This is a genomic window from Roseovarius sp. 10 (genome assembly GCF_033100315.1).
Lineage (GTDB): Bacteria > Pseudomonadota > Alphaproteobacteria > Rhodobacterales > Rhodobacteraceae > M30B80.
On the sequence record NZ_JAWLVH010000002.1, the window covers coordinates 457460 to 515130 of the forward strand.

At 56.2% G+C, this 57671-nt stretch carries 52 protein-coding genes (2 of these 52 running past the window's edge); 20 read left to right on the forward strand and 32 right to left on the reverse strand.

All coding sequences use genetic code 11. The features are described 5' to 3' along the window. The 4 genes in view from sdhA to RYZ18_RS09480 are tightly spaced (at most 26 nt apart) and all read left to right on the forward strand, a layout consistent with a single transcriptional unit that may run on beyond the window. Nucleotides 1-1744, forward strand: the 3' portion of a protein-coding gene (gene sdhA, locus RYZ18_RS09465; protein ID WP_317656446.1) for a succinate dehydrogenase flavoprotein subunit. 65 nt of this gene lie to the left of the window's left edge; only the last 1744 of its 1809 coding nucleotides appear in the window; the start codon falls outside the window, past its left edge; the stop codon is at nucleotides 1742-1744. 26 nt (nucleotides 1745-1770) lie between these two features. Next, nucleotides 1771-2586 carry a sulfotransferase domain-containing protein gene (locus RYZ18_RS09470; RefSeq protein WP_317656447.1) on the forward strand — a complete coding sequence of 272 codons (816 nt, stop codon included), beginning with the start codon at nucleotides 1771-1773 and terminating at the stop codon, nucleotides 2584-2586. Continuing rightward, entirely contained in the window at nucleotides 2583-2882 is a 300-nt protein-coding gene (locus RYZ18_RS09475) for a hypothetical protein (protein ID WP_317656448.1), read from the forward strand. The genes RYZ18_RS09470 and RYZ18_RS09475 overlap by 4 nt, the downstream gene beginning before the upstream one ends. Before the next feature lie 13 nt (nucleotides 2883-2895). Beyond that, nucleotides 2896-3675, forward strand: a complete 780-nt coding sequence (locus tag RYZ18_RS09480; protein ID WP_317656450.1) for a succinate dehydrogenase iron-sulfur subunit — start codon at nucleotides 2896-2898, stop codon at nucleotides 3673-3675. 31 nt (nucleotides 3676-3706) lie between these two features. Here RYZ18_RS09480 and RYZ18_RS09485 read toward each other — a convergent pair whose 3' ends face one another. Beyond that, complete coding sequence (locus RYZ18_RS09485; RefSeq protein ID WP_317656451.1) at nucleotides 3707-4690, reverse strand: hypothetical protein; 984 nt, start codon at nucleotides 4688-4690, stop codon at nucleotides 3707-3709. Between the two features lie 141 nt (nucleotides 4691-4831). Between RYZ18_RS09485 and RYZ18_RS09490 the strand changes: the two genes are divergently transcribed. The 3 genes from RYZ18_RS09490 (at nucleotide 4832) to RYZ18_RS09500 (ending at nucleotide 7282) form a co-directional block, all read left to right on the forward strand. Continuing rightward, nucleotides 4832-4975 carry a hypothetical protein gene (locus RYZ18_RS09490; RefSeq protein ID WP_317656452.1) on the forward strand — a complete coding sequence of 48 codons (144 nt, stop codon included), beginning with the start codon at nucleotides 4832-4834 and terminating at the stop codon, nucleotides 4973-4975. Between the two features lie 95 nt (nucleotides 4976-5070). Next, nucleotides 5071-5919, forward strand: coding sequence for an urea carboxylase-associated family protein (locus RYZ18_RS09495; RefSeq protein WP_317656454.1), 849 nt, complete (start codon nucleotides 5071-5073; stop codon nucleotides 5917-5919). 178 nt (nucleotides 5920-6097) lie between these two features. After that, nucleotides 6098-7282 carry a type III PLP-dependent enzyme gene (locus RYZ18_RS09500; protein ID WP_317656456.1) on the forward strand — a complete coding sequence of 395 codons (1185 nt, stop codon included), beginning with the start codon at nucleotides 6098-6100 and terminating at the stop codon, nucleotides 7280-7282. 37 nt (nucleotides 7283-7319) lie between these two features. Here RYZ18_RS09500 and RYZ18_RS09505 read toward each other — a convergent pair whose 3' ends face one another. After that, complete coding sequence (locus RYZ18_RS09505; RefSeq protein WP_317656458.1) at nucleotides 7320-7628, reverse strand: H-NS histone family protein; 309 nt, start codon at nucleotides 7626-7628, stop codon at nucleotides 7320-7322. Between the two features lie 122 nt (nucleotides 7629-7750). Beyond that, nucleotides 7751-9718 (reverse strand): protein meaA, encoded by a 1968-nt coding sequence (locus RYZ18_RS09510; protein ID WP_317656460.1) that lies wholly within the window; start codon nucleotides 9716-9718, stop codon nucleotides 7751-7753. Nucleotides 9719-10066: 348 nt separating this feature from the next. Here RYZ18_RS09510 and ccrA point away from each other — a divergent pair, with 348 nt between their 5' ends. Next, nucleotides 10067-11362 carry a crotonyl-CoA carboxylase/reductase gene (gene ccrA, locus RYZ18_RS09515; protein WP_317656462.1) on the forward strand — a complete coding sequence of 432 codons (1296 nt, stop codon included), beginning with the start codon at nucleotides 10067-10069 and terminating at the stop codon, nucleotides 11360-11362. A 51-nt stretch (nucleotides 11363-11413) separates the two neighbouring features. On the opposite strand, the gene rpe is transcribed toward ccrA, so the two are convergent. Further along, nucleotides 11414-12100, reverse strand: coding sequence for a ribulose-phosphate 3-epimerase (gene rpe, locus RYZ18_RS09520; RefSeq protein WP_317656463.1), 687 nt, complete (start codon nucleotides 12098-12100; stop codon nucleotides 11414-11416). A gap of 133 nt (nucleotides 12101-12233) precedes the next feature. Between rpe and deoC the strand changes: the two genes are divergently transcribed. Genes deoC through RYZ18_RS09535 form a run of 3 tightly spaced genes read left to right on the forward strand, consistent with a single transcriptional unit; the run spans nucleotide 12234 to nucleotide 16738 of the window. Then, nucleotides 12234-13247, forward strand: coding sequence for a deoxyribose-phosphate aldolase (gene deoC, locus RYZ18_RS09525; protein ID WP_317656464.1), 1014 nt, complete (start codon nucleotides 12234-12236; stop codon nucleotides 13245-13247). Between the two features lie 8 nt (nucleotides 13248-13255). Next, nucleotides 13256-15619 carry an aldehyde dehydrogenase family protein gene (locus tag RYZ18_RS09530; RefSeq protein WP_317656465.1) on the forward strand — a complete coding sequence of 788 codons (2364 nt, stop codon included), beginning with the start codon at nucleotides 13256-13258 and terminating at the stop codon, nucleotides 15617-15619. Between the two features lie 15 nt (nucleotides 15620-15634). Next, nucleotides 15635-16738 (forward strand): pyridoxal phosphate-dependent aminotransferase, encoded by a 1104-nt coding sequence (locus RYZ18_RS09535; protein ID WP_317656467.1) that lies wholly within the window; start codon nucleotides 15635-15637, stop codon nucleotides 16736-16738. Nucleotide 16739: 1 nt separating this feature from the next. Here RYZ18_RS09535 and RYZ18_RS09540 read toward each other — a convergent pair whose 3' ends face one another. Beyond that, complete coding sequence (locus RYZ18_RS09540; protein WP_317656469.1) at nucleotides 16740-17945, reverse strand: pyridoxal-phosphate-dependent aminotransferase family protein; 1206 nt, start codon at nucleotides 17943-17945, stop codon at nucleotides 16740-16742. 137 nt (nucleotides 17946-18082) lie between these two features. Here RYZ18_RS09540 and RYZ18_RS09545 point away from each other — a divergent pair, with 137 nt between their 5' ends. Continuing rightward, a complete protein-coding gene (locus tag RYZ18_RS09545; protein WP_317656470.1) occupies nucleotides 18083-18844 on the forward strand; it encodes a YgfZ/GcvT domain-containing protein in 762 nt (253 codons plus the stop codon). Here RYZ18_RS09545 and yghU read toward each other — a convergent pair whose 3' ends face one another. The 7 genes from yghU to RYZ18_RS09580 all read right to left on the reverse strand — a co-directional run bounded on the left by yghU (nucleotide 18845) and on the right by RYZ18_RS09580 (nucleotide 29514). After that, complete coding sequence (gene yghU, locus RYZ18_RS09550) at nucleotides 18845-19708, reverse strand: glutathione-dependent disulfide-bond oxidoreductase (RefSeq protein ID WP_317656471.1); 864 nt, start codon at nucleotides 19706-19708, stop codon at nucleotides 18845-18847. A 78-nt stretch (nucleotides 19709-19786) separates the two neighbouring features. Further along, entirely contained in the window at nucleotides 19787-22765 is a 2979-nt protein-coding gene (gene ileS, locus RYZ18_RS09555; protein ID WP_317656472.1) for an isoleucine--tRNA ligase, read from the reverse strand. A gap of 212 nt (nucleotides 22766-22977) precedes the next feature. Continuing rightward, on the reverse strand, nucleotides 22978-23967 hold the full coding sequence (locus RYZ18_RS09560) for a YcjF family protein (RefSeq protein WP_317656474.1): 990 nt from the start codon (nucleotides 23965-23967) through the stop codon (nucleotides 22978-22980). A gap of 131 nt (nucleotides 23968-24098) precedes the next feature. Then, on the reverse strand, nucleotides 24099-24719 hold the full coding sequence (rpsD, locus tag RYZ18_RS09565; protein ID WP_317656476.1) for a 30S ribosomal protein S4: 621 nt from the start codon (nucleotides 24717-24719) through the stop codon (nucleotides 24099-24101). Between the two features lie 200 nt (nucleotides 24720-24919). After that, on the reverse strand, nucleotides 24920-26011 hold the full coding sequence (locus RYZ18_RS09570; RefSeq protein ID WP_317656477.1) for a Hint domain-containing protein: 1092 nt from the start codon (nucleotides 26009-26011) through the stop codon (nucleotides 24920-24922). Nucleotides 26012-26154: 143 nt separating this feature from the next. Beyond that, entirely contained in the window at nucleotides 26155-27081 is a 927-nt protein-coding gene (locus RYZ18_RS09575; protein WP_317656479.1) for a lipid A-modifier LpxR family protein, read from the reverse strand. 153 nt (nucleotides 27082-27234) lie between these two features. Beyond that, entirely contained in the window at nucleotides 27235-29514 is a 2280-nt protein-coding gene (locus RYZ18_RS09580) for an adenosylcobalamin-dependent ribonucleoside-diphosphate reductase (protein ID WP_317656481.1), read from the reverse strand. 117 nt (nucleotides 29515-29631) lie between these two features. Between RYZ18_RS09580 and RYZ18_RS09585 the strand changes: the two genes are divergently transcribed. Further along, nucleotides 29632-30063 carry a DUF1489 family protein gene (locus tag RYZ18_RS09585; RefSeq protein ID WP_317656483.1) on the forward strand — a complete coding sequence of 144 codons (432 nt, stop codon included), beginning with the start codon at nucleotides 29632-29634 and terminating at the stop codon, nucleotides 30061-30063. Here the strand turns inward: RYZ18_RS09585 and hisG are convergent. From hisG to hisS, 3 genes are read right to left on the reverse strand one after another with little or no spacing between them, the layout of a single operon-like run. After that, nucleotides 30060-30749 (reverse strand): ATP phosphoribosyltransferase, encoded by a 690-nt coding sequence (gene hisG, locus RYZ18_RS09590; protein ID WP_317656485.1) that lies wholly within the window; start codon nucleotides 30747-30749, stop codon nucleotides 30060-30062. The genes RYZ18_RS09585 and hisG overlap by 4 nt on opposite strands. Beyond that, nucleotides 30746-31858: an ATP phosphoribosyltransferase regulatory subunit gene (locus RYZ18_RS09595; protein ID WP_317656486.1), complete on the reverse strand. Its 1113-nt coding sequence runs from the start codon at nucleotides 31856-31858 to the stop codon at nucleotides 30746-30748. The genes hisG and RYZ18_RS09595 overlap by 4 nt, the downstream gene beginning before the upstream one ends. Then, a complete protein-coding gene (hisS, locus tag RYZ18_RS09600; RefSeq protein WP_317656488.1) occupies nucleotides 31855-33336 on the reverse strand; it encodes a histidine--tRNA ligase in 1482 nt (493 codons plus the stop codon). Before hisS ends, RYZ18_RS09595 begins: the two co-directional genes overlap by 4 nt. Before the next feature lie 137 nt (nucleotides 33337-33473). On the opposite strand from hisS, the gene RYZ18_RS09605 reads away from it, so the two are divergent. Beyond that, nucleotides 33474-33674: a SlyX family protein gene (locus RYZ18_RS09605; RefSeq protein ID WP_317656489.1), complete on the forward strand. Its 201-nt coding sequence runs from the start codon at nucleotides 33474-33476 to the stop codon at nucleotides 33672-33674. Nucleotides 33675-33677: 3 nt separating this feature from the next. Here RYZ18_RS09605 and dnaE read toward each other — a convergent pair whose 3' ends face one another. The 7 genes from dnaE to RYZ18_RS09640 all read right to left on the reverse strand — a co-directional run bounded on the left by dnaE (nucleotide 33678) and on the right by RYZ18_RS09640 (nucleotide 42695). Beyond that, nucleotides 33678-37172 carry a DNA polymerase III subunit alpha gene (gene dnaE / locus RYZ18_RS09610; protein WP_317656490.1) on the reverse strand — a complete coding sequence of 1165 codons (3495 nt, stop codon included), beginning with the start codon at nucleotides 37170-37172 and terminating at the stop codon, nucleotides 33678-33680. 110 nt (nucleotides 37173-37282) lie between these two features. After that, nucleotides 37283-39799, reverse strand: coding sequence for an FAD-dependent oxidoreductase (locus RYZ18_RS09615; protein WP_317656491.1), 2517 nt, complete (start codon nucleotides 39797-39799; stop codon nucleotides 37283-37285). Nucleotides 39800-39983: 184 nt separating this feature from the next. Beyond that, nucleotides 39984-40559: an ATP F0F1 synthase subunit B gene (locus tag RYZ18_RS09620; RefSeq protein WP_317656492.1), complete on the reverse strand. Its 576-nt coding sequence runs from the start codon at nucleotides 40557-40559 to the stop codon at nucleotides 39984-39986. 3 nt (nucleotides 40560-40562) lie between these two features. Then, on the reverse strand, nucleotides 40563-41111 hold the full coding sequence (locus RYZ18_RS09625; RefSeq protein ID WP_317656493.1) for a F0F1 ATP synthase subunit B': 549 nt from the start codon (nucleotides 41109-41111) through the stop codon (nucleotides 40563-40565). Nucleotides 41112-41200: 89 nt separating this feature from the next. Beyond that, nucleotides 41201-41437, reverse strand: a complete 237-nt coding sequence (locus RYZ18_RS09630) for a F0F1 ATP synthase subunit C (RefSeq protein ID WP_050928673.1) — start codon at nucleotides 41435-41437, stop codon at nucleotides 41201-41203. 56 nt (nucleotides 41438-41493) lie between these two features. Next, on the reverse strand, nucleotides 41494-42273 hold the full coding sequence (locus RYZ18_RS09635) for a F0F1 ATP synthase subunit A (RefSeq protein WP_411567109.1): 780 nt from the start codon (nucleotides 42271-42273) through the stop codon (nucleotides 41494-41496). An 83-nt stretch (nucleotides 42274-42356) separates the two neighbouring features. Then, nucleotides 42357-42695 (reverse strand): AtpZ/AtpI family protein, encoded by a 339-nt coding sequence (locus RYZ18_RS09640; protein WP_317656494.1) that lies wholly within the window; start codon nucleotides 42693-42695, stop codon nucleotides 42357-42359. 244 nt (nucleotides 42696-42939) lie between these two features. Here RYZ18_RS09640 and RYZ18_RS09645 point away from each other — a divergent pair, with 244 nt between their 5' ends. Further along, nucleotides 42940-43284 (forward strand): ArsR/SmtB family transcription factor, encoded by a 345-nt coding sequence (locus tag RYZ18_RS09645; RefSeq protein ID WP_317656496.1) that lies wholly within the window; start codon nucleotides 42940-42942, stop codon nucleotides 43282-43284. Here RYZ18_RS09645 and RYZ18_RS09650 read toward each other — a convergent pair. From RYZ18_RS09650 to RYZ18_RS09660, 3 genes are read right to left on the reverse strand one after another with little or no spacing between them, the layout of a single operon-like run. Beyond that, nucleotides 43281-44165 carry a LysR family transcriptional regulator gene (locus tag RYZ18_RS09650; protein WP_317656497.1) on the reverse strand — a complete coding sequence of 295 codons (885 nt, stop codon included), beginning with the start codon at nucleotides 44163-44165 and terminating at the stop codon, nucleotides 43281-43283. The genes RYZ18_RS09645 and RYZ18_RS09650 overlap by 4 nt on opposite strands. An 8-nt stretch (nucleotides 44166-44173) precedes the next feature. Further along, complete coding sequence (locus RYZ18_RS09655) at nucleotides 44174-44776, reverse strand: DUF1523 family protein (protein ID WP_317656499.1); 603 nt, start codon at nucleotides 44774-44776, stop codon at nucleotides 44174-44176. Nucleotides 44777-44818: 42 nt separating this feature from the next. Beyond that, complete coding sequence (locus RYZ18_RS09660; RefSeq protein ID WP_317656500.1) at nucleotides 44819-45097, reverse strand: hypothetical protein; 279 nt, start codon at nucleotides 45095-45097, stop codon at nucleotides 44819-44821. 118 nt (nucleotides 45098-45215) lie between these two features. On the opposite strand from RYZ18_RS09660, the gene RYZ18_RS09665 reads away from it, so the two are divergent. After that, nucleotides 45216-46499, forward strand: coding sequence for an acetylornithine deacetylase/succinyl-diaminopimelate desuccinylase family protein (locus RYZ18_RS09665; protein WP_317656501.1), 1284 nt, complete (start codon nucleotides 45216-45218; stop codon nucleotides 46497-46499). On the opposite strand, the gene RYZ18_RS09670 is transcribed toward RYZ18_RS09665, so the two are convergent. Beyond that, nucleotides 46496-46681, reverse strand: coding sequence for a hypothetical protein (locus RYZ18_RS09670; protein WP_317656503.1), 186 nt, complete (start codon nucleotides 46679-46681; stop codon nucleotides 46496-46498). The two genes, RYZ18_RS09665 and RYZ18_RS09670, sit on opposite strands and share 4 nt — an antisense overlap. A gap of 293 nt (nucleotides 46682-46974) precedes the next feature. Between RYZ18_RS09670 and RYZ18_RS09675 the strand changes: the two genes are divergently transcribed. Then, nucleotides 46975-48444, forward strand: coding sequence for an ABC transporter substrate-binding protein (locus RYZ18_RS09675; protein ID WP_317656505.1), 1470 nt, complete (start codon nucleotides 46975-46977; stop codon nucleotides 48442-48444). 78 nt (nucleotides 48445-48522) lie between these two features. On the opposite strand, the gene hemC is transcribed toward RYZ18_RS09675, so the two are convergent. Further along, a complete protein-coding gene (gene hemC / locus RYZ18_RS09680) occupies nucleotides 48523-49479 on the reverse strand; it encodes a hydroxymethylbilane synthase (RefSeq protein WP_317656506.1) in 957 nt (318 codons plus the stop codon). 118 nt (nucleotides 49480-49597) lie between these two features. On the opposite strand from hemC, the gene hemE reads away from it, so the two are divergent. Together hemE and RYZ18_RS09690 are read left to right on the forward strand one after the other, a co-directional pair. Beyond that, the gene (gene hemE, locus RYZ18_RS09685) at nucleotides 49598-50626 is read left to right on the forward strand and encodes a uroporphyrinogen decarboxylase (protein WP_317656507.1); all 1029 of its coding nucleotides are present in this window, start codon (nucleotides 49598-49600) and stop codon (nucleotides 50624-50626) included. Nucleotides 50627-50674: 48 nt separating this feature from the next. After that, complete coding sequence (locus tag RYZ18_RS09690; protein ID WP_317656509.1) at nucleotides 50675-51733, forward strand: glycosyltransferase family 4 protein; 1059 nt, start codon at nucleotides 50675-50677, stop codon at nucleotides 51731-51733. On the opposite strand, the gene hemF is transcribed toward RYZ18_RS09690, so the two are convergent. After that, nucleotides 51730-52611 (reverse strand): oxygen-dependent coproporphyrinogen oxidase, encoded by an 882-nt coding sequence (gene hemF, locus RYZ18_RS09695; RefSeq protein WP_317656511.1) that lies wholly within the window; start codon nucleotides 52609-52611, stop codon nucleotides 51730-51732. The genes RYZ18_RS09690 and hemF overlap by 4 nt on opposite strands. Nucleotides 52612-52873: 262 nt before the next feature. Here hemF and RYZ18_RS09700 point away from each other — a divergent pair, with 262 nt between their 5' ends. Further along, entirely contained in the window at nucleotides 52874-54370 is a 1497-nt protein-coding gene (locus RYZ18_RS09700; protein ID WP_317656513.1) for a D-alanyl-D-alanine carboxypeptidase family protein, read from the forward strand. A 3-nt stretch (nucleotides 54371-54373) separates the two neighbouring features. On the opposite strand, the gene ccoS is transcribed toward RYZ18_RS09700, so the two are convergent. The 4 genes in view from ccoS to ccoG are tightly spaced (at most 8 nt apart) and all read right to left on the reverse strand, a layout consistent with a single transcriptional unit that may run on beyond the window. Beyond that, entirely contained in the window at nucleotides 54374-54532 is a 159-nt protein-coding gene (gene ccoS, locus RYZ18_RS09705; protein ID WP_317656515.1) for a cbb3-type cytochrome oxidase assembly protein CcoS, read from the reverse strand. Between the two features lie 8 nt (nucleotides 54533-54540). After that, nucleotides 54541-56739, reverse strand: coding sequence for a heavy metal translocating P-type ATPase (locus RYZ18_RS09710; protein ID WP_317656516.1), 2199 nt, complete (start codon nucleotides 56737-56739; stop codon nucleotides 54541-54543). A 7-nt stretch (nucleotides 56740-56746) separates the two neighbouring features. Then, the gene (locus tag RYZ18_RS09715; RefSeq protein ID WP_317656518.1) at nucleotides 56747-57238 is read right to left on the reverse strand and encodes a FixH family protein; all 492 of its coding nucleotides are present in this window, start codon (nucleotides 57236-57238) and stop codon (nucleotides 56747-56749) included. Continuing rightward, nucleotides 57235-57671: the final stretch of a cytochrome c oxidase accessory protein CcoG gene (gene ccoG / locus RYZ18_RS09720; RefSeq protein WP_317656519.1), read on the reverse strand. Its footprint extends 994 nt past the window's final position; the window shows 437 of its 1431 coding nt (coding positions 995-1431); its start codon lies off the right edge, out of view; the stop codon is at nucleotides 57235-57237. The genes RYZ18_RS09715 and ccoG overlap by 4 nt, the downstream gene beginning before the upstream one ends.

The following is a 57671-nucleotide window of genomic DNA, read 5'->3' on the forward strand; positions in this document are numbered from 1 at the left end:
GGGCCTGCGTGCGACCTTAGGCATGGCAGAACAAGGTCTTAAGACCGCCTGTGTGACCAAGGTTTTCCCAACCCGTTCTCACACTGTTGCGGCACAAGGGGGCATCGCAGCCTCACTTGGCAATATGGGGCCTGATAGTTGGCAGTGGCATATGTATGACACAGTCAAAGGGTCGGACTGGCTTGGCGATACGGATGCGATGGAATACCTCGCCCGTGAAGCGCCCAAGGCGGTTTACGAGTTGGAACATTACGGCGTTCCATTCTCGCGCACCGAAGAAGGCAAGATTTATCAACGCCCCTTTGGCGGCCATACCACCGAATTCGGCGAAGGCCCGCCCGTGCAGCGCACCTGCGCCGCAGCAGACCGCACAGGTCACGCGATCTTGCACACGCTCTATGGCCAGTCGTTGAAGAATAACGCGAATTTCTACATCGAATATTTCGCGACTGATCTGATCATGTCAGAAGACGGCCAGTGCCAAGGCGTTCTGGCTTGGAAATTGGACGATGGCACGCTGCACGCGTTCAATGCCAAGATGGTCGTTCTGGCCACAGGTGGCTATGGCCGCGCCTATTTCAGCGCAACCTCAGCGCATACCTGCACAGGCGATGGCGGCGGCATGGTCGCGCGTCAGGGTCTGCCCCTACAGGATATGGAATTCGTGCAATTCCACCCCACAGGGATTTACGGCGCGGGCTGCCTGATCACGGAGGGCGCGCGCGGCGAAGGCGGCTATCTGACCAACTCCGAGGGTGAGCGTTTCATGGAGCGCTATGCCCCAACCTATAAGGATCTTGCGTCACGCGATGTGGTTTCACGCTGTATGACAATGGAAATCCGCGAAGGCCGTGGTGTTGGCAAAGAAAAGGATCATATCTTCCTGCACCTCAACCATCTGCCGCCTGAAACCCTGGCAGAGCGTCTGCCAGGTATCTCGGAAAGCGCACGGATTTTTGCTGGCGTGGACGTAACCCGCGAACCAATCCCTGTGCTGCCGACTGTGCATTACAATATGGGCGGCATCCCCACTAATTACTGGGGCGAGGTGCTTAACCCAACCAAGGACAATCCCGATGCGGTCGTGCCCGGCTTGATGGCCGTGGGTGAGGCAGGCTGCGCCTCGGTGCATGGGGCCAACCGCCTTGGGTCAAACTCGCTCATCGACCTTGTGGTCTTTGGCCGCGCTGCTGCAATCCGCGCGGGCAAGGTTGTCAATCCTGACACACCCAATCCCGCATTGAACCAAGCCAGCCTTGATGCAGCTTTGGCCCGCTTTGACGGGTTGCGCCATGCGAAGGGCACGGTCGCTACAGCCGAATTGCGCCTTGAGATGCAGAAAACCATGCAGGCCGATGCGGCCGTTTTCCGCACCGACAAGACCCTTGCGGAAGGGTGCGCGAAAATGGAGGCGGTTGCCGCCAAGATGGATGACCTATCAGTCACCGATCGCAGCCTCGTGTGGAACTCAGACCTGATGGAAACATTGGAACTGACCAACCTGATGCCAAACGCCTTGGCCACCATCGTCTCGGCCGAGGCGCGGAAAGAAAGCCGTGGCGCACATGCGCATGAGGATTATCCCGACCGCGATGACAAAACATGGCGCAAGCACAGCCTTGCGGTGGTTGAGGGTCAAAAAGTGGCTCTCGATTATCGCCCCGTTCATCTTGATCCGCTGACCACACATGAGGAAGGCGGAATTGACCTCAAGAAAATCGCGCCGAAAGCGCGGGTTTACTAAGGGAGAATGCGGTGGGACTGCAGGCCATGACCACCGATTTCCAGACGGGCGCAGACCATATGACTGCGCCCGCCGCCCCTGTGCGCCTGATTTGCATTGGCACCCACCACAAGACAGGCACGCTGTGGATGCGGTGGGTGTTTCGGGCGATGTGCTACAAGCTCGGCCTTCCTTTTGGTTTTGGAAAAACCGCCACGGCGGATGAGGGGCGTAATGTGATCGCGCATTGGTCCTCTGATTTCGCGCCCGAAACCCTGAGCCGCGGCGACATGCGGGGGCTGCACCTAATCCGCGACCCGCGCGATGTGCTGATCTCAGGCGCGCGCTATCACGCCCGCGTGCCCGATGCGCGCGAACCGCAATTGGCAAGCCCCGACCCTGCGCTTGGCGGGAAATCCTATCTCGCGCATATGCGCAGCTTGCCCGATCTGGCCGCACAATTGCGCTTTGAGATGGCAGGGCGGCACGCACGGACCATGGCGGAAATGACCGCATGGGATTACAACCGCGATACATTTGCCGAAATCCGATATGAGGATTTGATGGCAGATCAGGACGGCGCGCTTTTCGCGGATATTCTGCACTTCTTGGGTTTTGATGCGGAGGCCATTGACATTGGGCGCGCATGTTTTCTCGATCATTCCCTGTTCGGATCAATGACTCATCGTGACCGCATTGGCGAGACGTTGGATATCCATATCGACTCGGGCGCGCCCGCGCGGTGGCGCGATGAATTACCCCGCGCCATTGCCGAAGACTATGCCGAGACATTCGGCGCGGATTTGGTGGCGCTTGGCTATGAAACCCATCCCACCGATTGGGTGCAGGAGACACGACCATGATGCGCGCCCTGCCCCTTCTTGCGGCGGCGCTGATGGCCGCCTGCACGCCCCCCGCGCCGCCCACGATGGCGCAGGCCGAGGCGCAATGCCGCCAACGCGCAGACGCGGCAACACGACCCCAAACCCAAATCGCGGTTGGCGTTGGCACAGGCGGCACATCTGCGGGTGTGCAAATCGGCCTGTCCTCGGATTACCTCGCAGGGCGCGACCCAGAAGATGTCTATACGACCTGCGTAACCAGATTGACGGGCCAAGCGCCCGAAACACCCCTCTACCCCGAAACGGGCAGCCAGTGAGACGGAGACGACCATGGTAGAACTCGCACTTCCAAAGAATTCGCAGATCACAACGGGCAAAACTTGGCCCAAACCCGAGGGGGCCACGAACCTGCGCAAATTCCAGATTTACCGCTGGAACCCCGATGACGGGCAAAACCCCCGTGTCGACACCTATTGGGTGGATATGGACAGCTGCGGGCCGATGGTTTTGGACGCGCTAATCAAGATCAAAAACGAGATCGACCCGACACTTACCTTCCGCCGTTCCTGCCGCGAGGGGATTTGTGGGTCTTGCGCGATGAATATTGACGGGATCAACACATTGGCCTGCATCTATGGCATGGATGAGATCAAAGGCGATGTGAAAATCTATCCGCTGCCCCATATGCCCGTGGTCAAGGATTTGATCCCCGACCTGACCCATTTCTACGCGCAGCACGCCTCGATCATGCCATGGCTTGAGACGAAAACACAGCGCCCAGAAAAGGAATGGCGCCAATCCATCGAAGACCGCAAGAAATTGGACGGGCTTTATGAATGCGTGATGTGCGCCTCCTGCTCCACCTCCTGCCCCAGCTATTGGTGGAACGGCGACCGCTACCTTGGGCCAGCGGCGCTTCTGCACGCCTATCGGTGGATCATCGACAGCCGTGACGAGGCCACGGGCGAACGTCTGGACGAGTTGGAAGACCCGTTCAAACTTTATCGCTGCCACACGATCATGAACTGCACCAAAACCTGCCCCAAAGGCCTAAACCCCGCCAAGGCCATCGCCAATATCAAGAAGATGATGGTGGAACGGCAGTTGTGAGGGAAAGAGAAAGGGGGCCGAAAGGCCCCCGTTACCCATCCAACAGACGATAATAAATATGATTGCTTACCAAACCTAAGGCGATGTGAATTAGAAGGGAAATAAAAACTGTTATTGACTTTAAAATCAATTTTTTATTAGAAATATCTATTTTTTCTTCATATTTTGTGTCGCCACGTGTAATTGAGATAGTGTTTTTTTTCTTATAGCTATCAATATAGTACTCAAGCAAGCGCGCTAATTGTTTTGAAAACTCGTGAATTGTGTAGATAAACGCGGACGCGTAGAATAAAAGAAGTGCGATATTATAATTTTCAGGGCCTACACTTTTAATATAAATTATAGGCCCAATCAGCGCTGCAAGGGTAACAAGAAAAACAAAGATTGATCGAATCTTACCAGAGTTCCTTTGTAACCAATTTATTATTGGCCTCTCATCAGTCGAGAGGCTATCTGCCCATTGCTCAACAACTCCAATCAAATTTTTTCCCATCACGTAATCCGAATACTCAACGGAAGAATGGATGGGGACAGGGGGCAACCCTGCATCTTCGATACGGCTCAAAATCACAGGGCCAAGGAAGATACTATGTCTCATTTGCAAATTTTGAATTGCTACCTGCACTTTATAGATCTGTAGCTTGTTATCTGGGGTGCTAGCGCTCCTTGTGTAAGTAAATGAAATCGATTTTGTACGTTCGTTCTTTGAGGAGTCAAATTCCGCAAATTCTTTCCAGCTTGCAAAATCGAATCTTTGATTTGAGCTGAGGTGCAAACTCAATGTGAGGTTCTTAGTGATAAATGGATCGCCCCGAAACTCTTGCTCAATCTTTATCAAAAGTTGTTTAAGATTATCGATTTCAACGATATAATTTTTACGGAATACTTGCGTAGCCTTTTGAACTGGCTGCTGTAAATTTTTCACAATTGCTTCAAGGACACTCGGCGGTAGACTTGTCACATTTACAAGAGGTTCTGGATCTTCTCCATCAAAACGCTCAACAATCTCTGTCATTTGATCCCCCAATGACTTACAAACACGGCAGGTATAATCATAAATATATAATTTTTATTATAAAGTTGTATACATGTTTTTTGTAAATGCTATAACTACCCCATAGGGAGGATCACCTCAGCCTGATGAAAGGGCAAAAAGATGATCCATATGTTGCAGTTCCCCGTTTGGCCGATGCTCTGGCCGCTGATTTGGCCATTTGCTTGGGCCAAGCCGCATCAAAAGACACCACCCAGTCTGGATGACCCCGATCTTGAGGGGGTTTTTGGCTATTACACGCCTTAGGCACCGTCCCTTGCCAAAGGGGGATGTCATTCCCCCTTGGCCCCACGCCCGCCTTGCCGCTAAAACGGGTCAAACCCCATGCAGGAGGGCAGAGTATGACAGACCATATCAAGGCCCCACAGGATGCCGAGGCGCGCCGCGCGGTGGCGCCTGTGATCTGCTATCCCACCGATAGCCTGCCCGCGCCCGACCTTGCCCGTATGGCGCGCGCGCGCAAGCACTGGCGCAAAACCGCCGAGGTGCTGATCCCCCCACGCGAGGCGGCCTGTTTCGAGGTGAAGGCAGGGCAATCCTTCCGCATCTCCCTGCCGCAAGGGGCGCAGGTGGGGGATCTTAACCTATGGAATGCGCATGATCTGTCCGAGCGGTTCTTTTCGGGCAAAACCCGCGCCATCCATGGCAGCCATGTCAGCACAGGCCACACGCTTTATTCCAACCTGCCGCATCTGCGCGCCATGGCCCTAATCCTAGAGGACAGTTTGGCGTGGTATGGGCGCGATGATTTTGGCGGCGCGGTGCATGATGTGATTGGCACGCGCTGCGACCCCTATACGCATAACCTGCTGTCTGGCGGGCAGTATCATCACTGCTGTCATTCCAACCTGACCCGCGCGCTGGCCTCACATCGCGGCCTATCTTTGACCGAGGCCGAGATGGCGGTGCATGACGTGCTCAACGTGTTTATGTGCACAGGGTTCACCCGTGACACGGGCCAATATTTCATGAAGGCCACGCCCGCGCGGGCGGGGGATCATCTGGATTTCCTTGCCGAGATGGATCTTTTGGGTGCGCTCTCTGCCTGTCCTGGTGGGGATTGCGGGGCGGAACATTCCTCTGACAGCGCCACCTGCCACCCGATGTTGGTGGAGGTGTTTGACAGCGAGTTGACCGCTGATTTCACCCCCCGCCCCGCCAATGGTTACGACCGCAGCCATGGTTTGTGAGGCGGGCTGCAAAAAACTTCTTGCTATTTGATCGCAGGTGATGCAAACGCCCGCGCACAGACGCCAACGCACGCGCCTCTGGCGAGGTGGGCTAGCACCCACGCGGTTAATGTAGCGACGGTAACGTCTCCCTTGGAACGTCTGGTCGAGTTTCGGCCCATGTCTATTGGAGATGCCAATGAACGCTACATTTGCCGAGCCTTCGGTTTGCGAAGCTATTTCTCAACCCGTTGATCCCGATGCCCGTCTGTTGGGCTATATCCGCAGCACAAGCTTTGATCGCCCGACCCTTGTTCTGGATCTGGAGCGGATCGAAGCACAGTATCACGCACTCAAAGCGGGCTTGGGCCATGCGGATATTCATTACGCGGTCAAAGCCAACCCTGCGCCTGAAATCTTGGCCCGTCTTGTAGGTCTTGGCGCGCATTTTGATGCGGCCTCTCGCGCCGAGATAGAGGCCTGCTTGGCCCATGGCGCGCGGCCTGCGCATATCTCTTATGGCAACACGATTAAGCGCCCAGCCGATATTGCCTATGCCCATGCGCAAGGAATCACGCTCTTTGCCGCCGATGCGGTGGAAGAGTTGGACAAAATTGCGGCCCATGCCCCGAATGCCCAGGTCTATATCCGCGTGATTGTCGAAGCCTCGGGTGCCGATTGGCCGCTGACCCGCAAATTTGGCACAAGCCGCGAGATTGTATTGGGCCTGATCGAGCACGCCCACGCCGTTGGTTTGACCCCGCGCGGTCTGTCCTTCCATGTGGGCAGCCAGACCCGTGATCCGATGATGTGGGCTGATACGCTTGATCAAATCGCCGCCGTTTGGCACGCCGCGCAAGCCGCAGGACATGGTTTGGACTTGCTCAATATCGGGGGCGGTTTCCCCGCCTTTTACGGCGATGACATCCCACACCCCACCGCATATGCCCGCGCCGTTATGGATCAGGTTCACGCCCGCTTTGGGGATGTGGCGCAGATCATGGCCGAGCCTGGCCGCGGTCTAGTCGGTGAGGCGGGCATGATCGCCGCAGAGGTGCTGCTTGTCTCGCGCAAATCAAACGATGACCTATGCCGTTGGGTTTATCTTGATATTGGCAAATTCTCAGGCCTCGCCGAGACAATGGATGAGGCGATCCGCTATCAATTCATCACAGAGCGCGACCACGAAGTCACGGGCCCCTGCATTCTTGCAGGCCCATCTTGTGACAGCGCGGATGTTCTCTATGAAAAGCGGCCCGTGCAATTGCCGCTTGGGCTAAAGGGCGGAGATAAAATCATTATCCGCGCCTGCGGGGCCTATACATCAACCTATGCATCCGTAGGATTTAATGGCTTTCCACCTTTAGATGTGGTTGCCATTTAAAAGAAAAAGCCGCCCCTTTTGGGCGGCTTTATTCAATTTAGATCGCTAGATCATCCAAAGATTTTCCAGAATTCAACGCGTCCACAACCCAAAGGGGTTTGCGGCCACGGCCCGTCCATGTTTGGTCAGGATTGCTTGGGTTACGATAGCGTGGCGCAACTTTCGCACCCGCTTTACGACCGCCCAACACTTCTTCAAGGCTAAACCCAAATTCTTGCGCCGCTTTTTGGGCTGCAATCAGGGCTTCTTTCTTTTTCCGTTTATCAAAGTCTTTAATTGCCGCTGCGACATCTTTTTGAAGTGCGACAAGCTCATCTTTCGACATTTTTGAAAGATCAATAGACATAATGCCTCCAACCCTTTTGGAATTTCAAACTGGCAGAAGAATTAAGCCTGTTATTTTATATTGGCAACAAGAATATATTTAATGCGCGCGCTATAATTATTGAAAATATAGCGCTTTATTATTTACTCAGCCGCAACGGAACGGGGCTCAACCAAGGCAACGATATCAAACATAATGCGGTTTAATTCGAAATCCTTGGGTGTATAAACCCGCGCCACGCCCATGGATAAAAGGCGCTTTTCATCCGCCTCTGGGATAATGCCGCCGACAACCACAGGCAAATGCCCCAATCCTGCAGCCTCTAAGTGCCCCATCAATTGCTCGATCAGAGGCACATGGCTGCCTGATAGGATCGACAGCCCAATAACATGGGGTTCTTCCGCAAGGGCCGCTTGAACGATTTCCTCGGGCGTCAGGCGGATACCCTCATAGCTGATATCCATTCCACAATCGCGCGCGCGGAAGGCGATTTGTTCCGCCCCGTTGGAATGCCCGTCAAGTCCGGGCTTACCCACCATGAACTTAAGACGGCGGCCCAGTTTATCGCTGACTGCATCCACGGCAGCCCGGATATCCTCCAGACCTTCGGTTTTGTTCGACACAGATTTCGAAACACCCGTTGGGCCACGATATTGACCATGCACGGCGCGCATGACCTCGGCCCATTCGCCAGTCGTCACGCCCGCCTTTGCGGCGTCAATCGAGGCGGGCATGACATTGCGCCCTGCAGTTGCATCATCGCGCAATCGCGCCAAAGCTGCCTCGACAGCGGCGCTGTCACGCGCGGCGCGCCACGCAGTAAGGCGCCCGATTTGATCGGCCTCAACCGCAGGATCAACAACCATGATCCCGCCCTCTTCATCGACCAAAGGCGAAGGCTCTGATTGCGTAAAGCGGTTGACGCCGACAACAGTGGTCTCGCCCCGCTCAATCCCCCCCACACGGTCAGCATTCGCTTCGACCAAACGCGCTTTCATGTAATCAATAGCCATGATCGCGCCGCCCATCGAGTCGAGATTGGCCAATTCGGCCCGCGCACCTGATTTCAATTCCTCGACCTTGGCATCAACCACAGGGTTACCGTCAAAAAGGTCACCATATTCCAACAAATCGGTTTCATAGGCCATGATCTGCTGCATCCGCATCGACCATTGCTGATCCCAAGGGCGCGGCAGGCCCAAGGCCTCGTTCCATGCGGGCAATTGCACCGCCCGCGCGCGGGCGCGTTTCGACAGTGTCACGGCGAGCATCTCAATCAGGATGCGATAGACATTATTTTCAGGCTGCTGCTCTGTCAGGCCGAGAGAGTTCACCTGAACCCCATATCGGAAACGGCGGAACTTAGGGTCTTCCACCCCGTAGCGCTGTTCCAAAATTTCATCCCAGAGATCAACAAAAGCGCGCATTTTGCACATCTCGGTCACAAAACGGATGCCCGCATTCACAAAAAAGGAGATGCGACCGCAAAGTGCTGGGAAATCTTCTGCTGCAACGCGGGGCTTTAGCGCATCAAGAACCGCAATCCCTGTCGCTAGGGCGAATGCCAGTTCTTGCTCGGGTGTCGCACCCGCCTCTTGCAGGTGATACGAGCAGACATTCATCGGATTCCATTTTGGCACATGCGTATAACAATACTCAGCCACATCTGCGATCATCCGCAGAGACGGCGCAGGGGGGCAAATATATGTCCCGCGCGACAGGTATTCTTTGATGAGATCGTTTTGCACTGTGCCTTGTAGGGCCGCCACCTCGGCGCCCTGCTCCTCAGCCACCGCGATATAGAGCGCCAAAAGCCACGGCGCAGTCGCGTTAATGGTCATTGAGGTGTTCATCTGCTCCAGCGGGATATTCTCAAACAGGGTGCGCATATCGCCCAAGTGGCTGACAGGCACGCCGACCTTACCCACCTCACCGCGCGCAAGCGCATGGTCGCTGTCATATCCCGTTTGGGTCGGCAAATCGAAGGCAACGGATAGGCCCGTTTGGCCTTTGGCCAGATTGCTCCGATACAGCGCGTTCGAAGCTTTGGCTGTAGAATGACCCGCATAGGTGCGGATCAACCAAGGCTTATCTTTCTGCATCTCGGCCATCAGCGCCCTCCAGATTCGTCTTTAGCAATATCCTTACTCAAATAGAGGTATATGGAAAACTTTATGTCTCTGTCAATTCGCTGCAATGCAGAATGAAGGCGCGCCCTCATCAGCCCATAATAATTTACAATAAAATCAATATATTGAAGAATATCCACCTATGATCTCGCAAAGCTGATGCAACTAAAAAGGCGATACGCCACGTCCCGTGAGACATTTTATTTCTCAAAATTTGTATTTTTATTTGAATTGTTGCGCAGCCCTTGCTATTCAATGCTGCAATAGCACATCAGCGATTCCGCATCGCAGCACCACACGCCCCTTGGGGCGCAATTTACGGAGGCCCCAATGGCTTTGGACAGCAATCAGACGCCCCTCTACTACGAGGCGCCCGAGAAAGACCTCTATGATATGGGCGAGATGCCTCCGATGGGATATGTGCCGCCAAAAATGCACGCATGGGCCATCCGGAAAGAGCGCCACGGCACGCCCGACAAAGCGTTTCAGCTTGAAGTCGTAGAAACACCCAGCATCGACAGCCAAGAAGTATTGGTTTTGGTGATGGCTGCGGGTGTAAACTATAACGGCGTTTGGGCGGGCTTGGGTCAACCGATTAGCCCCTTCGATGGACATGGCGCCCCCTATCACATCGCAGGCTCTGATGCCGCAGGCATTGTCTGGGCCGTTGGCGACAAAGTGAAATCTTGGAAAGTTGGGGACGAGGTCGTGATCCACTGCAACCAAGATGACGGGGATGACGAAGAATGTAATGGCGGTGATCCAATGTTCTCGCCGACACAGCGCATTTGGGGCTATGAAACCCCCGACGGGTCTTTTGCCCAATTTACCCGCGTGCAGGCTCAGCAATTAATGCCACGCCCTAAGCACCTGACTTGGGAAGAATCCGCGTGCTACACCCTGACCCTTGCCACAGCCTATCGTATGCTGTTTGGCCATCACCCGCATGAGTTAAAACCTGGCCAGAATGTTCTGGTCTGGGGGGCATCAGGTGGGCTTGGTGTCTATGCCATTCAGTTGATCAACACCGCAGGCGCGAATGCAATTGGCGTCATCTCAGATGAAAGTAAGCGCGACTACGTCCTCAGCCTTGGCGCAAAAGGTGTGATCAATCGCAAGGAATTTGACTGCTGGGGTCAAATGCCCAAGGTGAACACCCCAGAATATAACGCGTGGCTGAAAGAGGCCCGCCGCTTTGGCAAAGCAATTTGGGACATCACTGGCAAAGGCGTGAATGTCGATATGGTGTTTGAGCACCCAGGTGAATCGACCTTCGCCGTCTCAACTCTCGTGTGTAAAAAGGGCGGCATGGTTGTTATCTGTGCAGGCACAACAGGGTTCAACTGCACCTTTGATGTGCGCTATATGTGGATGCATCAAAAGCGCCTGCAAGGCAGCCACTTTGCCCATCTCAAGCAAGCCGCAGCCGCCAATCGCTTAATGTGCGAGCGCCGTCTTGATCCGTGTATGTCCGAGGTCATGCCATGGGCCGAGTTGCCCGATGCGCATAACAAAATGCTCAACAACCAACACAAGCCAGGCAATATGTCGGTGTTGGTTCAAGCGCCCCGCACAGGCCTGCGCACCTTAGAAGATGTGCTTGAGGCGGGCCCCAATAAAGCATAGCCCCACTTTCAGACAAACTAATCCAAAGGCGCGCAGTTTTGCGCGCCTTTTTTATTGCGCCGATACGGCCGCTTTTCGGATAGACGCGATATTGTCGCCGTAAACCTCAGGGCGATCAACCGAGCCGCCCTTGAAAACGGCTGAGCCTGCGACCAACACATCCGCGCCCGCGGCAGCCACCAATGGTGCAGTTACAGGATCAACACCCCCATCGATCTCAATATGGATCGGACGATCCCCTATCATCGCGCGCAGACGCGAGATTTTGTCCGTCAGATCAATAAATTTCTGCCCGCCAAAGCCTGGGTTGACCGTCATAACGCAAACCAAATCGCACAAATCCAAAAGATGCGCGACACTGTCGGCGGGTGTTCCAGGGTTCAACGCCACCCCAGCTTTCATGCCTGCACCACGAATGGCCTGCAGCGTGCGGTGAATATGCGGGCCCGCCTCAATATGCGCGGTCAAAATATCTGCCCCTGCATCCGCATAGGCATCAATATAGGGGTCAACAGGCGCGATCATCAAATGCACATCCATGACCGTTTTCACATGAGGCCGAAAGGCCTTCACCGCAGGCGGGCCAAAGGTGAGGTTCGGCACGAAATGCCCATCCATGACATCGATATGCACCCAATCCGCCCCTTGCGCCTCAATGGCGCGGATCTCTGCACCAAAATTGGCAAAATCCGCAGAGAGAATAGACGGGGCGATTTTTATCGAGCGATCAAAGGACATCGGGCAGGGCTTTCAAAAGTTTGGGCTAAAGCGTTGTCTCTCCCTTAACGCTCAATTCTACCCCTGTCACCACCTTGCCAAGCATCGCCGCGCGTGTAAGCGTAACAGCTGACTGTATGAGTGACGCCAAAACATGACCCAAACCACCAAAACTTTTGCCGCAACGGGCCACCAGACGGGCCATGCGCAGCTGCCGCAATTGCACCTCCCCCGCAACGAGGGAATGGCGCTCGACCTTGATTGGGTTGCGCGTGCTACAGCAAATCGATCTGCAATTGAACGGCGCGCAGCCACAATTGGCACAAGGCGCAGCGTGAAAAAGGCATATCAAACAGCATGGCTTGCCCGCGCCGTAACGATGATCGACCTGACCACATTGTCAGGCGATGACACCAAAGCGCGGGTGGCGCGGCTTTGTGAAAAGGCCAAGCAGCCCGTGCGCGCAGATATTCTAGAGCGTCTGGGACTGCCACAGATCACAGTGGGGGCGGTCTGCGTCTATCACGACATGGTCGAGCCTGCGCTTAAGGCGCTGGAGGGCAGCGGCATCCCTGTGGCAGCGGTATCCACAGGTTTTCCTGCGGGGTTGTCGCCCTTTCATCTGCGCGTGGCAGAGATCAAGGAAAGCGTTGCCGCGGGCGCGCAAGAAATCGATATTGTGATTTCGCGCCGCCATGTCCTCGAGGGGAATTGGCAGGCTCTATATGACGAGATGCGAGAGTTTCGCACGGCTTGCGGCGCGGCCCATGTCAAAGCGATCTTGGCCACAGGCGAACTTGGAACACTGCGCAATGTTGCGCGCGCAAGCCTCGTTTGCATGATGGCGGGCGCAGATTTCATCAAGACCTCAACCGGTAAGGAAGCGGTCAATGCCACCCTACCCGTCAGCCTAACCATGATCCGCGCAATCCGCGCTTATGAGGCGCGCACAGGGTTTAAGGTCGGCTACAAACCCGCAGGTGGCATTTCCAAAGCGAAGGACGCGCTGACCTATCTGGCGCTGATGAAAGAAGAATTGGGACAAGCTTGGATGTCCGCGCAGCTTTTCCGCTTTGGCGCGTCCTCTCTTCTTGGCGATATTGAACGCCAACTCGAACACCAAGCCACGGGTGCTTATTCCGCCCGTTACAATCACCCGATGGCCTGAGGCAGATCATGAATATCACCGAAATTTTCGAAACCATGGACTATGGCACCGCGCCCGAAGCCGATACTGAGGCGCGCGCATGGATTGCGGGGCATCATGGCCAGTTTGGACATTTCATCAATGGCAGCTTCACTAAGGGCCAAGATCATTTCGAAACCCGCAACCCTGCCCGTGGCGAGGTTCTATCGCATGTCGCGCAAGCAACTGAAACCGAGATAGACACGGCCATTAGCGCGGCGCGAAAGGCCTTCGGGCCATGGTCACGGCTCAGCGATCATGCGCGCGCGCGCTACCTTTATGCTTTGGCGCGGGCTTTGCAAAAACACAGTCGCCTCTTTGCAGTTCTCGAAACTCTCGACAATGGCAAGCCAATCCGCGAGGCACGCGATGTCGACATTCCGCTTGCTCAGCGGCATTTCTACTATCATGCAGGCCTCGCCCAATTGCGCGGAACTGTGGCCGAAGACCATCAACCGCTTGGTGTTTGTGGGCAAATCATTCCTTGGAACTTTCCGCTGTTGATGCTCGCTTGGAAAATTGCCCCTGCCTTGGCCGCGGGCAATACGGTTGTGTTGAAGCCTGCCGAGTTCACCCCGTTGACCGCCCTTCTATTCGCAGAAATCTGTCAGGAGGTTGGCCTGCCCAAGGGTGTTGTGAACATCATAACAGGGGATGGCGCAGCGGGTGCCTATTTGGCTGCGCATGCAGGCATCGACAAATTGGCCTTCACAGGCTCAACCGAAGTTGGGCGCAAAATTTATCAAGCCCGCGCAGGATCAGGCACGAAACTCAGCCTCGAATTGGGTGGCAAATCGCCCTTCATCATCTTTGATGATGCCGATCTCGACAGCGCTGTTGAGGGCTTGGTTGATGCGATTTGGTTCAATCAAGGGCAGGTCTGTTGCGCGGGGTCACGCCTGTTGGTGCAGGACAGCGTGGCCGATGAGGTCTATGCCAAAATTCGCGCGCGGATGGCAAAACTGCGCGTGGGTGATCCGCTGGATAAATCCATCGACATCGGCGCGATGGTCGATGACAGCCAAGCCGCCCGCGTGCGCGACATGGTGGCGGATGTTGATGCATTCAGCCCTGAATGTGTCTTGCCTGAGACAGGCTGCTTTTTGCCGCCCATGCTGATCACCGATCTTGGCACCGCCCACCCCCTGATGCAGGAAGAAATTTTTGGCCCCGTTCTTGTGGCCGCGCGGTTTCGTACCCCTGAGGAGGCTGTGAGCCTTGCCAATAACACGCGTTACGGCCTTGCCGCGTCAATCTGGAGCGAGAATATCAGCCTTGCGCTTGATATTGCCCCGAAACTGGCAGCGGGTGTTGTCTGGGTCAATGGCACCAATATGTTTGACGCTGCCGCGCCCTTTGGCGGGGTGCGTCAATCAGGGGTTGGTCGTGAAGGTGGGGTTGAGGGGCTGCGCGCCTATATGAAGGCACCGCTGCCCCTGACCAAAATTGAAAAACCAGTGCGCCACCCCGCCCCTGCAACGCCCAAGCAGGCCAATACACCCGCGATAGACCGCACCGCCAAACTTTACATTGGCGGCAAACAAGTGCGCCCTGATGGCGGCCATGTCATTCCAATTTGGTCAAAATCGGGCGACATGCTTGGCCAATTGGGCCGCGGCAACCGCAAGGATATTCGCAACGCCGTTGAGGCTGCGGAAGCTGCGTCAGGATGGGGCACGATGCCGGCCCATAGTCGCGCGCAAATCCTGTATTACCTCGCCGAGAATTTGGCGGCGCGCGGACAGGAATTTGCGGAACGTCTCTGTGATCTCACAGGACAATCCAAAGCCACCGCCAAAGCGGAGGTTGAAACAAGCCTAAGCCGCCTGTTCAGCTATGCCGCATGGGCCGACAAATTCGCAGGCGAAGCGCGGGCCGTGCCCTTGCGCGGCCTAGCGATGGCGCTACGCGAGGCGGTCGGGGTGATTGGCATCATAGCCCCGCAAAACGCCCCGCTCTTGGGCGCAATTTCGCTTCTTGCGCCTGCGGTCGCGATGGGGAACCGCGTGGTTCTCCTGCCCAGTTTGGAAGGTGGTCTTGCGATGACCGATTTCTATCAAGTGCTCGACACATCCGATGTGCCCGCAGGCGTGATCAATATTGTGACGGGCGACCCATCCGAGATGGCCACAGATTTAGCAGCGCATATGGCCGTTGATGCAATCTGGAATTTCAATGCAAATATAGAGGCGCATCTCGTTGACACGAAGGCCTCTCTCAACCTCAAGCGCAGTTGGGGTCTGTCAGGCTTTAAGGGCAAAAGCCCCGATTGGCGCAATCCCGCTTGTGAGGGCGTGGTATTTTTGGAAGAAGCAACTGAAGTCAAAACCGTTTGGGTTCCATACGGGGCCTGAGGATCAAGCCATTTCATGACCAGCCCACGCTACACCAAGCTTATTGATAGCCTGCCCGCAAAAGTCCCGTTTGTCGGCCCCGAGGCGCAAGAACGCGCGCAGGGCTTTGACTTTGTCGCAAGGCTTGGCGCCAATGAAAGTGTCTTTGGCCCCTCACCCAAGGCGATCGCCGCAATGCAGGCCGCAGCGCGCGATGTGTGGATGTATGGCGATCCTGAACTCCATAATTTGCGTCATGCCCTTGCTGCCCACCATAGGGTCGCGCCTGAAAACATCGTGGTTGGCGAAGGGATAGACGGCTTACTTGGATATTTGGTGCGGCTGTTGGTGGCTGAGGGCGATGCTGTCGTTACCTCGCTTGGGGCTTACCCCACTTTTCTTTACCATGTCGCGGGGTTCGGTGGGCAGGTTACAGCTGTGCCCTACAAAGACGATCACGAAGACCCTGAAGCACTGCTTGCGGCGGCGCGGGCGACCGGCGCAAAGCTGCTTTATCTTGCAAATCCCGACAATCCTATGGGCACATGGCACAAGGCCGAGACAATCGAATGGCTTATCGCCGCGCTGCCCCCTGAGACGGTGCTGATCTTGGACGAGGCTTATGCCGATACCGCGCCGCAAGAGGCCATTCCTGCGATGGATGTTAGCCATCCCCGCGTGATCCGAATGCGCACCTTCTCCAAAGCCTATGGTCTTGCGGGGCTTCGCGTGGGTTATGCCATCGGCCATCACGAGCTGATCCGTGCCTTTGACAAAATCCGCAACCATTTTGGGATGGGGCGTATCGCACAAGCCGGCGCTTTGGCGGCCCTGAAGGATCAAGATTACCTCAACCAAACCGTTCAGAAAATCAGCCAAGCTCGCGCCGAGATTGCCCGTATCGTGCAAGAGAATGGTTTAACGCCGCTGCCTTCGGCCACGAATTTCGTGGCGGTGGATTGCGGGCGCGATGGTGCCTATGCAGCGGCGCTTCTCAACGAGTTGACCAAGCGCGGCGTATTTCTCCGCATGCCCGCGATTGCCCCGCTCAATCGCACAATCCGCGTCTCATGCGGGGATGCCGCGATGTTGGCACATCTTGAGGCAGAATTGCCAAAAGCGCTTGCCACCCTCGGCTAGATCAGCCTGCTTCGCCAATGACCTCAATCGCGGCCTCTAACCCAGTTGGGTCATGTGGGATCTGCATCGCCTTCATACCTGCTTGCAAACTGCCCAACAGACCTAAAACCATATGCGCATTCACATGCCCCATATGGCCGATACGGAAAAAATCAACTGCGCGCGCAGGGTCGGGACGCAACCCCTGCAACGGGATGCCCAGTGTCACGCCCACCGTGGCCGTCATCCAATCGCGCATCTTCGCGCCATTCCCCGTGCCCATATCCACGGTGGTCACAGCATGCGAGCGTTTCGCAGGATCCGTAATATTGGCCGCGACAGGGCCATTCGCGCCCCAACGCTCCAACGCCGCCCATACGGCACGGGCCAAAGTAGCATGGCGCGCCCAAACGGCCTCCAACCCTTCTTCATGCAAGATCATGTCCAAAGCCACACGCAACCCATAAAGGTGATGGGTCGGCGCAGTGCCGTTGAAATATTTGTAAAATTCGGTCGGATTCACACGGGGCCGCCAATCCCAATAGGGCGTCACACAATTGGCCCGTCCCCGCGCTTGATCCGCTTTTTCCGAGAAATAAACAAACCCAATCCCGGGCGGGGTCATCAAACCCTTTTGGCTGCCTGTGACCATCACATCCACGCCCCATGCGTCAAATTCAAACGCATCACAGGCGAGACAGGCGATGTTGTCAGAGAATAACAGCGCGGGGTGCCCCGCTGCATCCAAGGTCTGCCGCAGGGCCAAAATATCATTGCGCACACTGCTAGAGGTATCCACCTGCACCGCGAGAACGGCCTTGATCTCATGAGCCTTATCTGCCGCCAAGACCTCAGCCACACGGGTCATGTCGATATCGGATTGAGGGCCAAAATCAATGATCTCGCAGTCAATACCCAGACCCGCCGCAAACTCGCCCCATCCAAGGCAGAAGCGCCCCGTGCCAAGCACCAAAATCTTGTCGCCCCGCGACAGCGTGTTGCACAGCGCCGCCTCCCAGACACCATGACCATTGGCAATATAAATCGCCACATTCGCCTTTTGCGCACGACCAACCGCCTTGAGATCAGGGATCAGCCCATGCACCATTTCGACCAACTCGCCCGTGTAAATATTCGGCGCGGGACGATGCATGGCCTGCAACACGCGATCAGGCATGACCGAAGGGCCAGGAATGGCAAGATAGTGACGACCGTTGGCAAGGCTCATGGAAGTGTCCCTTTGTTGAAATCGGCAAAAAGCAAGGCACAGGCTTTTGCGTCTTGGTGCAATTTCAATTACTCTGACGGCCTTGGCAAGAGCGCAAGAATGATTAGCTCTCTGGTCAAGACAAGGGAAACAGCGCCATGACTAAAGAGCAGCCACAAAATCGTAAAATCATTGAGGTATCAGGGTCTGACCGCGAGAAATTCTTGCAAGGTTTGACCACCAATGCCCTCCCTGAAGATGCCGAAGGGCTGCGCTACAGCGCGATCCTGAGCCCGCAAGGTAAGTATCTGGCTGATTTTTTCATGCTGACTCGCGGCGATCGCGTTTTGCTTGATGTGGACGGTGATTTGGCTGCACCGCTGATGCAGCGCTTGTCGATGTATAAGCTGCGCGCAGATGTGGCACTGACCCTCTCGGATATGACAGTGGCCGTGGGGCATGGCACCCTGCCACAAGGGGCATATGCTGATCCGCGTGACCCTGCCCTTGGGTGGCGCGCCTATGGCCAGTCGGGCTTGCCCAACTTATGGGATGCGGCAGGATGGAAAACCACGCGCATTGCCCATTTGATCCCCGAGCATGGGCGCGAACTGATCCCCAATGACAGCTATATCCTAGAACTTGGATTTGAGCGGCTAAATGGTGTGGATTTCAAAAAAGGGTGCTATGTCGGCCAAGAGGTGACAGCGCGGATGAAACACAAGACAGAACTGCGCAAAGGGCTGGCGCGGGTCACGGTCAGCGGCACAGCTGTGGAAGGCGACCTCATCACCGCAAACGGCCGCGAGGTCGGGCAGCTTCATAGCATTTCTGGGGATCAAGCACTGGCGTATTTACGTTTTGACCGCGCCCAAGCTGTTATGCAGGCGGGCGCAGCCGAGGTGCATTTCGCCGAGTAATCACCCGCCGATTTTATCCTGCGTGCGGTTCAGGAAATCATCGGCAGAATGACGCTCGTGCAATTGCCCTTCAAGCGGGCCATAGGTGCGGTTGACCATCGCACCGCGCTGCACAGCAGGGCGGGCATAGAACCGCTCGGCCCAAGCGACCACATTTTTATAGTCATGCACGGAGAGAAACTCGCCCGCGTCATAGGCCTCACCGCGCACAAGGCGGCCATACCATGGGGCAATGGCAATATCGGCAATGGTTATCTCATTCCCCACCATCCAATCGCGCCCTGCAAGATGACGATCAAGCACATCCAATTGGCGCTTCACCTCCATCGCGAAACGATTGATCGGGTATTCTTGCGCAAATGGGGCATAGGCATAGAAATGCCCAAAACCGCCGCCCAAATAGGGCGCGCTTCCCATTTGCCACATAAGCCACGACAAGAGTTCTGGCCGATCCTCTGGGCGGCCCAAAAAGGCGCCAAATTTTTCGGCCAAATGCATCAAAATTGCGCCCGATTCAAAAACGCGCACAGGGGTTTGGCCAGAATAATCCATCAGCGCGGGAATTTTCGAATTTGGGTTCACATCGGTAAAGCCAGACCCGAATTGATCGCCATCCCCGATACGGATCAGCCACGCGTCATACTCCGCCGCATGACCCGCGGCGAGCAGCTCCTCGAACATGACGGTGACCTTCACCCCATTCGGTGTAGCCAATGAATAAAGCTGAAACGGATGATCGCCCCGTGGCAAATCCTTGTCATGGGTAGGCCCTGCAATCGGGCGGTTCAGACCCGCCCATTTGCCGCCATTCTCCTTGTCCCAAACCCAAACCTTTGGCGGGGTATATGGCGCATTTTCCGACATGATCCGTCCCTCATTTCTTGAACATAAAAAGGATCCTAACCCTTTCGGGTCAGGTTCCAAGTCACGAGATTGCGATTTTCAGGTCAACGCGCTGTCGCAGCGCCCGCAAACATGGGCATGGCTGTGGCTGCCCACATCAGGCAGAATTTTCCAACAGCGCGCACATTTTTCGCCATCCGCTTTGGCAAAGACCACACCAACCCCCTCAATTTCAGGCAAGGTGAAGGCATCCGCGGGCATCGCCTCATCGCTCAGCGTCACTGCAGAAGTGATGACCAAATCCTCGAACTGCACAGATTGCAGCGCTGCGCGCATTGCGGCATCTGCCACGTAGATCACAGGCGCGGCTTCTAGGGAGGCCCCAATCACCTTGTCACGGCGCTGCACCTCAAGCGCGGCTGTCACCACGCGGCGCGCACGGCGGATCATCGCCCATTTCGCGGCCAAGTCTGCATCATGCCACGCCGCAGGGGTGTCGGGGAAATCCACCAGATGCACTGAGGCCTCAGGGTCTTTGTTCCGCTCAAGCCAGACCTCCTCCATGGTGAAGGTCAAAATCGGCGCAAGCCAAGTGGTCAGGCGTTGGAATAGGTGATCCAAAACTGTGCGCGCCGCACGGCGTTGCGCAGTATCACCATCACAATAAAGCGCGTCTTTGCGGATATCGAAGTAAAAGGCCGACAAATCAGTGGTCGCAAAATTGAACAGCGCTTGGAACACGCCTTGGAAATCATATTTCGCATAGCCTTCGCGCACGATCCGATCCAACTCTGACAAACGATGCAGGATGAACCGCTCCAACTCGGGCATATCGGCGGCTTCTGTGCGGTCGGCTTCCGTTAAATCACCCAAGGACCCAAGCATAAACCGCATCGTGTTGCGCAAACGGCGATAGCTGTCGGCCACGTTCTTCAAGATCTCAGGCCCGATGCGCAAATCCGCCGTGTAATCGGATTGCGCCACCCAAAGCCGCAGGATATCGGCGCCATATTGGTCAATCACCGCCTGCGGCGCGACCGTATTGCCCAAGGATTTGGACATTTTCATGCCCTTCTCATCCAGCGTGAAGCCATGGGTCAGAACACCGCGATAGGGCGCGCGACCGATTGTGCCGCAAGCCTGCAACATCGAGGAATGGAACCACCCGCGATGCTGGTCTGTGCCTTCAAGATAGAGATCGGCAATCCCATCCTCTGAGCCATCCTCGCGATCCCGCAAGACAAAGGCATGGGTCGAGCCAGAGTCAAACCAAACATCCAAGATATCAAAGACCTGCTCATAGGCATCTGGGTCATATTCATTGCCCAAGAAGCGGGCTTTGGCCCCCTCCTTATACCATGCATCTGCGCCCTCAGCCTCAAAGGCCTCAAGGATGCGGGCATTCACCGCGTCATCGCGCAGCAAGAAATCGGGGTCACTTGGCTGTGCATCTTTTTTGACAAAGCAGCTGAGCGGCACACCCCATGCACGTTGCCGCGACAAAACCCAGTCAGGGCGGGCTTCAATCATCGAATGCAGACGATTGCGCCCAGTTTGCGGTGTCCATGTCACCAATTCATCAATCGAGCGCAGCGCGCGTTCGCGGATGGTCTTGCCATAGGTGTCATCCCCGCCAATCTCGCGATCAATGGCTGCAAACCATTGCGGGCGGTTCAGGCGGATCACAGGCGCTTTTGAACGCCAGCTATGCGCGTCCGAGATGGTGATGCGGCGGCGGGCCAGCAGGCCGCCAACCTCAACCAGCTTGTCGATCACGGCCTTATTGGCCTTACCCGCCTTGCCGTTTTCTTCGATGACGCGAAGCCCTGCAAAGAAGGGCAGATCAGCGCGGAAACTGCTGTCATCCAGAATATTATAGGTCATCTCAAGCCCATGCTTGAGGCCGATTTGATAGTCATCATCCCCGTGACTTGGCGCGGTATGCACGAAACCCGTGCCCGCATCATCGGTGACATGGTCGCCTGCAAAAAGTTTGACCTCAAAATCCCATTCGCCATTCGCGCCCTCAGCCCCATGCAGCGGGTGATGGGTGACAAGCGTGGCCAATTCATCGGCGTTGACATCGCGCAGGCGCGTGTAGTGGCCCGCCTCAAGACGCATCGCGCCAAGCGCATCCTCGGCCAGTTTATCAGCTACAAGATAGCGATCACCAACCTTGGCCCAACATTCGTCAGGGGTCGCGGTGACCTCATAGAGCCCATAGGAAATCGAAGGGCCAAAACAAATCGCGCGGTTTTGCGGAATCGTCCAAGGGGTGGTTGTCCAGATCACGACAAACAAGTTGTCGCGCTCGTCTATAGTCTCAGCGCCAGTTGGAATAGGTGGTTCTGTAGATGGAGCTGCCCCAGTTGAAAGGATACCTCGTGCAACACGGAACGGCACCCAAATCGCATCGGTCTGGCGGTCATGATATTCGACTTCCGCCTCAGCCAATGCGGTCTTTTCAACGGGCGACCACATCACGGGCTTCGAGCCTTGGTAAAGCGCGCCGTTCATCAGGAATTTCATAAACTCGCCCGCGATCACCGCCTCGGCGTGGAAATCCATGGTGAGGTATGGCTTGTCCCAATTCCCTGTTACGCCAAGGCGCTTGAACTCCTCGCGCTGCACATCAATCCACCCTTCGGCAAAGCGGCGGCATTCCTGACGAAAATCGACAACGTCAATTTTATCCTTATCTTGGCCTTTGGCGCGATAGGCCTCCTCAATCTTCCATTCGATGGGCAGGCCGTGACAATCCCAACCAGGAATGTAGCGCGCCTCATGGCCCATCATCTGCTGGCTGCGCACAACCATATCCTTCAGCACTTTGTTCAGTGCGTGACCGATATGCAGATTACCATTGGCATAGGGGGGGCCATCATGCAGCACGAATGGTGGGCGTGGCGCGCCCGCCTTAGCCGCCTCTGCCGCCTTGTCGCGCAGGCGTTGATAAACGCCAATTTTCTCCCAACGGGCCAGCCAATCAGGCTCGCGCTGTGGCAGGCCTGCGCGCATCGGGAAATCAGTTTGGGGAAGGTTCAACGTGTCTTTATAGTCGGGAAGATCGGCACACATGGGAAGGACGTCCTATTGGCTGAAACGGGTCATGGCAGGCCATGACCAATGAGCGGGGAAAGAGCGGCGCGATAGCTCAACACCTTAGTCCCGGCGGCCCTGCTGATCAGAGCGCCGGGCAGATAATTCGTAGGGAAATCTGCGTGTTCATCCGTCTCATGCTTAGCCCTATATCGCTGCTGGCGCGCGGGGTAAAGCCGCGCTTTGCGCGATCAGCCCTTTGATCCCGTGAAAAGCCCAGAAAATGCCTCGGATAAAACACTGCGCAAAGCAGGACGGGGTAAGGCGTGAAAGGGCAAAGGTCGGCAAAGCTGCATCGCAATTACCCCAAGCCGCGCGGTCATCGCCCCATTTAAGACGCCTTCACCAAAGCGGCGCGATAATTTCCCTGCCAATGACCCGCCCAAAGTAGAACTGAGCAAATCATCCCCAAGGGCAATGGCCCCTGTCGCCACAAGTTGCGCAATCACAGACCGCGCCAAGCGCATGGCGCCAAACGTGCCCGCGCGCCCACCATAAATCTCGGCCACACGGCGGATCATCCGCAGATTGATCCAAAAGCTGATGACCATATCAAGCGACCCCATCGGAACGAGGGCCGTGACACTGGCGACACGGCGGGTGGCTTGGGCCACCTCAGCACGGGCCTGTGCATCTAGCCCTTCCAAAAACGCTGTCTCAATCACGCCCATTCGCAAATCTGCATCAAGCACATCCTCGACACTCTGCAAACGGTGGTCTGCTGCGCCCTGCACGGCCATGCGATCGCGATAAAGCGCGCGCAGTTTGGGGATCAAAGCGGAAAGCTGTGCAAGGTTTTGGGCGGTCAAGGCCGATTGGGCCTCAGCCTGCAAAGCCGTCATGCGCGACAGCCGCGCATAGGCCCGCCATTCGCTGATCGCAAAGACGATTACAGCCACGAAAAACAGGCCCACACTCACAAGGGCCACCTGCCCCCAGATTGTGCCGCGCGCCATCATATCAAGAACAAAACCCCAAACAGCGTTGATCAAAAGCGCACTGGCAAGGCCGCCCGCCGACCAGAGCAAAAACCGCGATGCACCTGACATCTTTTGGGGCGCGGGCCGTTCATCGGGCGCGGCGGATGGCGCGTCAAAAATCGCAGGCGCGTCCACGGGGGACGCGTCACCAACGCCCGCCGTTTCCTCATCCAAGATGATTGGGTTTTTCCGCGTGGCCATACGCCCCCCCTCCTCACTTCGCCGTCACCCGCAAGGGCGAGCATAAGCAAAGAACCCTGCAGAGGAACAGTCACAAAAAAGCGCGCCACAGGGGGCGCGCTTTTGATCTTCTGAACTTGTGGCGGCGAAGATTAGTTCTTCGCGTAGAATTCAACCACGAGGTTTGGTTCCATCACGACAGGGTATGGCACATCGCCCAAACTAGGGGTGCGCACGAAAGTCGCGGTCATTTTGGAATGGTCGGCCTCGACATAGTCAGGCACATCACGCTCTGCCAATTGCACAGCTTCCAGAACTGTTGCCAATTGCTTGGATTTCTGACGCACCTCAACAACATCACCCTCCTTCACGCGGTAGGATGGGATATTGACGCGCTTGCCGTTCACCAAAACATGGCCGTGGTTTACGAATTGGCGGGCCGCAAAAACGGTTGGCACGAATTTCGCGCGGTAAACAACGGCGTCCAAGCGGCGCTCCAACAGGCCGATAAGGTTTTCACCTGTATCACCTTTTACGCGCTCTGCTTCTGCATAGATGCGGCGGAATTGCTTTTCGGTCAAATCGCCGTAATAGCCCTTCAGCTTCTGCTTGGCGCGCAACTGCGTGCCGAAGTCAGACAGTTTCGCCTTGCGGCGCTGACCATGCTGGCCTGGGCCATATTCGCGGCGGTTTACTGGGGATTTGGGGCGACCCCAAATGTTTTCGCCCATGCGGCGGTCGATTTTATACTTGGCAGACGTGCGTTTGGTCACGGCTGATCTCCTTCGTTAGAACGCCCCAGATCGGGGCTATGAAGGGCGTTGTCCTTTGCCGCTGCTTTCGCTTTGGCCGACAGGCGTTCCCTTGCGGGGGCCACCAACACCAATGAAAAGAAGCACCGCAAACGGTGCCTCAGTGACGCGGGGGCTATAGGGGATTCCTCGCGCTGTCAAGCGCATGGGGGAAATCAAGCCTAGCTTAAGCCGTAAATCCCACGCGATGGCCCAAGATGGGCGGATAAAATCGCGGCTTCAGCCGCACCCAACATCCGCCGCACAGCAGGGCCAAACAGATCGGGATGGCCTGCAAGATCAGGATGACGTTCATAAAGGTCATCAAGGCAGGCGGCCGCATCGGCATCCATCTCGTCCTCGGGCAGTGCTGCATAAGCAGGGTGGAAACTGTCCACCGCGACACTGTTTGCAATCACGACCTGATGCCCCTCAAGCATAACGTGGAAATATGTGACAGAGGCCGCGCGGTGATCCACCCGTGCGCCCAAATCGCCTACCAAATCCTGTGCGCGCATCATGACCTCATCTTCGCCCCAAAGCGCCCGTGCCTCGGGCGATTTAATCAATACGCGATGATCAGGGGACACCAAGAGATCGGGTTCAGGTTTGCCTTTCCCAAAAAGACCCTGCGGCAATCGAATTGGGCGAAGATGCGGCATGGCAAAAAGCTGCGCGCCTGACAGGCTGCGCTGTCCCACCCAGAGGACTTCTTTCAAACCATTGTCGCGGGTGACAAGATAATCCCCTGCCCGCACATCCTCGACCGCAATTTCCCCTTTCAGTGCGGCCAATCGCGTGCCTTTGACAAAGCAAACAACAGGGCCTTGGCGGCGAAAGCGGGCGGAAAACCCGCCCCCCAAAGAGATGATTGTCAAATGTTGGCGCGCGGGTGGCATGCCATCGGGAAAGAGCAATACCGTTTCGCGGCTATCCTCAAGGGTCAAGGGAACGGCACTAAAAAACCGCACGCCATCGGACAGCACCATCGCATCACGATACAGGGGATCGTCAAGGTCGCTCGACAAGTGAGGCAGGGGCGCGGGTCTTTGCATGAACTTATGCACGACCCGCGCCGCTTTGGCACGAAGTTGGAGAAGATCACGGCTGGATGTCAGAACAAGGGCGGCGTCTTTGCCTTCAAGCGGGAAGGCACGACCGTGCCAGCTCCAACTCATCCCTTCAGCCAGATCTTTCTTATTATAGTCCGAGTCTCCCTCGATCCGCGTCTGCGCCCAAGAAATGATGAACGCACCGCGCAACCCCATGCTCATGCGATGCCTGCCTTACTTGCCTCAATGCGTGCCGTTTATGTTTCGGCTTGGGCGGCAAGCTAGCATGGGTGATTCGTTCTGTGAATCCCCTTTGACGCGTCTTGGCGAATTTTCGCACATAGACCTATGTTCAAGGAGGGGGGTTAGAAATTCCATCCAAGGCTGACCGACCCAACAACCTGCCCCGTAGTTTGGCCGGCAAATTCGGGCGAGAGATAGGTCACCCCATAAAAGGCCGTGTAGCCGTTTTGGCCATAATGCACACCCCCGCGTAGGCGGTGACGCTCATCTTGTGCATCAGCACCATGGCCCGCGGGTAAGTATTCAGAGGCATCGACATAGGCCCAATCCGCACCCAAGACCAAAGATAGCCCATTGTCCTCCTCAGAGGCTATACCACTAAACCGCTGACCCGTGATTGGATCTCGTAGGCGCAACCCGTTTTGCCCCCATTGACCCAATGTCAGGTCAAACCCAAAACGGGCCAAATCCTCTGCCCCGTAGGTCAGACCAAGGAACGGGCGCAGAAAGACCCCTTCGGAGATCGCATATTCATTATTCGCCTCAAAACTAAGATCCAATAGGGTCTTGTTTTGCAATTCACGATTGCCGGCATTCACAACGGGTTGGCTTAACGCCTCATGCAAATCGCGCTGCAACTCGCGAATGCCTGTCTGTGGGCCAACCCCCAAAATATCCGCGCCCATCGCAATATCGGCACCGCGCCAATTGAAATGGCTATGCACCCCAAAGGCCAACACGCCCGTATAGAGGCGATCATTCAGCGCAGGGGTCGTGACATTGGCAGGAGCAATCGCCTCGCCGCGCAGGCGGAATTCGATGACATCGAGCGGGCGTGAGGTCAAATCACCCTGCCATTCCGATCCGTAAAGCACGCTGATGGAATAGGAGCCTGTGCGCCACCGATCTTCGCCATCCCCAATGACATCATTGTTCAGCAACCGCCCATTGCCGAGATAGGTAAATCCCGCGTCTTCAGCGGCCACAGGCAAAGCGCCCCCCGCAATGATCAACAGCCCAAGCAGGATGCCTTTGGAACCAAATCGCATTATTAAATATCCTTGCAAACGTCACTCTGGCCAAAGGCGAGCGCATAATAAACCTGACAGGGCCAGATTACGGCCAGCCGCGTTCACAAGGCAATTAATAATAAAATTGTGTCTAAAATTTGTTTATGACTGTGCTGTGTTATCCACAGGGACTTAGCCGCATTTTGAATAGCCGCAATCGGTGCAAGTCATGCACCCCTCGCTCATCCGCATCGCAGAAGACCCACAGGAATTACACTCTGCCGCCCCTGTGCGGCCTGCGCCCAAATCATAGACCTCGGCGGTGGGATCGGTTTTCAACCCCATCCCCTCGCCCGAAATAAACCCGATTGAGATCAGATGCCGTTCGATAACACCGCCAATCGCCGCTAAGATCGAGGGCACATATTTACCCCCAATCCATGCCCCCCCGCGCGGATCAAACACGGCTTTGAGTTCTTCTACCACGAAACTCACATCACCGCCGCGGCGGAAGACAGCCGACATCATCCGCGTCAACGCCACTGTCCACGCGTAATGTTCCATATTCTTGGAATTGATAAACACCTCAAACGGCCTACGATGACCGCTGAGCACGACATCATTGATCGTGATATAAATCGCGTGCGGGCTATCGGGCCATTTCAGTTTATAGGTATTGCCCTCTAGGGTCTGCGGCCGCTCTAGCGGCTCGGAGATATAAACCACTTCGCCCGTAGAGGCCTCGCGCGCGGTGGCGCCATCTGGCTTTGCTTCTGCCTCAGAAACACTCAGGACACTGCCCGTCACATCATTGGGGCGATAAGTGGTGCACCCCTTACAGCCCGTTTCATAAGCCTGCAGATAGACATCTTTGAAGGCCTCAAAGCTGATATCTTGCGGCACGTTGATGGTTTTCGAGATGGAACTATCCACCCATTTCTGCGCGGCCGCCTGCATGCGCACATGATCAGCAGGGGCAAGGGTTTGCGCATTTACAAAAAACGCAGGCAATTCTGCATCACCCTGTTTTTCGCGCCAAAGTTTTACCGCGTAATCGGTCACCTCCTCCTCGCTGCGCGACCCATCCCGCTGCAACACTTTGCGCGTGTAGCTATAGGCAAAAACGGGCTCAATCCCAGAGGAGACATTTCCCGCATAAAGGCTGATGGTGCCTGTGGGCGCAATCGAGGTCAAAAGCGCGTTTCGGATGCCATCTTTGGCAATCGCCTCGCGCAAATCTTGATCCATCTGCGCCATATTCCCGGACGCCAAGAACGCCTCGGCGTCAAATAAGGGGAATGCACCTTTTTCCCGCGCCAATTCAACCGAAGCCCAATAGGCCGCATGGGCAATTTCCTTCATCCAAATCTCGGATTGCGCCACTGCGTCATCGGCGCCATAGCGCAGGCCAAGCATCAAAAGGGCATCGGCCAAACCCGTCACACCCAAACCAATGCGCCGCTTTGCTTGGGCCTCGCGCGCCTGTGCCTCGAGGGGAAAACGACTGGCATCCACCACGTTATCCATCATCCGCACAGCGACCCGCACCAAATCCTTCAGCGCCTCAAGATCAAGGGCCGCATCCGCCTCAAACGGCGCGCGCACAAGCCGCGCAAGGTTAACAGAACCAAGCAAACACGCCCCATAGGGCGGCAAAGGTTGTTCGCCGCACGGATTGGTTGCCGCAATGGTTTCGCAATAGGCCAGATTATTGGATTGGTTGATGCGATCGATAAAAATCACACCTGGCTCAGCGTAATCATAGGTCGATTGCATAATCTGGTTCCACAGGTCGCGCGCCTGCACCGTGCGGTAAACCTTGTTGTCAAACACCAATTCCCAAGGCCCGTCCGCTTTGACCGCCTCCATAAAGGCATCGGTGACGAGAACAGAGACATTGAACATCCGCAGCCGCGCCGCATCAGATTTGGCGGTGATAAAATCTTCGATGTCTGGGTGGTCGCAGCGCATCGTTGCCATCATCGCGCCGCGGCGCGAGCCAGCCGACATAATCGTGCGGCACATGGAATCCCAAACATCCATAAAACTCAGCGGGCCAGAGGCATCCGCGGCCACGCCCTTAACATCCGCGCCTTTGGGTCGGATGGTCGAGAAATCGTAGCCGATCCCGCCCCCCTGCTGCATCGTCAAAGCCGCCTCTTTGAGCATATCAAAAATGCCGCTCATGCTGTCGGGGATTGTGCCCATGACAAAGCAATTGAAAAGCGTGACACTGCGCCCCGTTCCCGCACCCGCCGTGATGCGACCTGCCGGTAGATATTTGAAATCCTCAAGGGCTTCGTAGAATTTTTCTTCCCAATAGGCGGGATCTTTCTCCACCGAGGCCAAAGCCCGCGCGATCCGCCGCCAAGTGTCCTCGACAGTGCGGTCAATGGGTGTGCCATCCGCCTCTTTAAGGCGATATTTCATATCCCAAATTTGTTCAGCAATCGGGGCGGCAAAACGAGACATAGCGCAGACTTTCACGATCAGATGGGGAAACACAAACTAGGGGCCTTGGCGCAAGCGGTCAACTTGAACCTTGTGAAAAATAGCATACCATATCTTGAGGGACTTTGGGGAAGAGATATGAGCAGCACCATAAATCTGGTCAAATTATGTGTCGGCGCCGAAGAGGTGCAGGATCTTTTGAACTGGCAAAAGAACCCGCGCGCCTTGGGGCCATCGGGCCTGCCGCGCCATGTGACACGGATGTGGCCCAAGCGTGAGGCAGAAATTCTTGCAGGCGGATCGCTTTATTGGGTGTTCAAAGGATTGATCCTGTGCCGCCAAAAAATCTTGGCCCTCGAGGAGGTTGATCGCGGCGATGGGATCAGGCGCTGCGGCATCGTTTTGGAACAGGACGTCACCCGCGTGACACCCACGCCCAAACGCCCGTTTCAAGGGTGGCGCTACCTCAAACCCGAAGACAGCCCCCGAGATTTAAACGCCAATCGCGCAGAAGAAGAAACTTTGCCGCGTGAATTGCAAACTGCTTTGGCTGAAATCGGCGTTCTTTAGATCGAAAGCTTGGTTTTCAGCCCATCAAGGGCGGCTCGGGCCCCATCTGTCCAATCTGCGCCGCGCGCCCGAAACAGCATCGCTTGGCTGCGCAAGATCATCCCATCCGACAGGATTTTCAGGTTATTGGCCCGCAAGGTTTCCCCTGTTGAGGTGATATCAGCGATCAATTCCGCCGTGCCATGCGCCACGGTGCCCTCGGTCGCGCCTTGGCTGTCGACCAATTGATAATCGGCAACACCTGCAGCGCGCAGATAGTCCCGCACAAGACGATGGTATTTCGTGGCGATCCGCAAACGCATCCCATGGGCCTCGCGGAAATCTGCGGCAACAGCGTCCAGATCATCCACGCAATCCACATCAATCCAACATTGCGGCACGGCCAAAACCAAATCCGCAAAGCCAAATCCAAGCTCGGCCAATTCTTCGACCGACTGATCCCATGCGGGGATCTTCTCACGCACAAGATCGGTGCCTGTCACGCCCAAATGAATGCGGCCCGCCGCCATTTCGCGCGGAATTTCTCCCGCAGACAGCAACATCAACTGCATATCCGCCCCCGAAACTTCGGCAGCATAATCGCGCTCTGAGCCTGCGCGGCGCATCTCAACCCCGCGCGCTGCAAACCAATCAAAGGTCTTTTCCATCAATCGCCCCTTAGACGGCACCGCAATACGCAACGTCATATGCCACCCTCCTGACACGAGAGGCCATGCAGCAATTCAGGACGGATCACCCCGCCCACGGCAGCAATCTCACGACCATTGCCCAAGATTTTGGTCAGCGCATCATAGCGTCCACCTGTGGCAACGGGGGGCATATGCGGGTCAGTTTCGTTGAAAAAGCCGAACACAAACCCATCATAATATTCCATATTCGTCCGCCCATAGGAGGCCTCGAACCATAGGTCATCTACGGCGACACCTGCGGCGGACATCGCCTCAATACGGCGCACCAAGCCTGAAATGGCGCTATCGATCTGCGGTAAATCCACAGCCAAATCCCGCAATTGTGCGACTGCGTTTGGTAGGGTTTCGCGCAAGGACAAAACCCGCTCCAAGGCTTCGGCCTGCGCCGCCGAAATACTGGGCGCATCATCATCCTCGGCCAAAGCGCGCATACGGCGCAAGACATCAGCGGGGCTGCGTAGACCACTCCAATTTTCAGTGGCGTCAATCATGGCTTCAGGCCCTAAATCCGACATCTGGGCAATCAATGCTGCACGGGTCGCAGGGGCATCGCTGCGGCCTGAAAAACGATCCAGCAAGCGCCGAAAACGGCGCGGACGCCACACATGACGCCGCAAGGCGCGTTTGCGCCGCTCGGTTGTATCAAGGGCAGATATCGCGGCCAAAACGACGCCAATATCGCCAGTGACGGCACGCAGGCCATATGGGGCAAGCAATGAGGTAAAAAGGGCAAAGACTTCGGCATCTGCGCGCGCAGGGTCATCACGATCAAACAGCTCATATCCCACTTGCAGATATTCGCTCGCGCGGGCGGGACTGGCCTCCTGCTTGCGGAAAACCTCGCCCATGTAGCTGTAGCGCGCAGGCTCCGCCCCGTCCGACATATGGCGCTGCACCACGGGCACGGTGAAATCGGGCCGCAGCATCATTTCGCCGCGATTGGGGTCATGCGTGACATAAGCCCGCGCGCGGATATCTTCGCCATAGAGATCAAGCAGCGTATCAGCAGGCAGCAAATGATCGGCCTCAAAAGCCACGGCGCCCGCGGCTTGAAATGCTGCAAAGAACCGCTCCGCCTCCGAACGAATGGCCGCTTTTTGGCTCATCCCTGACGCTCCAATATAGCGCGAATTTCGGCGACCAGATCACCGCGCGCCACTTCGCGCTGTGCAGGTTGCGCCTTCCATTCCTCAAGGCTTGCATTGGCTGCAATCTTGGCCCCTAAGATCAAATCCTTGATCTGAACCACGCCGCGCGCGGCCTCGTCCGAACCTTGGATGACCGCAACAGGGCTTTCGCGTTTATCTGCATATTTCAACTGATTTCCGAAATTCTTAGGGTTGCCCAAGTAAACCTCGGCGCGGATGCCCGCATTGCGCAACTCAGTCGCCATGGCTTGATAATCCGCCATGCGGTCGCGATCCATGACCGTCACCACGACAGGCCCCTGCATCGCGCCGCTGATCCGCCCTTTGGCGCGCAATGCGGCCAAGAGGCGATCAACCCCGATGGACACACCCGTTGCAGGCACATCTTGGCCTGTGAAGCGTTTGACCAAATCGTCATAACGTCCGCCGCCTGCAACAGACCCAAATTGACGCGGGCGGCCTTTGTCATCCAGAATCTCAAAGGTCAGCTCCGCCTCGAACACGGGGCCCGTATAATAGCCAAGGCCACGCACCACCGAAGGATCAATCACGATCCGGTCGGGGCCATAGCCTTGCGCGTCAAGCAGCGTGGCAATGGTTTCAAGTTCGGCCACCCCAGCCTCACCAATCGCAGATGTGCCAATCAGCTTGCGCAGCATCACCAAAGTCTCGGCATTGCTGTCTGCGCGCGCCAACAGGAATGCCACGATCTGATCGGCCGCTGCCGCATCAAGACCCACGCCATCGATATAAGCCCCAGACTCATCCAAACGGCCCTTGGTCAGCAATTGGATCACGCCTTCGCGGCCCACTTTGTCGAATTTATCAATCGTGCGCAGCACAGCTTGGCGGGTAGCTTCATCCTCGGAGGACAATCCAATGGTCGCCAGAACCCCATCCAACACCTTACGGTTGTTCACCCGCACCACATAATCGCCGCGCGGAATACCCACAGCCTCAAGCGTGTCTGACAGCATCGCGCAAATCTCGGCATCTGCGGCAACGCTGGCCGCGCCGACCGTATCGGCATCGCATTGGTAGAATTGGCGGAAGCGCCCCGGCCCTGGCTTCTCATTGCGCCAAACGGGGCCAAAGGTGTAGCGGCGATAGGGGCTTGGCAAATCATTGCGATATTGCGCCGCTACGCGGGCCAAGGGGGCGGTCATGTCATAGCGCAGCGCGACCCAACCGCCGTCTTCCTCCTCCTGCCAAGCAAAAACGCCCTCATTGGGGCGATCCGTGTCAGGCAGGAATTTCCCCAAGGCCTCCACGGTTTCCACGGCGGATGTCTCAAGCGGGTCGAAGCCATAGCGCTGATAGGTTTCGGCAATTTTGGCAAGCATCTCTTGCCGCTCCAACACCTCCGCGCCGAAGTAATCGCGAAATCCACGCGGCGTCTCTGCTTTAGGGCGGGGCTGTTTTTTCTCTTTTGCCATAACCATATCCTCGATCTCGCGCGTGGTGTAGCGCCCTCGCGTCAAAGGGGCAAGAGAGGGGTGGTCATGGGGCCCCTGCAAAGGTTAGTTTGCATCCGAACGCAACGACACAATCCCAGACAAGGATCATAGGCCCCATGAGCGCCTCTCGCGATGATTTGGAGATGCATTTGGCCCATCTCACCCGCACAGTCGATGACCTCTCAGAGGTGGTCGCACGCCAAGATCGGGAAATCACCCGTCTCACTGCCCGTGTTGAGATGCTGATGCAGCGTGAGGCAGATCGTGAAGCCGCAGGCGATATGCCCGCCGCCAATCAAAAACCGCCCCATTGGTGAGGGTTAGACCTCTTCCACCGCGATGACACCGCCCAAAGATTTCAGCGCCCCTTTTATGGCGGGATTGACGGGGTAATCCTCGCCCAAGAGGACTTCGACCTCACCCGGAAGATCGGCGGCTGTCAGGCATAATTGAATTGGGCCTGTCACCCGCGATGCATTAGTCTTTTTGGCCTCGCCCAACACATTGGCCAATTGCGGCAAAGCGGCCGCGTCCTCGACAAACACCCTCAAGCCTGTAGCCCCACCTTGTGCGGCAACCGCATCAATGGGCTGTACCGCGCGAGCAAGGAGTTTTAATTGCTCCGCTTCATAGGTGGCCTCAACGGTCAACACCACATTCTGGCCCGCCTCTAACAAATGCCGAGCAGACTCGAGCAGGTCAGAGAACACTGTTACTTCGTAAAGTCCCGTTGGATCGGAAAGACCCACAAAGGCAAAACGGGTGCCGCGCTGGCTTTTGCGCTCTTGCTTGACCGCAACCGCCCCTGCCAATTTGGTGACAAAAGCCCCCCCTTGCACCCGCGCCTCAACCTCACGCAGCGACAAACAGCCTGAGCGTTTCAAGCTTGGCATATATTCATCCAAAGGATGGCCAGAAAGATAGAAACCAACCGCCTGATGCTCTCGGGAAAGCCGTTCATTCGGCAACCAATCTGGCGGATTAGACAGGCGTGGCTCAGGCAAATCATCGCCCCCTTCCCCGAATAGGGAGGTCTGGTTTGACGATTTTTGATCATGAATTGCAGCAGAAAAGGCGACCAGCGCATCCAAACTGTCAAACACGCGGCGGCGGTTCGCATCCAGCTCGTCAAAGGCGCCTGCGCGCGCCAACATCTCAAGCGGCCGCTTGCCCACCCGTTTCAAATCAACCCGCCGAGCGAAATCAAAGAGCGATGCAAAGGGCTGATCTCCGCGCCCTTCAACGATCAGGCGCATTGCATCGACACCGACATTTTTCAAGCCACCCAAGCCATAGACCACGCGCCCATCAGACACGGAGAACGTAGCAAGCGAGCGATTAACACAAGGCGGCACGATCTCTATGCCAAGGCGACCCACCTCTTGGCTGTAAATAGACAGCTTATCCGTCAGATGGATATCGCAATTCATCACCGCAGCCATGAATTCGACAGGATGGTTCGCCTTAAGCCAAGCGGTTTGATAACTGACAACCGCGTAAGCGGCCGCGTGGGATTTGTTGAAGCCGTAATTGGCGAATTTTTCTAGAAGGTCGAACACTTCTTCGGCCTTGGCCTTGTCGACCCCATTTGCCTTTGCCCCTTCCACGAATTTGGGGCGTTCGGCATCCATGGCCTCTTTGATCTTCTTCCCCATGGCGCGGCGCAGCAAATCCGCACCGCCTAGGCTATAGCCTGCCATGACCTGCGCAATTTGCATCACCTGTTCTTGATATACGATGATGCCTTGCGTCTCTTCGAGGATGTGATCAATCAACGGATGGATCGAGGCACGCTCTTTGATCCCGTTCTTCACCTCGCAATAGGTTGGGATATTCTCCATCGGTCCCGGGCGATAGAGCGCCACAAGGGCCACGATATCCTCAATGCAGGTGGGGCGCATACGCCTTAGGGCATCCATCATGCCCGAGCTTTCCACCTGAAACACCGCAACAGTCTTGGCCGAAGCATAGAGCGCATAGGTCGCTTCATCGTCTAACGGGATCGCGTTGATCTGGTTTTCTGCCCCCTCAGGCGGTTGATAGAGCGCGTGGCCATCTGGTGCGACATGCAAATCGCGGCCCGATGAATGGATCAAATCAATGGCATTTTGCACCACAGTCAGGGTTTTCAGGCCGAGAAAATCAAATTTCACCAAGCCCGCAGGTTCTACCCATTTCATATTAAACTGGGTTGCAGGCATGTCCGAGCGCGGGTCTTGGTAAAGTGGCACCAACTCGTCCAAAGGGCGGTCACCGATCACAACGCCCGCGGCGTGGGTTGAGGCATTGCGCAAAAGCCCCTCGACCTGTTGACCATAATCCAAAAGCCGCGCGACCACTTCTTCGGCCTGCGCTTCTTCGCGCAGGCGCGGTTCATCGGCCAAGGCTTTTTCGATGCTCACGGGTTTGACCCCCTCAACAGGGATCATTTTTGACAGGCGATCCACCTGGCCATAGGGCATTTGCAAAACCCGCCCGATATCGCGCACGGCCGCCTTGGATAACAGCGCACCAAAGGTGATGATCTGCCCCACGCGGTCGCGACCATATTTTTCCTGCACATATTGGATCACCTCCTCGCGGCGATCCATGCAGAAGTCGATATCGAAATCGGGCATTGAGACGCGTTCAGGATTGAGGAAGCGCTCAAACAGCAAGCTATAACGCAGAGGATCAAGGTCGGTAATCGTCAAGGCATAGGCCACAAGGCTGCCTGCACCCGACCCGCGCCCAGGCCCGACTGGGATGTCATGCTCCTTGGCCCATTTGATGAAATCGGCCACGATCAAGAAATAGCCCGGAAAGCCCATCCCCTCGATGATGTCCAATTCGAAATCGAGGCGCTTTTGATAGTCCTCAACTGATGCCGCATGCGGGATCACCGCAAGGCGCGCTTGCAGACCTTCATTGGCCTGACGGCGCAGTTCTTCAACCTCGTTCTCGGCAAAGCGCGGCAAGATCGGGTCGTGGGTGCGCGCGCGGTAGGCGCAGCGTTGTGCAATCTCGACCGTGTTTTCAATCGCCTCGGGCAGATCAGCGAAGAGTGTCACCATCTCTTCGGGGGTTTTGAAATAATGCTGAGATGTCAGGATACGGCGTGGTTCTTGTTGATCGACATAGGCCCCTTGCGCGATGCAAATCAACGCGTCATGCGCCTCATACATTTTTGGTTTGGGGAAATAGACGTCATTGGTCGCCACAAGGGGCAGGCCCATCTTATAAGCCATATCAATCAAATGCGGCTCACTCAGCGCCTCTGCCTCGGGCAGACCCTGATCTATGGGATGACGCTGTAATTCAACATAAAGCCTATCCCCGAAGATCTCAGCCAATCGCGCCATCAATCCTTCGGCTTTGGCTATTTGCCCCGCAGAGAGCAGCGCGCCAAACGGCCCCTCAGGGCCACCAGAAAGACAGATCAACCCCTCATTATGCGCCGCCAATTCATCAAGGGTGACATGGGGAATCTGGCCATCGCCGCGCAAGTAGAAATGCGAATTCAGCTTTAATAGGTTCAAGTAACCCTGACGCGATTTCACCAAAAGAACAATGCCGCGCGGGGGGCGCGGTTTCTCGCCCTGCGCCGCCGCCTCATAGGCCAAATCAATCTGGCACCCCAATATCGGCTGCACACCTGCCTTGACCGCATATTCGGAAAACTCAAGCGCGCAGAACATGTTGTTGGTGTCTGTCACTGCGACAGCGGGCATGCCTGCATCGGCCACCAATTGCGGCAAAGATTTGATCCGCATCGCCCCTTCAAGCAGCGAATATTCGCTATGCACACGCAAATGGATGAATCGAGGCTTTGACATAAACCCAACCTATGAAATGCGCGCCGAGCAGAAAAGCAAAAAAGCCGCCTGCATCTCCAAAGGGATGCAGGCGGCCTTCACGGGAGGAACCCTGTCTCGATCAGGTTGGATCAACCATCCACGCGGATCGTGACGTTCTTCGGATCATAAGGGCTGTCTTCGGTAATTTCCGCATCATAAAGCGCGCCCATGATCATCACCTTCAGCTTTTGCCCAACCTGTGCATAGTCAGGTTTCACATAGCCCATGCCGATCTGTTTTCCGAAATGCACGGAATAGCCACCTGATGTCAGACGCCCAACACGGGTTTCGCCATCAAACAAGGCTTCGCGCCCCCATGGGTCAGCATCCTGAGGCCCGTCTATCAACAGCGTCACACATTTAGAGCGGATACCCTTATCAAGCATTGCTTGCTTGCCATGGAACTCCTTCGAGAGATCAACAAAGCGATCTAGGCCCGCCTCCAACGGCGTTGCATCACGGCCAAGTTCATTGCCAAAGGCACGATAGGATTTCTCCTGACGCAGCCAGTTCTGCGCACGCGCACCAACCAGCTTGAGCCCATGCTTTTCGCCCGCAGCCATAAGTTGATCCCACAGGTGATTTTGCATCTCAATCGGATGGTGCAATTCCCAACCCAACTCACCTGTATAGGCCACACGCGCAGCGCGCACAGGCACCATTCCCAGCTCGATGTCGCGCACAGACAGCCATGGCGAACGCTTGTTCGAGAGGCGCGTTTCTGGCTCTGCGTCACGGACAAGCTCGTTCAAGATCGCGCGGGAATTTGGCCCCGCAAGGGCAAAGACACCCCATTTCGTGGTCACATTCTCGACCGCGAACCAGTTGCCTGTGCTTTGGGTTTTGGCCCAGAAATCTTCTTCGGCCTTGCGCAGATAATCGCCGTCATAGGCCTCCCACGCGCCTGCAGAGACGAGGTAGTAATCATTCTCAGCAATCCGCATGATAGTGTATTCGGTGCGGGTCGTGCCTGCATCGGTCAGCGCATAGGTCAGGTTAATCCGTCCCACTTTGGGCAATGCGTTACAGGTAAACCAATCCAAGAAAGCAGTCGCTCCAGGCCCGAACACACGATGCTTGGCAAAGGCTGTTGCATCAATCAGGCCAGCGGTTTTACGGATCGCTTCCGCTTCCTCGCGGGCAAAGTTCCACCATCCGCCGCGACGGAAACTGCGCGCATCATGGTCGAAATGAGACGGCGCATCTTTGGGGCCGTAGTAGTTTGGACGTTCAAATCCGTTCACACAGCCAAATTGCGCGCCAAGCGCCTTTTGACGATCATAGGCAGGGCCTGTGCGCAAAGGACGGCAGGCTTCGCGCTCTTCGTCAGGGTGGTGCAGAACATAGACATGCGCATAGCATTCTTCATTTTTGCGCGCTGCATATTCGGTCGTCATCCAATCTTGGCCGTAACGCTTAGGGTCAAGGCTGGCCATATCGATTTCCGCCTCACCTTCGACCATCATCTGCGCCAGATAATAGCCTGTGCCACCTGCCGCGGTGATGCCGAAGCTGAAACCTTCAGCCAACCACATATTCCGCAGGCCAGGCGCAGGGCCGACCAATGGATTCCCATCGGGGGTGTAGCAGATCGGGCCATTGTAATCGTCTTTCAGACCCACTGTCTCACTGGACGGGATGCGGTGGATCATGGACATATATTCTTCTTCGATCCGCTCCAGATCGAGCGGGAAGAGATCCGCGCGGAAACTGTCGGGCACAGCATATTTGAAGCATGCAGGTGCGCCTTCTTCATAAGGCCCTAGAATCCACCCACCGCGTTCTTCGCGCACATACCATTTTGCATCTGCATCGCGCAAAACGGGATGCTCGGGCGCGCCATTTTGACGGAAGGCCACCAATTCTGGATCAGGCTCCGTGACGATATATTGATGCTCGACTGGGATGGCGGGGATTTTGATGCCCAACAATTTCGCTGTGCGCTGCGCATGGTTTCCTGTTGCGGTCACAACATGTTCGGCAGTGATCACTTGGGTTTCCTCAGACGGAACCAAATTGCCGCCCTTTTCCACCATCTTAGTGACAGTGACGCGCCATGCCTCGCCTGTCCATTCATAGCCATCAACTTGCCACTTGCGCTCGATAATCACGCCACGCTGGCGCGCGCCCTTGGCCATGGCTTGGGTCACGTCTGCAGGGTTGATATAGCCGTCAGTCGGGTGGAACAGCGCCCCTTTGAGATCTTCTGTACGCACCAGCGGGTAGCGGTCTTTAATCTGCGCAGGTGTCAACCACTCGTAGGGAATACCAACCGTCTCAGCGGTCGATGCATAAAGGTGGAACTCGTCCATGCGTGCATCGGTCTGCGCCATGCGCAAGTTACCGACCACAGCAAACCCTGCGTTGAGGCCTGTCTCTTCTTCCAACGTCTTATAGAATTTCACAGAATAGTCGTGAATATGGCTGGTTGCGTAGCTCATGTTGAACAAAGGCAAAAGTCCGGCCGCGTGCCATGTCGAGCCAGAGGTCAATTCATCCCTCTCCAACAGCATCACATCCTGCCATCCCGCTTTTGCAAGATGATAGGCAATAGATGCGCCAACGGCACCGCCGCCGACAACCAAGGCTTTGACATGTGTCTTCATGATATCCGCTCCCGCGCGTGATCTGTGGTTGTCCCCTCTTGCCAGAGGTCAAGCCGCGCGGCCTCGCCCGCCCGACCGAAAAAAGACAGAAAACGACATCTGTGACACAGGCCACATAATCAACAAAAAAAAGGCCCCTCTCAGGGGGCCTTTTTCATAACTTTTACCTTCCAAGCATACCTGCTTAGTGCAAGCGGCTTTCCACTTCGGCGATGGCCGCATCAATGCGCTTGTTCGCTTCGGTTGCAGTGGTGCTATCGGCCAAAATCTTTGCCGCCGCCGCAATCGCAACATCCACAGCACGGTTGCGCAATTCACGGGTCGCTTTTTCTTCGGCGCTCGTGATCTGCTCCTCAGCTGCCTTTAGGCGGCGCGCGATGGAGCGCTTGAGGTCTTCTTTGGCAGCATCGGCAGCCAAACGAGCCTCTTCGCGGGCGTGGTCGATAATGCGCTGAGATTGTTCAGCCACTTCGCGGCTTTTGCGCTCATAGGCCGCAAGAACGGCTTGCGCTTCATCGCGTAGGTTGCGGGCCTCATCCAATTCGGAACGGATGGTTTCCGCGCGGTCATCCAACATCTTGAGGATCATCGCAGGCACGTTGAAATAGAACAACAGCGCCAAGAACAAGATGAAGCCAATCAGCACCACGTAATTGGTGTTGAAGAAAGACGCAAAGCCGTAATCACCACCTGCTGCAAAAGCAGGCGCCGCGATTAGGGTCAGGGCAGATGTTGCCAATGTCGCGTAACGCAGTGTCATGGCTTATCCTTTCATCCGCTCTGCAATGGCCGCTTTCAGCGCCTTGGCATCGGGCTTGCCGCCACCAAGTGCCGTTACAATCTCGGTTGTCGCATCTTTTGCGACCGCTTCGATGTTTTTCACAGCGCCTGCGCGGATCTCACCGATACGCGCTTCAGATTCTTTTGCCTTCGCAGCGATCTGCGCGTCCGCTTTTGCAGTTGCATCCGCCAATTCAGCCGCGATTTCGCTGCGGGTCTGGGCGATGATGTCTTGCGCTTGCGCGCGCGCATCTGCGAGGGCTTTGTTATAGGCCTCTTCCGCTTCAGCAGCTTTGGCTTTGAGGTCTTCAGCAGCGGCAATGTCCTTTGCAATCGCGCCTTGGCGGTCTGCCAAAACGGATGCAACGCGGGGCAACGCCACGCGGCTCAAGATCAAATAAACGACCACCAGTGTAACCACGAGCCAGAAAATCTGGTTCGGGAAGGTGGAGAAGTCGAGTTGCGGCATACCCCCCGAGGCGGCTTCGCCACCATGGGCTGCACTGGCAACGTTGTGGGCAGTCTCTGCCATCATGTCCTCCTGGAACCGGTGATTACACTGGGCCGCTGTGGCGCGCTGCGCGCAAAGCGACCCAGCCGTAAGGATGGTTCGCTAAAGGCTTAGACTGCGAACATCAGCAGAAGTGCAACGAGGAACGCGAAGATCCCCAAAGCTTCTGCGAACGCGATACCGATGAAGAGCGTTGCGGTCTGACCTGCAGCTGCAGATGGGTTACGCAAAGCACCTGCGAGGAAGTTGCCTGCAACATGGCCCACACCGATCGCTGCTGCGCCAGAGCCGATAGCGGCAAGGCCTGCACCGATGAATTGACCGAGTTCTGCGATATTGCCTTCCATTTCCGTTTCTCCTTACGTTGGAATTGGCTGAATAGGTGTCCTGAATCGTGATCCGCTTAGTGATGCGGATGCAGCGCGTCTTTCAGATAGACGCAGGTTAGGATGGTGAACACATAGGCTTGGATCACGGATACGAGCACTTCGAGCCCGTAGATCGCGACAATGCCCAAGATTGGGGCGAAGGCTGCGGCGCCCATCGCGCCGGCGAAACCTGCAAACACTTTCAAAACTGCGTGGCCCGCCATCAAGTTACCCGCAAGACGGATGGAGTGGCTGACGGGGCGCACGAAGTAAGAAATTAATTCGATGATGGCAAGGATCGGGCGCAACGCCAATGGCGCGGAACTGACCCAGAACAGGCTGAGGAAGCCTGCGCCGTTCTTGATGAAACCCACCAAGGTCACTGTCAGGAATACCGCCGCCGCCAAAATCGCGGTCACCGCGATATGCGATGTGGTGGTAAAGCTCATTGGGATCAGGCCCAAGAGGTTCGACAACAAGATGAACATAAACAGGGCGAAAATATAGGGGAAGAAGGGCAGTGCATCTTTGCCTGCAACATCTTCGACCATCTTACGCACGAAGCCATAGATCAGCTCAGCGACCGACTGGCCGCGCGATGGAACCACGGCGCGACCGCGCGTGCCCATGACCATCAATGCCACAATCGCGATGACGCTGAGCGCCATCCAGAGCGTGGAATTGGTCGGCGTGTACCAGTTCAGCGTGTCACCAAACAATGGGGAGATGACGAATTGATCCATCGGGTGGATCGCCAAGCCGCCTTCGTAATCGTCAAGTAGACCCAAGACGAAAAGCACAGCCGCGATGGCCAAAAGAACAAATGCAATCGGCTTGCCCGAATTAGAGGGCTTGTTCTGATCAGAATTCGTTACATCCGAAGCCACGGTGTATCCCCTTATTTTGTGCCGCCCTCATCCGCGTTTTCGCGGGCTTGGGCTTGGTTCTGAAGCTCTTGCGCAGATCGGATCATCGTTTTGACCCCAGCCACAAAGCCCAGCAATGTAAAAACGACCATCAGCCAAGGGCGCGTGCCCAAGAGGCTATCCAAGCCCCAGCCTATGCCAACACCGATCAACAACCCGCTGACCAGTTCAATCACCATCCGCCACGCGTGCTGCGCTTGGGAATAATGCTCCCCCATCGGTGGTTTCTTGTCGGCCTCGCGCGACCGAATGTTTGCCAATTTTTCTTCCAACGCCTTAAGGCGGTCGGGATTTGGCGATGGCTCGGTCATGTGCAAAGCACCTTCAGAAAACGCCCCTCGGGTGTCGCGCGGAACCTAAGAACAGGCCGCGCCAGAGTCAACGAAACTTTGCACCCGCAGAGAAACGCATAAGCTATTGAATATAAAGTAATAAAATTACCTGCGACAAGTTGGTCAAATCCACCCGTTAGAAGGTCTGCGGCAAATTTCGACAATTTCCTATATTCAACCAAATGGTTGACGATTGCCTCAGAAGGCAGGATAGGATGCCAATATGAGTGCCAGTTCCCTAGATCTGACCTTTGCTGCCTTGGCAGACCCAACCCGCCGCGCGATCTTGTCGATGCTGCTCGAAGATGACATGGCCGTGACCGATGTGGCGGAACCGTTTGAAATGTCTCTGGCTGCGATCTCAAAGCACCTCGCCATCCTTGCCCATGCGGGACTGATTGCCCAAGAAAAGCGGGGACGGGTCAAGTGGTGCAAACTCGAGCCTGACGCGCTGCGCGCCGCAAGTGTTTGGATGCAGGGGTTTGGTCAATTCGAACCCATCCACCTAGACGAGTTCGAAGCCTTTCTCGCCCGCGAATTGGATGGGGCTGATACGCAGGGCGGTTAAACCGTCCCCACGATATTTTTGGCGTAATCTTTAAGATAGGCCAAGACGCGCTGCACCTTTGGGCTGCGATGCAAATCGACATGGGTGACCAACCAGACAGAAGAATTCCATTCGTCCAGTGAGGGCATCACCTCAACCAAGTCTGCATTTTGCTCAAGGGCAAAGGCAGGTGCAAAGCCTATGCCGATCCCCGCATGAACGGCCTCAATCGCACTCGCGAAATCTGAGGCCCGAAACACGATTGCATCTTCAGGCACATGATCCTTGAGCCATCTTAAAAACGGCGCGCGGCTATCGGCTTGAGTGGTTGCCACAAAGCGATGCTGCCCTGCTGCTTCTAGGCTGAATGGCCCGTGCTGTTCGAGATAGGACTTGGTTGCGCAAAGACGCGCCCTGAGCGTGAAAAAGGGCTGCACGACATTATCGGGCTCCGATGGGGCAGACCCTGCACGAATGGCAATATGCGCCTCGCCCAATTCCATCCGAAAGACGCGCTCATCCGTCACCAAACGAATGCGCAAATCTGGATGATCGTTTTGTAATTCGGCCAATGCGGGCATCAACAACTGCGCCACGAAGCCAAGCGCGGTCAGCACCAATTCCCCCGACAGCGTATCGCCCTGCCCTGCAATCCGCGAGGCCAATTGTGAAAACCGCGCTTCAGTTTCAGCGGCAGTCGCGAGCAAATCCTGCCCGGCCTCGGTGGGGGTGTAGCCGCGCGCATGACGATGAAACAACCGCACCCCAAGACGCCCTTCAAGCGCGTCTATATGCCGGATCACTGTAGCATGATGCACCGATAGATAATCTGCGGCCCCAGACACCGTGCCCAGTCGTGCCACATGATAGGCCGTGCGCACCTCATCCCATGCATCCATCATCGCACCCTTTACTTGCCGCGCAAACGATCACGGCTTTTCGACCAAAACACAGCCGCCCTGTCATAAAGCGGATCAAGAATGCGGGCTTCAAACCGCTCCCACAAGCGCCATAGGGCCAACAAGACACCCAAAAGAAGGACGAGAATCGTAATCGGCATCCATGGGATCAGCGTCACATCTGGCCCTGCCACCTGACGCAAGGCCACAGCATTGGGATAGGTCGTCAAAAGGCGCGAACGCCATCCGTAATGGGTAACCGCTACCCAAATCGGGTCAGCCGCAGTCGAAATCAGGTTTGCCGCTTCGGCCTGCAGGTCTGAGCTGTCCAACTTGAAATAAGGAGGCCACCCAAAACCTGTATCCTCATTGCGGAACACGTGAACCTCGCCCTGCGCATCGACCGTATTGATCAAACGCAAATCGCGCGATGCGAGTTGTGCGCTGCCTGTATCGCCGCGCGCATAGAAGATGCGGTTGAGGCCTGAAAAATCTTGCCTAATGATTTCTGTCTGCGTGATCCGCAAAATATCCCGTTGCGGCAGCGTATAGTGGAAGAACGCGACAAGGAGCGCGCCCAATATCAGTAATGCTATGATCCGTGGCCAACGCATGCGCCGCCTGCCCCTTTGTCGTTTATTTTCCCATTGCGCCCTCTAAGGCGCGAACGGATCGGTGAACCCAACATAAAGGAACAGCGCCGCCAGTGGCAAAGCATAAACCACAACCGCCAAACGCAGCGCGATTTTACGCATAGATCCTGCCAGACGGCGATTGATCCAATCCTCACGATGCTCATTCGCGGCATCAGACGGATCGCGCTTTTGCCATTCCTCGATTAAGGCCTCACGCTGGCCTGCGCGCAAATAAAAATAGAGCGATACAAAGACCACTGTCAAAAGCACCGCCATCAGCAAGGCTATGCGAATAATCACACCCTGTTCTCCCAGATCCGTGACTCATCCCTGATATAGGCACGGCGCAAAAATTTGCACGGGCTTGCAATGCGCAAATTCCCACAGCAAGCTGAAAAAGACAGAAGGTGGGACAAAAATGGACAGCAAAGATCAACTTGAAACTGCGATTGCCGCACGGCGGGACGATTTGATTGCACTGACCCAAGATTTGATCCGCATCCCCACCCTCAACCCGCCCGGTCAAAACTACCGCGAAATTTGCGACTATCTCAAACAGCGCTTGGAGGCAGCGGGGTTCACGGTTGACTTAATCCGCGCCACAGGGGCGCTTGCCGATAGCGATACATATCCACGATGGAACATGGTGGCGCGCTATGAGGGCGGCGCAGCGGGGGACACCGTTCATTTCAACAGCCATCACGATGTCGTGGAGGTTGGGCATGGATGGACGAAGCCGCCTTTTGGTGGGGTTCTCGAAGATGGCCGCATTTACGGACGCGGGGCGTGCGATATGAAAGGTGGACTTGCAGCCTCAATCATCGCAGCTGAGGCCTTTATTGCCACCTACCCAAAATTCGCAGGTGCGATTGAAATCTCTGCCACCGCAGATGAGGAGTCAGGTGGCTTTGGCGGTGTTGCCTATCTGGCCGAGCAGGGCAGATTTGACCCTGCCCGCGTTCAGCATGTTATTATCCCCGAACCTTTGCAAAAAGACCGCATCTGCCTTGGCCATCGTGGCGTATGGTGGGCACAGGTCGAAACGAAGGGGCGCATTGCGCATGGCTCAATGCCATTCTTGGGCGACAGCGCCATCTCTCACATGGGCGCGGTTCTCGCTGAAATAGAAACGCATCTTTTGCCACTCCTCGCAGGGAAAACCACTGCCATGCCAGTCGTGCCGCCGCAGGCGCGCCAATCCACGCTGAATATCAATTCAATCCATGGAGGCGAGCCTGAACAGGCCGATGATTACACTGGCCTGCCCGCACCATGTGTTGCAGATCGCTGCCGCATCGTGATTGATCGCCGCTTTTTGATTGAAGAGGACATCGCAGCGGTCAAAGCGGAATTGACCGATATGCTAGAGCAAATCAAAGCCAGCCGCCCCCGATTTGACTATGAGATTTCCGATCTGTTCGAGGTGCAACCGAGCATGACGGATGAAAGCAGCCCGCTTGTGCAATCGGTGGGCCAGGCCATCGAACGCGTGCTGGCCCAAAAAGCGGAATATGTGGTCAGCCCAGGCACCTATGACCAAAAACATATCGACCGCATTGGTCGGTTGAAAAACTGCATCGCCTACGGGCCAGGTATTTTGGAGCTTGCCCACCAACCCGATGAATGGGTTGTGGTTGATGACATGGCAGACAGCGCGCTTGTTATGGCGCTGACCTTGGCAGAATTGCTACCAACAGCTTAGGGCTGAAGAACAAAACCCATATGCTCAATCGCGCGTTGCGCGATCTTGTCACCCTTGAGGGCCGCATCGTTCAAAGCCTTCATCAGCCCCGAAAGTTTGCGGCTGCTGGCTTGCTCTTTTACGAAATTACTGACCTCTTCGGCAGACAGGGCGAGGATAGTCTGTGCTGTATCGCATACCATATGCGTATCTCCCGAGTTCGACCCTCGCCTCAGCGCATCGCCGCAAAGCGTATATCGCGCTATGGCCGAGGGGCTTATCAGAACCAGCAAGTGCCGATCCGACTCAGAGCGTTAACCTCTCGTCACGATTCGGGCGAGTCGGAAATGACAGTTCTGCGACAGTATGCGCAGCCTTCCGCCGATCCCAATTCCCTCAAAAGGCACAGCAAGCAGGCCGCATTACAACCAGAACGCTTGCCAGACCAAGCCTTGCGGCACTACGATGGCCCTCTGAACTTTCGCGGGAGGGCCACATGGTTCGGTTTCTAACATCCGCCGCAACGGCGTTGATCATTTCCACCACATGCGCCTTTGCGCAAGGCAATAGCATCAAAATCGGGATGGTGCTTGAGCCGCCAAATCTCGACCCTACAGCAGGTGCAGCAGCGGCCATTGATGAGGTGGTCTATGCCAATGTTTTTGAAGGCCTGACACGGTTCGGCCCTGACGGCTCTGTGCAACCTGCGCTTGCGCGATCATGGGAGATTTCAGACGATGGTTTAACCTATCGCTTCACCCTCGCGCCAAATGTGCAGTTTCACGATGGCAGCGACATGAATGCGGATGATGTGGTCTTTAGCCTAGATCGGGCCCGCGCTGAGGGCACCACCAACGCACAGGCCGCCCTCTTTGCAGGTATCGCCTCTGTTGTCGCAGAAAGCCCTGACACCGTTGTGGTTACGCTAAACGCCCCTGATGGGGCCTTTTTGTTCAAGATGGCTTGGGGGGATGCGGTGATCGTGGCCCCCGAAAGCGCAGAAACAAACGCGACCAACCCCATTGGCACAGGCCCCTTCCGCTTTGTCGATTGGGTGCAAGGGGATCGCGTGGAACTGGCCCGCAATGCCGCGTATTGGGGCACGCCCATCGCGCTTGACAGCGCAACCTTCCGCTTCATCACGGATCCAAATGCCGCCTATGCCGCATTGATGGCAGGTGATGTCGATGCTTTCCCAAATTTCCCAGCGCCTGAAACTTTGGCCCAATTCGAGGCAGACCCACGCTTTAACGTGATTGTCGGCTCGACCGAAGGCGAGACAATTTTGGCGATGAACAACAAGCAAAGCCCGCTTGATGATATCCGCCTGAGAGAGGCGATTTCGCACGCGATCAATCGGCAAGACATTATTGACGGCGCTATGTTTGGCTATGGCACACCCATTGGCACACATTTCGCGCCGCATAATCCCGACTATGTCGATCTGACCGCGCAATCGAATTACGACCCAGAACGCGCGCGTGCTTTGCTGCAAGAGGCAGGGCTAGACGGGGTAACATTGCGTCTGATGCTGCCCCCGCCAGCCTATGCGCGCCGTGGTGGAGAGATCATTGCGGCCCAATTGCGTGAGATTGGTATTGAGACAGAAATCACCAATCTAGAGTGGGCGCAGTGGCTTGAGCAGGTGTTCCGTGGTCGCGATTTTGATCTCACCATCGTCAGCCATACCGAACCTATGGATATCGGCATCTATGCGCGGGAGGATTACTATTTCCAATATGCCCGTCCCGAGTTTGTTGCGCTGAACGAGGCGCTGACCTTGGAAAGCGATCCTGCTGCGCGTAGTGACTTGCTCGGACAAATGCAGCGCATGATCGCGGATGATTATGTGAACGGCTACTTGTTTCAGTTGGCCAAAACAGGGGTTGCGGATGCGCGCATCCGTGGTCTTTGGGAAAATTCGCCGACACAGGCCAATGATCTGACAGGCGTCTCTTGGGACTAGGGCACGCGATGCCCCGTTAACAAAGCCCCGCTTGGCATCTGCGAAGCGGGGCTTTTTTCATCTCTTGTCACGCGCGCCTCAAGCCTTGGCGGTGATCCAATCAAAAAATCCTTCACCTGCGCGCGCGCGTAAATCTCGCGCCATATCAGCGCCAAGCTTCGCGGCCTCAGCAATGGGGGCGCTGCGATCCTCGCTCAAGACCTCGCTGCCATCAGGGCGCAATATCTCGCCGCGCAGACGCAACATAGGGCCATCAATCTCGGCCAGACCTGCAATCGGGGTTTCGCATGAGCCATCAAGCCCCGCCAAAAACGCGCGCTCAGCGGCAAGCCTGATGCCCGTGTCGCGATCATGAATAGCGGCCAACATCTCGGCCGTGCGGGGATCATTCGCGCGCCGCTCAATCCCGATAGCGCCTTGTGCAACAGCGGGCAGCATATCTTCGGGTGAAATAGCAGAACGCGCGACATCGGCCATGCCCAATCGATTAAGACCTGCCTGCGCCAAAAACGTGGCTCCTGCGACCCCGTCCTCCAGTTTTTTCATTCGCGTCTGCACATTGCCACGAAACTCGACCACCTCGAGATCAGGACGGCGCGCAGTCAATTGCGCACGCCTACGCAGCGAAGATGAGCCAACCTTCATGCCAGCGGGTAAGGCATCGAGACTGTCAAATTCAAGTGACACAAATGCATCGCGCACATCCTCGCGCGGGAGGTAGCAATCAAGCAGCAAACCTTCAGGCTGCAACACGGGCATATCCTTCATGGAATGCACCGCAATATCAATCGCCCCAGATAGCAGGTCTTCTTCTATCTCGCGAGTGAACAGACCCTTGCCGCCAATTTCCTTGAGGGGACGGTCTAAAACCTTGTCACCTGTGGTTTTTATGACCACAATTTCAAAGGCCTCATGCGGCAGATCAAAGGCCGCTGCAAGCCGCGCGCGCGTCTCATAGGCTTGCGCCAAAGCAAGGGGAGAACCACGCGTGCCAATGCGCAGCGGAGAGGCGGGAGTTGGTCGTTCGTTTTTCATGGGTTCTTTCTAACTCTGTCAACTTGACATGACAACCATAGACAGCATGGCTTGGGCAGGTTAGGACAGGATTGAGCCTACATCCAAAGAAATTTGGCACAAGAAAATCGGATCGACCATGACAAAAACACTTCTGCGCGCGTTGAGCGGCGAAACCCTCCCCACCCCACCCGTCTGGCTGATGCGCCAAGCGGGGCGCTACTTGCCCGAATATCGCGCGACACGCGCGCAGGCTGGGGATTTTCTTTCGCTGTGCTACACACCCGATTTGGCGGCAGAAGTCACCTTGCAACCAATCCGCCGCTACGGGTTCGATGCTGCAATTCTTTTCGCAGATATTCTCTTGATCCCCGATGCGCTTGGCGCGGATTTGTGGTTTGTCACGGGTGAAGGCCCACGCCTCTCTACAATCACTGGGCCAGACGGCTTAAAGCCTTTGAAGGGCAAGGACGACATCCACGACCATCTCGCGCCCGTTTACGAAACCGTCAAAATCTTGTCGCAAGAATTGCCCAAAGAGACCACACTCATTGGCTTTGCAGGCGCGCCATGGACAGTGGCCACATACATGATCGCAGGGCGCGGCACACCCGACCAAGCGCCCGCACATAAACTGCGCCAAGAAGATCCCGCAACTTTTGACGCGCTCATCAACCTGCTGACCGATGCGACCATCGAATATCTCTCGAAGCAGGTCGAGGCTGGTGCAGAGGTCGTGAAAATCTTTGACAGTTGGGCAGGCTCGCTGAAAGGCGAGGCTTTTGACCGATATGCGCTAGCGCCCGCGAAAAAGATCACCCAAGAGATGAAGCAGCGTTTTCCAGGCTTGCCCGTCATCGCGTTCCCGCGTGAGGCGGGCGACAAATATATCGGCTTCGCAAAGGCTGTTGGTGCGGATTGTTTGGCCCTCGACACGAGTGTTGATGCGACATGGGCGGCCCAGCATTTACAAAAGGATGGCTGCGTGCAGGGCAATCTTGACCCCAAGCTGATGATCACGGGCGGTGATGCCTTGCGCCAAGAGGCGCGGCGCATTGTGGACGCGCTGAAAAACGGGCCTCATATTTTCAACCTCGGCCATGGCATTACACCTGAAGCTGATCCTGAAAATGTGCACGTTCTGCTTGAGGAAATTCGCCGCGCGTAAGTCGCGCGGCGCTTGCCCATGCCGCGTTTGCGCGGTAACGCTCGGGGCATGGCGCACCCTCGGATTGATCAAATCGACATCCTCGCCCCCAATTTCAAGCAACGCTTGTCTGGGGTGACGGCGACCATTGTGCGCCTCGTGCCGCATCAGGCTGAAAAGGTGGCGATAGCCGCCGTGGGGCGCGGCTTGCCCGCAGGCTTGCCACAAATCCCGCTCAATGATCTGCTCACAATGTCGAAAAACGGACCACATGGTCCGCGCGTCTGGCACGCAAGGCGCAATAATGAAATGTTGGCGGGGATCGTGCTGAAGCATGTTTTTGGAAAGCGGTTAAAACTGCTGTTCACCTCCGCATCACAACGAAACCACACGCGCTACACGAAATGGCTGATTGGCCACATGGATCATGTGATCGCTACGTCTCAGAAAACGGCGGCTTTCTTAGATCGACCCGCAACTGTGATTTTGCACGGAATTGATGTTCACGCGTTCAGCCCTGCGCCCGATCACGGCGCGCTGAAAGCCAAGCTTGGCTTTGGCAAAGGGCCATTGATTGGATGTTATGGCCGTATTCGCCCCTCAAAAGGGACAGATCGGTTTGTGGATGCAATGATCAACCTTCTGCCCCAACATGAGGGGGCAGAGGCGGTTATCTTGGGCCGCGCAACCGACCGGCATAAAGACTATCTGAAATCGCTAAAGGCAAAGATCGCCGCAGCAGGCCTTCAGGGGCGGGTTCATTTCCCAACCGAAGTTCCAACCCACGAGATTATTCCCTATTATCAGGCGGTGGATCTGTTTGTGGCCCCGCAGCGTTACGAAGGGTTTGGTTTAACCCCGCTCGAGGCAATGGCCTGTGGTGTTCCCGTTGTCGCCACCCGCGCAGGCGCATTCGAAGAACTGATCCGCGATGGGGAAACCGGATATTTGGTCGGGATTGAAGATCAAGCAGCGCTAGAGACGCAGATCGACCACCTTTTGCAGGATGCACCGTTGCGCAGCAAAATGGGCGCGGCTGCCCGCGCCCATATGGTTGATCACTTTTCGCTAGAACGCGAAGCAGATGCGATCATCTCAGTCTATCAGCGCCTCTTGAGCGGGACTTAAACCCACTTGGCCAAAGGCGGCAGGCTCATCAAAACAGCATTTGCATCATGGCCTGTCTCAAGGCCAAATTTTGTGCCGCGATCATAAACGAGATTATATTCGGCATAGAGACCGCGATGGATCAACTGAACGTCACGATCCGCCTCGTCAAATGCCATCTCGCGCCGCTTTTCGACCACGCCTAAAAAGGCAGGCAGAAAGGCACGACCGACATCTTGGGTAAAGGCGAAATCCGCCTCCCAATCGCCCGTGTTCAGATCATCGTAGAAAATCCCGCCAACCCCACGCGCGCGACCACGATGCGGCACATAGAAATACTCATCTGCCCATGCTTTGAGACGGGGATAGATGTCGTCACCATGCTTATCGCAATGCGCCTTGAGAACCGCGTGAAAATCCGCGGTGTCTTCCTCATATTCAATGCAAGGGTTGAGGTCGGAACCGCCCCCGAACCACCACCCGTGCGGCGTCCAGAACATGCGTGTATTCATGTGCACCGCAGGGACATGCGGGTTGTTCATATGCGCAACCAAACTGATACCCGAAGCCCAAAAACGCGGGTCATCCCGCAGGCCTTCCATATCTTTGCGCGCAGACATTGCCGCCACGGCGCGCGCGCCCAATGTGCCATGCACAGTGGACACATTGACACCGACCTTCTCAAAGACCCTGCCCCCGCGCATCACGCTCATGAGGCCGCCCCCTGCATCGCTGCCATCCTCAGAATGACGTTTGGTCTGCGACACATCAAATCGTCCCGCGGCATCGGCGCTCTGGTGGCGGTCTTCCAAATCTTCAAACGCAGCCACGATATCATCGCGCAATTGCCTAAACCACGCGGCAGCGCGGGCTTTGCGCTCATCAAAGGGATCGGTCATGCAAATCGTCCTACAGTTGTATTGCGCATACCTAACACCACCTTTGACATAAGGTCACGCGCTGAAAGCAAAAATCCGAATGAAATATGAAAAATACGCTTGCAAATGCAAGCATGGGGCCCGCACCACGCCACAAATTTCTTGTGATCAAGAAAGCTGAAACCTTCCAATAGTTTATCATGGATTTTTTCAAACTTCTGCCGTATTGTCGGAGGATAACAACCGCGCAAGACGGTTAATTGAGGCAGAGTGAGCAGGTCTCGTGGCATATAATCGGTTTTTTTCCGCCCTCTTGGGGCTTTTAATTGTTGTCTTTTTCGCTGCGACACCCGTAAAGGCCGCGCCTTATGCGGCTATGGTGATTGACGCACGAACGGGCGAGGTTTTGCATTCGCGCAATGCGGATACACGGCTGCACCCCGCCTCTCTGACCAAGATGATGACGCTTTACATCGCTTTTGAGGCGGTGCGGCTTGGCGAAATTACCATGGACACCTTGGTTACGGTGTCGCAAAACGCGGCCGCAGAACCCCCCTCGAAACTCGGTTTGCGCGCAGGCCAGCAAATTCGCCTACGCTATTTGGTGCGCGCGGCGGCTGTGCGCTCGGCCAATGACGCGGCAACGGCCATTGGCGAAGCGATTGAGGGGTCAGAGGCGGCTTTTGCACGGCGCATGACCCGTACCGCAGAAGCCCTAGGGATGACGCGCACAACATTTCGCAATGCCCATGGCCTGACTGCCGAGGGCCATTTGTCGACCGCTAATGACATGACAATGCTTGGGCGGCGCATGGTTTATGACTATCCAGAATATTATAACCTGTTCTCGCGCCTTTCGACTGATGCAGGTGTCGCGACTGTGCGCAACACGAACCGCGCTTTTTTGTCGGCCTATCGTGGCGCCGATGGGATCAAGACAGGCTACACACGCGCCGCAGGGTTTAACCTCGTGGCCTCCGCCCAGCGCGGCGATGTGCGCATCATTGCCACTGTCTTTGGCGGCCAATCTACGGCATGGCGCAACCAACGCGTCTCGGAGTTATTGGATATGGGCTTTGCCCGCGCGCCTGCCCATGCCGAATTGAGATTGGCAGGCTTCCCCGTCTATTCAGGCGGCTCAGGCGGCGGCGGGAGTGGGCCTGCCAGCGATTACGAGCGCGGGCCAGTTGCACGCACGATCCGCCCCTCAGGGGTTGTTGCGCGCAGCCTAGTGCCGCAACCGCGCCCGCTTCCGATTACACCGCCAAGTGAAACCTTACTCGCCGCGATTGATGTTGCAGTTGAGGAGGCGCTCACAGCCGCAGCCCCCAGTGCCGAAGGGGTGACCTCTGTCATCAGCGAGGCAGACACCCAACCCGTAATCGTGGATGACGCACCAAGCCCCGCCCTTGCAAGTTTAGATGAGGACGCGCTTGCGCCAGAAGAGGCGCCTTTGCCAAGCCAACGCCCAATCGAATTGGCGGCAGCACTTTCTGAAAACGCCTTACCTTCTGCGCCTGAAATCGTGACCCGTGCTACGTCTACGGGCGAGCGGCTTTATGCGATATCCTTGGGGCGTTACCCCACCCAGAACACCGCTGAGCGTTTGCTGCTGCAAACGGCTTTGTCGGAATCTTCGCTGCAACAGGCCCTGCGCCATGTGACCCAACGCCAAGGTGGCTTTGAGGCGCAATTCGCGGGCATGACAGAAGATGAGGCCACTCGCGCCTGCGCACGGCTTGTGGCGCGCGACACAGCCTGCATGGTGGTCGGGCCGTAAAACTTAACTTTTGGGCTTGTTGTCAAAATCACTGCGCAAAATGCGCGCAGCGTCCCCTTCTGGGTCATCATATTGCCCGCCTTTCAGCGACCAAAAGAAAGCAGCCAAGCCAACAGCCCCAAGAAACAGGGACGCGGGGATGAGGAGTGCGAGAATATCCATAAACCACCCTACCCCCGAAGCCGCAACGCGTTCAAGGACACTGTGATGGAGGAGGCCGACATGGCCAAGGCCGCCACCAAGGGGGTCGCAAAACCCGCCACTGCAATCGGAACGGCAATCACGTTATAGGCCGTAGCCAATGTGAAATTTTCTTTGATCCGCGCCCGCGCGCGTTTCGCGGTCTCCATTGCATCGGGCAACGGCGCCAAATCGCGCCCAAGCAGCACCATATCCGAGGCCGCACGGGCCGCGTCCAAGGCGGTTGCAGGCGAGATCGACACATGGGCCGAGGCCAAAGCAACTGTGTCATTTAATCCATCCCCCACCATCAACACCTTATGGCCCTGATCCGCGAGGTCTTTCAGCATTGCCGCTTTTTCTTCGGGTTTGGCGTTGGCGCGGTAGTCTTCAATGCCAAGTCGCGCAGCGAAGCTTGCAACCGCCCCTTCTTGATCGCCAGACAGCATCAAAATCCGAACGCCCTTGGCCTTAAGCGCGGCGATTGTGGCCTCTGCCCCATCGCGAATGTGATCGCGAAACCGCAGGGCAACGGGCGGCGTATCGCCAATCGCCAAATAGGTCGCCGTTTCGTCCAATGCCTCTGCGCCGACCCATTCGGCACGGCCCAATCGGATCATTTGACCCTGATAGCGCCCTTCGACCCCCAACCCTGACTTTTCGCGCAAATCGTCAAGCGGGGCGGGAGTCACCTTCAAATCGGCCAATGCCTCCGCCAATGCGCGTGACAGCGGGTGATCTGACCCTGCGACCATTGCTGCAAGGATGGCTTTTTGCGCGGCGCTTAAGTCATCAAGCCCCATGGCCTCGGGCGCGCCCATGGTAAGCGTGCCTGTTTTGTCAAAGACCACGCAATCCACTTCGGCCAGACGCTCAAGCGCGGTTGCATGTTTGATCAGCAAGCCCTTCCGAAACAAACGACCCGAGGCCGCGGTTGTCACAGCAGGCACCGCCAGACCAAGCGCGCACGGGCAGGTGATGATCAAAACCGCAGCGGCAATATTGAGTGAGACGCGAATGTCTTGCGTATAGAGCCACCACCCAACAGCCGCTAAAGCGGACAAGATATGCACAAATGGCGCATAAAGTTTGGCGGCCTGATCGGCAAGCGAGGTGTAATTGCTGCGCCCCGCTTCTGCCATTGCAACCAGATCAGCGATACGCGCAAGCGAACTGTCCCGACCTGCCGCTGTCACCCGCAGGTCTAGCGGGCCCGTCAGATTGATCTCGCCCGCGCTGACCTGCCCACCAACACCAATGGCCGCAGGCAGGCTTTCCCCCGTCATGAGCGCGCGATCAAGTTCGGATGTGCCGCGGGTCACCACGCCATCCGCAGGGATCCGCCCCCCTGGACGCACGCGGATCACATCACCGATGGCCAGATCAGCAGCGGCGACAACCTCTTCGCCTGTTGCCGTCACGCGCAAGGCGCGCGGCACTTCAAGGGCGGACAGCTCTTGTGCCGCAGATCGCGCAGATGCGCGGGTTTTGAAATCCAAATACCGCCCGCCTAAGAGGAAAAAACACAAAGACACCGCCGCATCAAAATACGCATGCGCCCCAGAATGCATTGTCTCATAAAGCGAGGTTACAAGCGCCAAGAGAATGGCGAGGGTGATTGGCACATCCATATTAAGCCGGCCCACCCGCAACGCAGACCATGCCGAAACATAAAACGGACGACCCGCAAAAATCACCGCAGGAATGGCAATAGCGGCTGATATCCAATGCATCATGTCACGGGTCACGCCCTCAGCCCCCGACCAAACCGCAACCGAAAGCAGCATGACATTCATCATAGCGAAGAAGGCCACACCCAGCCGCATCAGCAAATCGCGACCCTGCCTTTGTGCGGCCGTGCTGCTCAGGCGACCTGCATCAAGCTCGTGCGCCTCGTAACCAACAGCCGCCAGACGCGCGATCAAATCATCGACCGACACTGTGCCATCGGTTTTCACAGCCGCGCGGCGCAGGGTGAGGTTCACCCGTGCATCCGTCACGCCGTGCATCTTGCTCAACGCCCGCTCAACTGCCGAAATACAGGCCGCGCAATGGATTGTGGGCAAGGACAACATGATTTCCGCATCTTTTGGCAATTCTGCCAAATGCTCGGCCAAAGGGGCCACGCTGCAGGCGGGACAGGCGGCAGGTCTTGGCCGTTCTTCGTAATGGAAATCAGTGCTTGCCATGATTTGTTTAGTTCACCCAAAAGGTCAGGTTATGGCGGTAATCCGTGCCGTCATCCGCGCGCCCTGTCAGGCGCAAACGCCACCGCCCTTGATCCAAATCTGCGGGTGCCTGCCATGCGCCATCAATGAGCTGCAGGGCCAAAAGCTGATCTTGGGTTTGGTTCGTGGGGCGGGTCAAGAGCGCCTCCATCTGCGCGGGCATTACAGGCGCGCCTGACGCATCGGTCAAATGCAAGATCACAGTCGCCCCTGCCCCACTCCCCCGCGTTTCAACCGCCGCTTGCCAGTGCAAAGCCTCTTGGGCATCGCGGCGTATGTTGAAATCCTGACTGTCGGCGTAGGAGGAGCTAACCTCCAGCCCAGGAAAAGTGGACAGGGCTTGAAACGCCATAAAGATATTCACGGCGAACATGACCCCGAAAAATCCCACAAAAATCATCAACACCTTGCGACCTGTAAGGCGGCCTTTACTGGGGTTATTGCTTGTCGGTATGCTCATTCCATATCTCTCCCTGCAAAGCTGCTGTCTTGCGAACTGCGCTCATTGGTGGCGAGGTTTTCAATCCAAAACCGAATATCCGTGCGCTCGGTTTGCGCAGCTTGGCTGTTGGGGGCTGCGTAAACATAGACGCGCTGCAAATGGGTTTCATCGGCAGGCACAGTGACGGTGGTGTTATCTTCACCTTCAAGGCTGATCTCCAAGCCCGCCTCTGAGACTACGCTCACAGCGAACACGGCATCCTCATGGGTCATGTTGCGCAGTCGGATATCATAGGTGTTGCGGATCGTTCCGTCAGACAGCGTGACATAAAGCGGGTTGCGCACGGGCGCGACCGTCATGTCGATCTCGCCCCGCATAAACAGGGCCACAGTCAAACCGATACCGATGCCCGACCACAGGATCGTGTAAATAATCGTGCGCGGACGAAAGA

Excerpts from the sequence above, each read along its gene's own strand:
- RYZ18_RS09640 (WP_317656494.1), bottom strand. The coding sequence starts at position 42,695 with ATGACCGAGCCATCGCCAAATCCCGACCGCCTTAAGGCGTTGGAAGAA.
- RYZ18_RS09645 (WP_317656496.1), top strand. The coding sequence starts at position 42,940 with ATGAGTGCCAGTTCCCTAGATCTGACCTTTGCTGCCTTGGCAGACCCA.
- hisG (WP_317656485.1), bottom strand. The coding sequence starts at position 30,749 with ATGACGTTGCGTATTGCGGTGCCGTCTAAGGGGCGATTGATGGAAAAG.
- RYZ18_RS09605 (WP_317656489.1), top strand. The coding sequence starts at position 33,474 with ATGAGCGCCTCTCGCGATGATTTGGAGATGCATTTGGCCCATCTCACC.
- RYZ18_RS09510 (WP_317656460.1), bottom strand. The coding sequence starts at position 9,718 with ATGGCCGAGATGCAGAAAGATAAGCCTTGGTTGATCCGCACCTATGCG.
- RYZ18_RS09710 (WP_317656516.1), bottom strand. The coding sequence starts at position 56,739 with ATGGCAAGCACTGATTTCCATTACGAAGAACGGCCAAGACCTGCCGCC.
- hemE (WP_317656507.1), top strand. The coding sequence starts at position 49,598 with ATGACAAAAACACTTCTGCGCGCGTTGAGCGGCGAAACCCTCCCCACC.
- RYZ18_RS09630 (WP_050928673.1), bottom strand. The coding sequence starts at position 41,437 with ATGGAAGGCAATATCGCAGAACTCGGTCAATTCATCGGTGCAGGCCTT.
- RYZ18_RS09650 (WP_317656497.1), bottom strand. The coding sequence starts at position 44,165 with ATGATGGATGCATGGGATGAGGTGCGCACGGCCTATCATGTGGCACGA.
- RYZ18_RS09480 (WP_317656450.1), top strand. The coding sequence starts at position 2,896 with ATGGTAGAACTCGCACTTCCAAAGAATTCGCAGATCACAACGGGCAAA.
- rpe (WP_317656463.1), bottom strand. The coding sequence starts at position 12,100 with ATGTCCTTTGATCGCTCGATAAAAATCGCCCCGTCTATTCTCTCTGCG.
- RYZ18_RS09580 (WP_317656481.1), bottom strand. The coding sequence starts at position 29,514 with ATGTCTCGTTTTGCCGCCCCGATTGCTGAACAAATTTGGGATATGAAA.
- RYZ18_RS09655 (WP_317656499.1), bottom strand. The coding sequence starts at position 44,776 with ATGCGTTGGCCACGGATCATAGCATTACTGATATTGGGCGCGCTCCTT.
- RYZ18_RS09585 (WP_317656483.1), top strand. The coding sequence starts at position 29,632 with ATGAGCAGCACCATAAATCTGGTCAAATTATGTGTCGGCGCCGAAGAG.
- RYZ18_RS09535 (WP_317656467.1), top strand. The coding sequence starts at position 15,635 with ATGACCAGCCCACGCTACACCAAGCTTATTGATAGCCTGCCCGCAAAA.
- hemC (WP_317656506.1), bottom strand. The coding sequence starts at position 49,479 with ATGAAAAACGAACGACCAACTCCCGCCTCTCCGCTGCGCATTGGCACG.
- RYZ18_RS09615 (WP_317656491.1), bottom strand. The coding sequence starts at position 39,799 with ATGAAGACACATGTCAAAGCCTTGGTTGTCGGCGGCGGTGCCGTTGGC.
- RYZ18_RS09665 (WP_317656501.1), top strand. The coding sequence starts at position 45,216 with ATGGACAGCAAAGATCAACTTGAAACTGCGATTGCCGCACGGCGGGAC.
- RYZ18_RS09545 (WP_317656470.1), top strand. The coding sequence starts at position 18,083 with ATGACTAAAGAGCAGCCACAAAATCGTAAAATCATTGAGGTATCAGGG.
- ileS (WP_317656472.1), bottom strand. The coding sequence starts at position 22,765 with ATGTGTGCCGATCTTCCCGACTATAAAGACACGTTGAACCTTCCCCAA.
- RYZ18_RS09470 (WP_317656447.1), top strand. The coding sequence starts at position 1,771 with ATGACCACCGATTTCCAGACGGGCGCAGACCATATGACTGCGCCCGCC.
- ccrA (WP_317656462.1), top strand. The coding sequence starts at position 10,067 with ATGGCTTTGGACAGCAATCAGACGCCCCTCTACTACGAGGCGCCCGAG.
- RYZ18_RS09690 (WP_317656509.1), top strand. The coding sequence starts at position 50,675 with ATGGCGCACCCTCGGATTGATCAAATCGACATCCTCGCCCCCAATTTC.
- RYZ18_RS09505 (WP_317656458.1), bottom strand. The coding sequence starts at position 7,628 with ATGTCTATTGATCTTTCAAAAATGTCGAAAGATGAGCTTGTCGCACTT.
- dnaE (WP_317656490.1), bottom strand. The coding sequence starts at position 37,172 with ATGTCAAAGCCTCGATTCATCCATTTGCGTGTGCATAGCGAATATTCG.
- RYZ18_RS09715 (WP_317656518.1), bottom strand. The coding sequence starts at position 57,238 with ATGAGCATACCGACAAGCAATAACCCCAGTAAAGGCCGCCTTACAGGT.
- RYZ18_RS09560 (WP_317656474.1), bottom strand. The coding sequence starts at position 23,967 with ATGGCCACGCGGAAAAACCCAATCATCTTGGATGAGGAAACGGCGGGC.
- deoC (WP_317656464.1), top strand. The coding sequence starts at position 12,234 with ATGACCCAAACCACCAAAACTTTTGCCGCAACGGGCCACCAGACGGGC.
- RYZ18_RS09485 (WP_317656451.1), bottom strand. The coding sequence starts at position 4,690 with ATGACAGAGATTGTTGAGCGTTTTGATGGAGAAGATCCAGAACCTCTT.
- RYZ18_RS09495 (WP_317656454.1), top strand. The coding sequence starts at position 5,071 with ATGACAGACCATATCAAGGCCCCACAGGATGCCGAGGCGCGCCGCGCG.
- RYZ18_RS09500 (WP_317656456.1), top strand. The coding sequence starts at position 6,098 with ATGAACGCTACATTTGCCGAGCCTTCGGTTTGCGAAGCTATTTCTCAA.
- RYZ18_RS09490 (WP_317656452.1), top strand. The coding sequence starts at position 4,832 with ATGATCCATATGTTGCAGTTCCCCGTTTGGCCGATGCTCTGGCCGCTG.
- RYZ18_RS09475 (WP_317656448.1), top strand. The coding sequence starts at position 2,583 with ATGATGCGCGCCCTGCCCCTTCTTGCGGCGGCGCTGATGGCCGCCTGC.
- hemF (WP_317656511.1), bottom strand. The coding sequence starts at position 52,611 with ATGACCGATCCCTTTGATGAGCGCAAAGCCCGCGCTGCCGCGTGGTTT.
- RYZ18_RS09575 (WP_317656479.1), bottom strand. The coding sequence starts at position 27,081 with ATGCGATTTGGTTCCAAAGGCATCCTGCTTGGGCTGTTGATCATTGCG.
- RYZ18_RS09675 (WP_317656505.1), top strand. The coding sequence starts at position 46,975 with ATGGTTCGGTTTCTAACATCCGCCGCAACGGCGTTGATCATTTCCACC.
- RYZ18_RS09540 (WP_317656469.1), bottom strand. The coding sequence starts at position 17,945 with ATGAGCCTTGCCAACGGTCGTCACTATCTTGCCATTCCTGGCCCTTCG.
- RYZ18_RS09625 (WP_317656493.1), bottom strand. The coding sequence starts at position 41,111 with ATGGCAGAGACTGCCCACAACGTTGCCAGTGCAGCCCATGGTGGCGAA.
- RYZ18_RS09530 (WP_317656465.1), top strand. The coding sequence starts at position 13,256 with ATGAATATCACCGAAATTTTCGAAACCATGGACTATGGCACCGCGCCC.
- yghU (WP_317656471.1), bottom strand. The coding sequence starts at position 19,708 with ATGTCGGAAAATGCGCCATATACCCCGCCAAAGGTTTGGGTTTGGGAC.
- RYZ18_RS09620 (WP_317656492.1), bottom strand. The coding sequence starts at position 40,559 with ATGACACTGCGTTACGCGACATTGGCAACATCTGCCCTGACCCTAATC.
- hisS (WP_317656488.1), bottom strand. The coding sequence starts at position 33,336 with ATGGCAAAAGAGAAAAAACAGCCCCGCCCTAAAGCAGAGACGCCGCGT.
- RYZ18_RS09595 (WP_317656486.1), bottom strand. The coding sequence starts at position 31,858 with ATGAGCCAAAAAGCGGCCATTCGTTCGGAGGCGGAGCGGTTCTTTGCA.
- RYZ18_RS09670 (WP_317656503.1), bottom strand. The coding sequence starts at position 46,681 with ATGGTATGCGATACAGCACAGACTATCCTCGCCCTGTCTGCCGAAGAG.
- ccoS (WP_317656515.1), bottom strand. The coding sequence starts at position 54,532 with ATGGATATTCTCGCACTCCTCATCCCCGCGTCCCTGTTTCTTGGGGCT.
- RYZ18_RS09570 (WP_317656477.1), bottom strand. The coding sequence starts at position 26,011 with ATGAGCATGGGGTTGCGCGGTGCGTTCATCATTTCTTGGGCGCAGACG.